The following is a 57671-nucleotide window of genomic DNA, read 5'->3' as shown; positions in this document are numbered from 1 at the left end:
GGCTGTTGATGTGCGCCGCGTCGCCGATGAGCGCGCAGGGACCCGACACGAACGCGCCCGCCACCCGCTGGTGCACGTGGTAGATCTGGTAGTCACCGATCTCGTAGCCGGCCGCCAGCGGCGCGATGCCCTGGAGCCTGCTCTGCATCTCGGCGGCGTCGGTCGCCTGCTCGTAACTCTGCCCCTGCGGGACGGGGTAGACCGCACGCCAGGACTCGGCCGTGCGCAGCAGGAAGAGCCATTCCTCGGGGTCGGCGACGTAGTTGACGTCGGCGATGTCCGGGATCAGGGCGCGGAAGTCGGCGGTGGTGCTGGCGATCAGGAACCGCTCGGGGTAGGTGAACCCCTCGAACGGCACGCCCAGCAGGCCCCGTGCGGTGGAGCTGGCGCCGTCGGCGGCGATCAGGAAGCTGCCGTGCAGTGTCTCGGGCCCCGCGGCGCTGTGCCCTTCGACCACGACACCGTCCTCGGTGACCCGGATCGCGGTGGCCTCGATGCCGTAGTGCAGTGTGACGTTGGGTTCGTCCACCAGTCGCTCGACGAGCATCCGCACCAGGTGCTGCTGGTTGAGCTGGAGGCGGTGCGGGTACTTCGTCTCGTCCTTGAGCAGTGTGAAGTCGAACTCGGCGACCAGACCCTCCTTGCGGTCGCGGTACTGGTAGCGCGGCACCGTGAGCCCCTCGGCGTGCATCTGCGCCGACAGGCCCAGCTCGTCGAGCAGTTCGAGGGTCGGCGGATGGAACGTCGAGGCCCGCCAGTCGGTGCGCGGCACCGGATCACGCTCGATCACACGCACTCGCACGCCGGCCCTGGCCAGGGCCCAGGCCGCTGTGACACCGACGGGGCCACCACCCAGGACGAGCACAGGGAGCTCACGATGATTCGACACGAATGTCATAGCCCAACCTTAGTGATTATTCCGCGCCTTGAAAGAGATCGCGCTACTATTCTGGTATGAAGAACACAACGCACGATGAACCCCACCAGCCCGCCTCGTACCCACCGCAGTCGGGGCTGTCATCGGTCGACAACGCCTTGCGGTTGCTGCATCTGATCGGTGAGCGCCGGGCACTGCGTGTGGCCGAGGCCGCCGACGACCTCGATGTCGCCCGCTCCACCGCACACCGCCTGTTGACCGCGCTGCGCCGGCAGGGCTTCGTGACCCAGGACAAGCCCAACGGTGTCTACCGTCCGGGCCGCGCCCTGCTGGAGATAGGCCTCGCGGCCATCGGCCGGGTGGACATCCGGCACGCGGCGAGACCGGTGCTGGAACAACTCAGCGAGGACACCCAGGAGACGGTCAGTCTGCTGCTGCTGGAAGGCGATTCCGTCCGCTTCATCGACTGCGTGGAGGGCTCACGTGCCGTCCGTGTCGCTTCCCGTACCGGAATCGTCCTGCCGGCGCACTGCACGGCCGGCGGCAAGGCGATTCTGGCGGCGCTGCCGGGCAGCGACCTGGGACGGCGCTACCCGACCCGGCAGTTGGACACCCGCACACCGAACTCCATCTCGACGTGGGGCGAGTTGCAGTCCGAGCTGGACGAGATCCGTGACACGGGTTTCGCGGTGAACTTCGGCGAGGGCGAGAGCAGTATCTGCGCCGTGGGAATGGCGATCTACGATCTCATCGGCTATCCGCTGGCGGCGATCGCCGTAGCGGTACCGAACACCCGGCTGGAGAACATCGAGCAGGCGAGGGAGATCGCCCCCATGATGGTGCAGGCCCAGGCTTCCGTGCGGGACGCGCTCAACGAGACGGCCTGAGCCGGGATGGTGAGCGGGTAACGCCGGGCCGGTCGGCGGTAGCCGGCCCGGTGGTGGTCTGGCGGCTGCCAGGGCGCCGGTCACAGCGAGAACACCAGTGACTTGAGCGAGACGGGCACCGTACCGGACTTGGTCAGTACGGCCCCGATGTCCACGAAGTCGAACTCGGTGACGGCGATACCGTCGACGGAGATGACCGGTGTGGTGACTCCCTGATCGACGAGGATCCCACCGACGGTCCGCGCGATGTCCCCCTCGAAGAGCAGACACAACGGCAGTCCGCGGCTGATCCGGTCGGCCAGGCCGCGCCGGATGCCTTCGACGAAGGCGTCGAGCCGGGGGAAGCTCGGCAGTCCGCTCCAGGTGAACCCGAAGACCAGCGCGTCGTCGGCCGCGAACTCAGCGCCGTCCAGATGCCGTTCGATCGCGGCGGCCACCGCCCCCGCGTCCACCGTGTCCGGCAGCTCGACGGCGGGACGTACCACCCGCAGATTGTGCAGCGGAAGCAACGCGGGATCGCTGATGTGCAGGGTGTTGCCACTGACCTGGACGGTGTACTGGGAAGCGCCGAGCACGGTGGCTCTGATCGCCCGGCGGCTGTCCTCGACGGGCCCCGGCAGCAGCGCGAACCGCTCGACCAGCGCCCGCCCGAGCAGCGGCCCGAGGTCGCCGAACTCCTTCGCCTCACGGCCGTACACGTACTCCGCGACGCCGCCGGAGAACAGTACGGCGTCGTAGGGACCGCGTTCCGTCAGCGGTTCGGTGAGCCCGAGCCAGTCCAGCCCTTCGGCCGGGTCACGCGTACCGCCGACGGTGGCGACGACCGTGTCCGCCATCAGCGCGGCGAGCCTGGCCAGTTCGGCCGGCTCGGTCCGGTCCCCCAGCCGCCAGTCAAGACCGAGCACGGCGGCCAGCCGGGCGCCCGCGGGCTCCAGCCGGACGATCCGGTTCTCCGCGTCGACCACCACGAGCCGCGCGCCCAGATGCAGCGCTGCGGTGGACCGTACGGTCCCGGAGTCGCACACCGACAGTTTGGCCGTACCACCGCCGATGTCGATGTTGAGCACCCGGGCGGCGCCCTCCCGGCTCCTGGCCACGGCCCCCGAGCCGTGCGCCGCGAGCACGGCCTCCATGCCGTGTCCGGCCGTCGCGCAGATGAAGCGTCCGCTGGCGGCGGCGAACATGTCGGCGATGGCGCGGGCGTTGTGCCGGCGGGTCGCCTCGCCGGTCAGGATGACGGCGCCGGTGTCGACGTCGTCGGGCGAGATGCCGGCCTGCTCGAACGCCTCGTCCACGACGGCCCGCAGCGCCGTCTCGTCGATGCGCAGCCCTTCGGCGTACGGGGTGAGCGTGACGGCCGACTCGTGGACCGTCTCCCGGTCGACGACGGCGAAGGCACTGGACAGTTCGCGTCCGAGCCGGCGCAGGGTGATCCGGGAGAAGAGCAGTTGACTGGTGGCCGAGCCGATGTCGATCCCGACGCTGGTCAGCACGATCTGGTCGCGGGCCCACAGCGGATGGTCCGGGTCGTCGGCCTGGATCTCGACGCCATGGTCATGGCCGTGATCGTGGCTGTGGTGGCTGTGATCGTGGCTGTGGCTGTGGTCGTCGTGGTGACGACCGTGCTCGTGGCTCGGCCGGTCCCCGGTCAGTACGGTGTCGGCCATCTCAACTCCCCTCCGGCTGCTCGGACACGAGCCGCAGGTAGAAGCGCCACGCCGAGGCGATCAGCTCGGGGCGGGTACGTCCGGTGCCGACGATCGCGGCGCGTTCGGCCTCGTCGATGCGCCTCGGCTCCCCGAGCTGCCTGGCCTGGAAGTTCAGTTCGGCCAGCTCGCTGAGTTTGATGACATTGAGAGCCGCCTCCTCGGGGCTCGCCCCCACCGCCGTCACACCGTGGCCGCGCATCAGACACACCGAGCCCGCCCCCAGCACCGCCGCCAGTTCGTCGCCCAGCTCAGGGGTCGTCACCAGCACACTGCGGTCGAAGGTCGGCACCCCGTCGGCCAGCAGCCGCAGGGCGTACGGGTCGTAGGCGCCGGTCACCGGCAGCAGCGGCACGTCGCAGACGCTGAACAGGACCGGCATCGTGGGATGGACGTGCGCCACACTGGTGACGTCGGGGCGCGCCCGGTACACGGCCAGATGGATGGCCAGCTCCTGGGGCGCGGTGAGACCGGGAGCGCCGGAGAGCAGCGTGCCGCCCCTGTCGACCACCACCACGTCGTCGGCGCCGGCGAACCGCAGCCCCGACTCGGCGGGACCGCGGGCCTTCAGCGCGACGGTCCCGTCCGCGAGCAGCATGCTGATGTGTCCGGCCGGTTCGCGGGTGAGCCCCAACCGGCCGAGGACCCGGCAGGCCTCGGCGACCCGCTCGGCCGCCGCGCGCACTTCGGCCGCCGCGCGTACCTCGCCCGCCACGACCGGCTCGCCCGCGGCGATCCGCTCGGCCGGCGCCGTCATCAGACCCGGCCTTCGGTGACCGCGACCCGGGCCTGGCCACGGGAGACGTCGAAGGTGACCACCGCCTGGGCGGGGTCCCGGATCAGCGCCATCGGGTCCTCGCCCGCCTGGATCAGCTCGACCTGCTGCCGCAGCAGCCTGCGGTACATGGCGATGCCCTTGTCCTCGGCGCCCAGCATCTCCTTCGTACGGTCGTAGACGGCGCCCTGGGTCTCCCAGGCCATCCGGTCCTGGCTGGTGAAGGTGTTCATCGCGTGATCGCCTTCGGGGGTCGTCTCCGGCGGGATGCGCACCACCTCGGGCTCCTCGTCGTGGACCCGCTCCGCACCCGGCTTGTCCGGCAGCAGCCCGGCCCTGATGATCATGGTGTGTTCGTCGTCGACGGGCACCCGCCAGTGCAGGGCCTGCAACGGGCCCTCGGGCAGCCGCAGGATGTTGGGGAAGACCAGCGGATGGCCGGTCTCCTCCTCCACGGCCCCGGTGGTGTCGCGGTAGACCCGGCGCTTGATGATGCCCCACTCGAACTGCTCGAACGAGTACTTCTCGATGGGGCGGTAGTAGTAGCTGCCCCGGTCGATGCCCTTCACCTTCATGGTGTGGCCGTGCAGCCAGAAGGTGTGCACGGTGTCGACGGCGTTCTCCATCGGCTGGAGCCAGTTGCACTGCAGCTCCTGCTCGATGAAGAGGGTGAGCTTGCCGTCGCGGCGGTCCAGCACGTCCCACCGGGGCAGCACGGGCGGCTCGCCGGGACCGAGGTAGGCGAAGAGCAGCCCGCGGTAGGCCCGTACCGGATAGGCGGCGATCCTGGCGCGCTCGCGGGCCCGCCGGTTGTCCTGCTCGAAGGGCTGCTCCAGGCACTGCCCCGTGCTGTCGTACTTCCAGCCGTGGTACGGGCAGCGGATCTCACAGCCCTCGACGAAGCCGTAGTAGAGCGAGACCCGCCGGTGCGCGCACGACTCGGCGACCAGGGCGTAGCCGTTCTCCTCCGTCAGATAGAGCACCAGGTCCTCGCCCATGACCCGGATCCGCTTGGTGCGTTTGTCCGGGGAGAGGTCGGCGGTGACGGCGACGGGCTGCCAGTAGCGGCGCAGCAGGTCGCCCATCGGGGTGCCGGGGCCGACGCGGGTGAGAAACTCGTTCTCGGCTTCACTGATCATGATCATGCTCCTCTTGGTTCCGCAGGGCCTGCCGCAGCATGGCGGCGACGTCGCGCCGCAGGGCGCCGCGCTCCCCTTCGCCGCCCGCTGTCCAGCTGTCGGCGATACGCCGCAGGTACGGCGCCGCCGCCGCGTCGGGGAGGCGCTCGATGAGCGGCTCGATGTCGCGTTCCAGCTCCTCCAGATAGCCCCAGGCCCTGTCGTCGGCCGCGCCCCAGCCGAGCCGTGCCTGGAGCGCGTTGAGATAGCTCCAGAAGTCGACCGTCAGCGTCTGCCCGTCGGTGGCAGGCCGGAAGTCCTCCTCGAAGCTGCGCTCCAGGGTGATCATTGCCGGGCCCTGGCGTAGACCTCGTCCATCCGGCTCTTCGCGCCGTTCTTGGCCAGTTCGGCCTCGAAGGTGGCACGCACCGAGGGATCCTCGTCCTGGTACTCGATCTGGTCGCCGCCCTCGGTGGTGGGGCGGTCGATGAGGAACTGCTTGAACAGCGGGTACTTCTTGCTGCCCCACCGCAGGGCCAGGTAACGGGCGGGCGTGGTACCGGTGTTGAAGTGCTGGTGGAACCACCGGTCGGGCGGTACGACGATCGAGCCCTGCTGCCAGTCCACCTTGCGGACCGGCTCGCCCTCACGCCACAGCAGCGAGAAGCCGGTGCCGCCGAGGATGATGACATGGGCGCCGGCGTTGTGCCGGTGGGCCTTCTTGTACGTTCCGGTCGGGAACTGCGAGACATGGCCGCAGAGGCTGTTGTCGGCGATCTCCAGCATGACGTTGGAGCCGCCCGCGCCGCGCGCCGCCCATGACTTGAGTTCGATGTCGGCGGCGTCCGGGATGAATCTGCTCTCCCAGACCCGGGACCGGTACGCGGTACCGGCGCCGCTGAAGTCGTCCTTGTCGGAGCCGAACCGGTCGGTGAAGTCGAAGTCGCAGTCGTAGATGAACGAACGGTTGTGGAACATCCGCATCACGAGCGGTGCGCTGGTGACGGTGTAGAAGCGGGCCGGCTCCGACCCGCTGCCGTTGAAGTGCTGGGCGTGGGCGTTGAGCGGTACCGAGAACACACTGCCGGTGTTCCACTCGAAGCTGGTCTCCGTACCCGCCGCGTTCCACACCTTCGTCGAGCCCCGGCCGGCGACCACGTAGGTGATCTCCTCGTACAGATGCCGTTCCGGTGCCACCTGCCCGCCGGGGGCTATCTCGATGATGTGGGCGTCGTTGACGTCCTCGGTGCCCTCCAGCCTGGCGACGGCCGCCCGGCAGCCGCGCCGTGCCCAGTCGCCGAGTTCGACGGTGCGCAGGTCCTGGATGAACAGCCCCTCCACGACCTTCAGTCCCTCGTCCGTCAGCCACTGTTCGTAGGCCGTCGGGCGTTTGATGTCGGGCAGCTCGGTCTCGGCGGTGGTCATGCGTGTTCTCCTTGTCGGCGGTGCTGTGTGTGGGTTAGTTGGCACCGATGAGGCTCTTGATCAAGGTCGTCGCCTTCGCGACACCCTGGGTGAGGAATTCCCACGAGTTGGTGTCGAAGTACGTCACACCGTCCTTCGGCACCTCCCACTCCGGCAGGCTGGCCGGCGGCTTCACGTCGGTGCGGGTGCTGGAGCTGCCGTACGCGGTGTTCCACGCCTTGTTGCCGTCGGGGCAGGCCAGCCACTGGGCGAGCAGCTTGGCGCCGTTCGGGTGCGGGGGCTTGTCCGAGACGGCCAGGAAGCCGAACCCGCTGGTGGTCTGCTGCAGATCGGGCGCGACCACCTGGATGGGCAGTCCGTCGTCCATGGCCTTGGCGACGTCGAGCTGGCCGAGGGCCAGGGCGATCGGGTACTTGCCGCGCGCCAGGTCGTCGGTGCCCTGCCGGGAGTCGGTGATGAGCACCGGCTGCTGGTCCTTGTAGAGCTGCTTGACGAACGCGTCGCCGTAGCCGGGTGCCGCCTGGAACATACCGACGTTGTAGATCGCGCCGCCGGGGCTGCGCGGGTCGATCGTGGCGATCTTGCCCTTCCACTTCGGGTCGAGCAGGTCCTTCCAGGTCTTGATCTCGTCGGGCTTCACCTTGTCGGTGTTGATGACGACGGGGACGCTGACGTAGCGGCTGATGCTGAGGATCTCCTTGTCCGGGTCGACGAACGGCACCGTGCCGCCGCGCCAGGACTTGGGGTCGAGCTCCGCCGGGGTCAGCACCTTGGTCAGCGGGGTGATCCACTTCTGTGCGTGGTACGTGTTGGCCATGGTGTCGGCGCCGCCGACGAACACGTCCTGGGAGTAGATCCCGGCCTTGCGCTCGGACAGCAGCCGGGCGGCGTTGTCCTTGCCGCTGGTGCCGATGTAGTCGAGTTTCACCCCGTAGGTCTGCTGGAACGCCTGCGGCAGCTGCTGGCGGATGGTGTCGGTGGGCGAGCCCGACATGACGACCTTGCCCTCCTTCTTGGCCGCCGCCGCCAGCGTCCCGGAGGGGGCCGGGCAGGCGCTGTCGACCTTGCCCGAGGCGCCGAGGGTGGTGGATCCGGAGTCGTCGGACGAACCGCCGCCGCACGCGGTGGCCGCGAGGGCCACCACCGCGCCCGCGCAGATCAGCTTCCAGTTACGGTGAGCGAGGAATCTGTTGATGACGCACCTGCTTTCGTTGTGGGGCGGGGGTTCCGCGGCGCGCTGCCCGGCGTACTGCCCGGCGCGCGGCTGTCGCGGCGGCGCGGACGCGCCTTGCGCAGCCGGCTGCCGCTCAGCGCGCGGGCCAGCAGGGCCACCCCGACCGTGAGCATGCTGATGAGGACGCCCAGGACCGATGCCTGTTCGAGCACACCGCTGGTGCTGTACTCCAGGAGCAGGATCGACAGGGGCCTGGAGTCGTTGCTGCTGAGCAGCACGACCGTGCTGACGTCGCTCACCGCCGCGTGGAAGGTGAGCACTCCCGCCGCGGCCACCGAGGGGCCGAGCAGCGGGAGGAGGATATGGGCGTAGCTGCGGAGCTGGCTGGCGCCGCAGATGCGGGCCGCCCGGTCCAGGTCGGGACTGATCTGGGCGATGGCCGCCTTCAACTGCTGCGTACCGGTGGCCATATGGCTGATGACCAGCGCGATGATCAGCCCGAAGAGATTGCCGTAGAGGACGGTGCGCAGCGGGGTGCCGAGATAGACCCACAGCAGGCCGAGACCGAGCAGCATGCCGGGGACGGCGGCCGGCAGCCAGGCCATCACGTCGATGCCGCCCCGGGTCGGCAGGGTGCTGCGGACCACGGCGAAGGCGATGACGAAGTAGACCAGCACACCGATGAGGGTGGCGAGCACACCGATGATCAGTGTGTTGCGCACGGACGAGGCGAACAGGTTGTCGTTGAACAGGGCCGACCAGTGCGCCGTGGTGAAGGGGTTCTTGAGCTGGAAGAAGCCGAACCTGCGCATGAAGGAGCCGAGCAGGATGGCGCCCATCGGCAGCACGACGGTGATGACGGCGTACAGCGAGAGCGATCCGGCGACGACCCAGCGGCGTACCCGGCCGAGCCGGATCGGCTCGTCGTTGAAGGTGTGCGCGCCGACGGTGATGTAGCTGCGGCTGCGGGTGGCGAGCCGCTGCATGATCGCCAGCATGATGAGGATCGGGATGAAGACCGAGCCGAGGGCGGTGGCCGTGCCGAACTCGGGTGGTGAGTTCTGCAGCCAGTTGTAGATCTGCGTCGAGTAGACGTTCAGCCCGATCGGGGTGCCCAGCAGCAGCTCGATCTCGAAGGTCTTCAGCGAGTAGACGAAGCTGAGCAGGGTGGCGGCGACGATGGCGGGCCGCATCACGGGCACGGTGATGAGGACGAGCGTACGGAGCCGGCTGGCGCCGCAGATCTGCGCCGCCTCCTCCATGGACCGGCTCATCCTACGGAAGGCCGGCACCAGCAGGATCACCATGATGGGGACGGTCGTCGTGGTGAGGTGGGCCCAGATGATGCCCCAGTAACTGTAGATGTTGAAGGGGCCGTTGGTGATGTCACCGAGCCCCGGGATCATTCTGACCACCTGGTTGGCGACGCCGTTGGCCGGGTCGAGGAGCAGGATCCAGCCGAGGGTCATCGACAGGGACGGGATGAAGAACGAGAACCAGAGGAAGACTTCGATGATCTTGGCGCCCGGCATGTCGGTGCGGGCGATGAGCCAGGAGATGACGGTGGCGATGACCATACCGATGAGCACGCGCGGTACGGCGAGCCGCAGTGTGTTCCATCCCGAGTGCCACAGCGTGCCGTTGGCGAAGGCGTGGCGCCAGTTGTCCAGGCCGTAGGACGCGGGGTCGCCGGGCCCCGCCACGTTGAGGCTGTTGAACAGCAGCAGCGCGACGGGCACGACGGTCACGGCGGCGACCAGCAGCAGGAAGACGATGCCGGCGAGGCGTGAGCCGCTGGAGCGGCGGGCGCGTATCAGGGTGCGTACCGGCGCGGGCAGCGACTCGGTCTCCTCCGGGGTCACCGGCGGCAGCAGGCCGGTCACAGCGGCCACACCATCGCGCGCTGCGGGTCGACCTCGACGACGACCTCGTCACCCGGCTGATGGACGACCCTGCGCGGCGCGCTGAGCAGGACGTTGGATCCGGCGATGTCGAGTACGTACTCGAAGCTGTCGCCGAGGTAGACGGACGACAGCACCCGCCCCGCCACCTGGTTCGGTGCCGGTCCGGCCACACCGGCGGCCTTGATGTCGACGTCCTCGGGGCGCAGGTGCACACCCACCCGGTCGCCTTCGCCGAGTCCGGCCGGCACATCGGCGCCGACGATCTCGCCCACCCGCAGCGCGCCGGTGTCGAGCAGGATGCGGCCCTTGCCGGTGTCGCCGGTGACCACGCCCTCGACCACGACGAGCCGGCCGAGGAAGTCCCGTACGAACGGTGTCTTCGGGTGCTCGTACAGCTCGGTGGGCCGGCCGACCTGCTCGATCTTGCCCTTGTTCATCACCGCGAGCCGGTCGGCCAGGGACAGTGCCTCGTCCTGGTCGTGCGTGACGAAGAGCATCGTGATGCCCAGTTCCTGGTTGAGCCTGCGGATCTCCCGGCGCATCTGGGTGCGCAGTTTGGCGTCCAGGTTCGACAACGGCTCGTCGAGCAGCAGCAGATCGGGGGTGTAGACGAGCGCCCTGGCGAGCGCGACCCGCTGCTGCTGACCGCCGGAGAGCAGGGTCGCCGGGCGGTCGGCCATCGCGCCGAGGCCGGTGATCTCCAGGATCTCCTCGACCCTGCGGCGCCGCTCGGCGCGCTTGACCCGGCGCATCCGCAGCGGGAAGCCGACGTTCTGGGCGACCGTCATGTGCGGCCAGATCGCGTAGGACTGGAACACCATCGCGATGTTGCGCTTCTCCGACGGCAGGAACGTGCCCTGCCCGGCGTCGGCGAGTGTGTTGCCCCGCATGGCGATCGAGCCCTCGTCGATCTTCTCAAGACCCGCCACCATCCGCAGCGATGTGCTCTTGCCGCAGCCGCTCGGGCCGAGGAGCGCGAATATCTCGCCCGGCCTGACGTCGAGGTCGATCCGGTCGACCGCGATGACGTCGTCGAACTTCCGTGTCACACCGGACAGTCGGAGCTGAGCGGCGGGCTCGGCCGAAGCCTGGTCCACCGGGTCCGCGGTCGGGCCTTTGAGGCGGTCCGGCGTGGTCGCCCTCATAGACATCTGCACTCCTCGGCTCGGTCCTGATTGGCATGACACTAACCAGGAATCCCTCATACAGAAATAGTTGTCACAACAGTTCTTCAGTGTGGAACTGTGACCCGAAGTCCCAGGTCAGAGGTATTGGTTCAGAGGTCCAGTGTGAGCAGCCGGGAGGCGGACCGGCCGACGCAGATCATCATTGTGTCGCCCCGCTCGCGCTCCTCGGCCGACAGCACGGTGTCGTGGTGTTCCGGCACACCGCCGAGCACCTTCGTCTCGCACGAGCCGCAGTAGCCCTCCTCGCAGGAGAACCCCACGTCGGGTACGACCTCGCGGGCGACATCCAGCAGGGTGCGGTCCGGTGGTACGTCGAGTGTCAGCCCGCTGCGGCGCAGTTCGACCTTGAACCCACCGGCGCCCGCCGGCGGTCCCGGCGCTGCCGTGCTCACCCCGGGTGGTGCGCCGAACCGTTCGATGTGCAGGGCCCCGGGTGCGGCGAGCGCACACGCCTCGGTGACGGCGCGCACCATGCCCTCGGGGCCGCAGCAGTACACGGCGGCGCCCGGCGGCGCTGCCCCGACCAGGGAGGGCACCGGCAGGATGCCGTGCTCGTCCTGCGGTACGACATGGACGCGCCCCGCGCCGAGTGTGGCCAGCGTCCCGGTGAACGCCATGCCGGCCCGGGTGCGTCCGCCGTAGTGCAACTCCCACGAGGCACCGTCGGCCACGAGCCGGCGGACCATGGCCAGGATCGGGGTGATCCCGATACCGCCGGCCAGCAGCAGATAGTGCGGGGCCTCGACCAGCGCGAAGTGGTTGCGCGGTCCGCGGATCCGCACTGTCCTGCCGACCAGCGCCGTCCCGTGCACCTCGGCCGAGCCGCCCCTGCCGTTCTGCTCGCGCAGCACGGCGACGGTGTAGGAGTACGGGTCGTCAAGCGGCCCGCACAGGGAGTACTGCCGGACCGTGCCGCTGGGCAGTGTGAGATCGATGTGCGCGCCGGGTGTCCAGGGCGGCAGCCGGCCGCCGGCCGGATCGGTCAGGGTCAGGGATACGACACCGGTGGCCTCCAGGCGTACCTGTCGGACCAGCAGCGCACGCGCGGCGAGGGGATCAGGATCGTTCATGGCCGGCTCAGTCCGTCGGGTCCGGCCGGAAGCCGTAGATGTCCAGGGTCAGTTCACCCTCGGCGATCCGGCTCATGTAGCGCGCCTCCGCCGCCTCGCGCGCGAGGCCGCCCGCCAGGACGTCCGCGGTGGCGGCCCGGGGGATCACCACCACACCGTCGGCGTCGGCCACGACGAGATCGCCCCGGGCGACGGTGGCGAGGCCCAGGGTGACGGGGGAACCGACGGTGCCCGGGTCGTCCTTGACCGTGGTGCGCACGGCCACCGAGGAACTGAACACGGGAAAGCCGCGCCGGCGCAGCTGGTCGGTGTCCCGTACCCCGCCGTCGATCACGAGCCCGAGCACCCCGCGCGCCTGCGCGGCCGCCGTGAGCACCTCGCCCCAGTAACCGCAGGCCTCCTGCCGGCCGTCGACCACCAGCACGTCGCCGGGCAGCGCCTGTTCGAGTGCGAGGTGCAGGGGGAGGTTGTCGGCGGGCGCGGTGGAGACGGGCAGCGCACGGCCGACCACGGCGGCGCCCGGCCACACCGGGCGGACGCGCGGCGGGAGGTAGCAGTCGAGCCCCGATGCCTCGTAGAGCGTGGCGGTGCCGAGCCGCGAAAGGGCGGCGGCGTCGGTGGGTGAGATGTCGGTGTGCGTGGTGTCCGTGGGTGAGATGTCAGTGTGCGTGGCGTCGGTGTGCGGTGTGTCGGTGTGTTCCGAAGCGGCGGTCGTCATGCCTGGTTCCTCTGCAGCAGGTGGTATCCGTGGGCGGCCCGCGCTGCGGCCAGCGAACTGCCGGCCAGCACGTCCTCGACGATGCGCTCCTCGCGCTCGTGGATGGTGCGGCAGATGTCGGCGAGTTCGTCCTCGACGTCGAGCGGTACGGTCACCGCTCCGTCGTCGTCGGCGATGATCAGCTGGCCGGGCGCGATCTGGACCCCGGCGACGCTGACCGGGCACTGGACGTCCCGTACCTCGACCCGGTCCTTGCCGGTGCGCATGTAACGGCCCCGGGTGAAGAGGGGGTAGCCGACGCCGAGGGCCCGGTGCACATCGCGGCAGACACCGTCGATCAGGGTGCCGGCCACCCCGCGGTCGTCGGCCATCGCGGTGAGGATGTCGCCCCACACCGTGCAGTCGGTGCGCCCGCCGTTGTCGAGTACGGCCACCTCACCGGGGCGCACGTCGTCCAGATAGTCGCCCACCGTGCCCGCCGGATGGCCTGCGGCCATGTACGAGACGGTGTAGGCGCGGCCGAAGACGCGGGTGCCGGGGGTGAGCTGGCCGATGCCGTGCAGACATCCGGCCCTGCCGATCCGGTCGAGGGCGTCGGAGACGGTCGCGGTCGAGTAGCCGCGCAGCGGATGGCCGGGCCCTGTCCCGGGCTCGGTCCCGTCGGCGGTTCCACGGGGGCTGAGTTGATCGGTCACGAGCCGGACTCCTCGGTCGCGGGAAACTGACTGTCGTGCATCACGTCGGCCACCGGCCGTCCCCGGTCGACCGCTTCGGCCACGGCGGCCTCCCTGGCGACGATCCGCTCGGCGAACGCGACGATCCGCTCGGCGTCCTGGCCGGGTACGAAGGCGACGCCGTTACCGTCGGCGATGACGAAGTCCCCCGGACCGACATCGATCTCGCCGAACCGGATCGGCTCGTCCATGGCGAGCTGCACCACCCGGCCGCGCGCGCTGACCGGCACGACGGCCCGTGCGAAGACCGGCATCCCGAGGTCGCGGCTCTCGCTCGCGTCCCGGCAGGCACCGTCGACCACGACTCCGGCGACGCCTCTGGCGACAGCGGCCCTGCTGAGGATCCCGCCCCAGCAGGAGACGTCCAGCCGGCCGTCGTTGGCGATGACGATCACATCGTCAGGGCCCGAGACGTCCACGGCCGCGGCCGCGATGTGCCCCGCGGGCCGGTCCGAGCGGCGCGGCCCCGCCGTCACCGTACGTACCCGTCCCGCGATCACCCGGTCCACCTGCCACACCGGTGCGGGGCCGAGCACCACGCTCGCGAGCCCGTACGCGTCGAGCGCGTCGGAGACCGCGCAGGAGTCGAGCGCCCGCAGCCGGTCGAGCACACCATCGACGGGGGCCGGCTCCGGTGTGACGGCCCGCTCCGGTGTGACGTCCTGGCCCGGTGTGAGCGCCTGTTCCGTTGTCATGCGCCGTCCTTGTCGCCGGGAGCCTGCCAGGTCATGAAGGCCATCGCACAGCCGGTCCCTGCCTCGGCGCGGTAACACGGCTGGTAGTCCACGAGTTCGGCGTCGAGTGCGGTGTCCCGCAGCGCGCCGGCCACCACGATCCAGTTCCGCAGTTCGGAGGTGCCCGACCGCAGCACGTCGTCCGGCAGCGCCCGCAGGTACTCTGCGTCACGGTCCGCCAGGGCGGCGAGGAAGGCGCGGTCCAGTTCCTCGTCCACGACGAAGTGACTCAGCCCGCCGGAGGCGACAAGCCCCACCCGCAGCCCTTCGGGGAACGCCCGTATCGCCTCGCCGAGCGCCACACCGAAGTCGTAACAACGCGCCGCGGACGGCGGGTTGGGCTGCCAGAAGGTGTTCACGAAGACCGGCACGGTCGGCGGTACGTCACGGCCGCCGAGCACCTGCTGGAAGATGAAGCCCCAGCCGTGCGGAATTCCTGAGTTGCCCCACTCCCCCGGCGGCAGGTGCTTGGACGCCGCCGGGTCGAAGCCGGCGGCCGACGTCTGGCCGATCAGATGTCCGGCGAGGGCGGGATGACCGGCCCGTACCGTGCTGCGCTCGGGCTGGTTGGCGACCTCGGCCACGGCCAGGCCCGGCTTCATCCCGTCCAACTGCTCCTGGGTGAAGGGCTCGTGGCGCATGGTGTCGCCCCAGTAGACGGCGAACTGCGGCAGCAGCTCGTCGCCGAAGACTTCCTTGTGGTCGCTGCTCACGACCACCAGGACGTCGAGGGCAGCGTCCTTGATCCGCCGGCCGAGTTCCGTGACGGCGGCGCGGCTCGCGGAGTGCCGGCGGCGGCGCTCGTCCGGCGCGCACTCAGCGGCGAAGCCCGGTGCGCGCAGCGCGAGCAGTTCGTCGTAGGGGTACTCGACGCCCCGGTAGACCAGTGCCTTGTTGGCACGGTCGGCGCCGGCCCGCAGATCCCAGTCGTCCGGCGGTGTGTTCAGCAGCGGCCCGTGCGAGGTGCCGACGCCCAGTACGAGTTCGGCCACGGTCCCTCACACCTCCAGCCGGAACAGCTTGGCCGCGTTGGTCTCGAACAGCGCCGACCTGTCGTCGTCGGTCAGCCAGTCGATGTCCTTGATCAGCAGATGGATGTCGTCCACCCAGCGGCCGGTCGCCGGGTCCTTCACCGATCCGGTGCCGGGCTTCTCCGTGCCGAACAGACAGCGGTCCACACCGACGGTGCGGATCAGGAACTCGATCGAGTCACGGGTGTAGAGGCAGGTGTCGTAGTACAGGCGGCGCAGCCGCTCCTCGAAGGTGGTGCCGGCCCGGAACGCCGCCGGGTAGAAGCGGCCCTTCTGGTACGGCACGGCGCCGCCGCCGTGCGACACGACGATCTTCAGCTCGGGGAAGTCGTCGAGGACGGTCGACTGGAGCAGTCCGGCGACGGCCAGGGTCTCCTCCTGCACGAAGTGCAGCGAGTAGCTTTCCCTGGCCGGGGGCCGGCAGGCGGCCGAGTGGATGATCGCCGGCACGTCGAGCTCGCACAGCGCCTCCCACACCGGGTACCAGAAGCGGTCGCCGATGGCCGGCGGCTGCTGCAGTCCTTCGTACGGGTCGGTGTTCAACGTCGCTCCGACGAAGCCGAGTTCTGTCACGCAGCGGCGCAGTTCCTTCGTCCAGGCAGCCGGGTCGAGCGCCATCGACTGCGGCATCCCGGCGACCCCTCGGAACCGGCTGTCGGCCTCGCAGCACAGCGCGATGACGTCGTTGGTCTCCTCGGTGAACCACTCGACCAGCTTGGCCGGGCTCTCGCTGTGCATCATCTGGAACGGCCGGGGCGAGATGAACTGGATGTCCACCCCGGCCTCGTCGAGGTGGCGCAGGTGCGAGACGTTGCCGAAGCTCGGGTGCGGTGCGTTCAGCGCCTCCACCACGTGTTCCTTGGTCACCCCCGAGCGCCCACGCCCATGAGCGCCGCGGTGGGAGAGAAGTCCGGCTTTGTACGCGTAGAGCTTGTCGGGGGCCGTGACATGCCCGTGGACGTCGATATACATCGCGCTGTCCTCCTCGTGGACGTAACGGGCAGCGGCCCGCCGTGACCCGGGGAGGAGATCTCAGAGTCCTACCCGGGTGTCCTGAACCATAAGGAGGGTGCGCCCTATGCGGAATAGTTCGTACATGAATTCCTCATAGCGGTACGCAGGGCGACTTCCGGCCATCCAGGGCCGGTGTTCGGACATCGTGGCCGATAAGGCGACATACTAAGCCCCTTGGGTGCCGGTGGACCGGTCGCAGGCGCAGCTTCTTCAGCTGATCCTCTTGTAGAAGAAAGTGCAGTCCTGGAGGGTGCCGAACGGGTCGGTGGCATAGCCCGGCACCAGCCCGTACGGGGTCCAGCCCGCCGCGCGGTAGAGGCGGTCGGCGGCGCTGCCGGTCTCGGTGTCCAGGGTCAGCAGGGTGATTCCGGCCAGGGCGGCGGCGCGCTCGGCGGTCGCCAGCAACGTACGGGCCAGCCCCCGGCCGCGGGCGTCGGGCCGCACCATGAGCTTGACGACCTCCGCGCGGTGCCGGCCGTTCGCCTTGCCGCCGAGGGCCAGGCTGACGGTGCCCATGACGCCGGCGGGGCCTTCGGCGACCCAGACCAGCAGACCGCCGTCGGCCACGGCAGGGGCACGGTCGCGCCACCAACGCGCGGCGGCCCGCCGGTCGAAGGGCGCCAGGAAGCCGACGGACGCACCGCCCGCGACGGTCTCGGCGAGCAGCAGGGACAGCCCGTCCAGCCGGTCGGCGAAACCGTCCGGGGAGAGCGGAGTGACGGTGTGCACGGCAGCCCCCTTCGTTTCAGGCCCCTTCATTTCAGAGCCGGTCACGGAAGGACGATCATCAGGGCGTACCGCACAGGTCCGGGCCCCGGGCAGTAGAACCGGGAAGCGCCCCACAGTCGGAAGCGCAGACAGTCGCCGGCCCGCAGCTCGTGCGTCGCGCCGCCCGCGCTGATCTCCAGCGCGCCGTCCAGAACCCAGATGTGCTGCTCAAGACCGGGCACGGGCGGCTCGTCGTACGAGACGCCGCCGCCCGCCAGCAGCACGCCCTCGACCAGTTCGCCGCGCAGCCCGGGGTGCGGCGGGGAGACCGATCTGCGGGTGAAGCCGGCCGCTTCGTCCCGCCAGAGCGACTGCCGCTCGGCCCTGACCAGTTGGGGCGGCTCCGACTCCACCTCGGCCAGCAGCCGGGACATCGTGCGCCCGTACACGGCGCACAGCTTGTTCAGCAGCGCGGCGGTCGGGCTGATCTCGGCACGCTCCAGCCGCGAGAGGGTGGAGCGGCTCACCCCCGTACGCTCCGCCAGTTCGTCCAGCGCCCAGCCGTGCTCGACGCGCAGTTCGGCGAGCCGGCCGGCCAGCCGGGTCTCGACATCGTTCTTGCTTCTCATATTCGAGAATATATCCCGAATACGGGAGAGACTGTTCGTCTGCGCCGGTGAGCGGGAAGGTCAACCGATGGCACGATGAGCGCATGGCCGTTCATCCGCTGTTGGCAGTCCAAGAGACCCCCGAACTGGAGCCGTTCCTCGGCCGGGTGGGCGAGGTGTTCACCACCTTCCGCGGCCAGGACTCGGGATGTGTGTCCTACGGCGTGCGGCTCACCGACGGCAAGCGCTGGTTCGTCAAGGAGGCGCGGACGGAGGACGGCCAGCGGTCGCTGGACCGGGGCTGGGCCTTCCACCGGGCCATCCGGCACCCGGCGATCGTGCCGCAGGTCCACCGGATCGCGGTGGCGGGCCGCTGGGCCGTGGTGATGCCCTGGCGGGACGGCGAGGTGCTGTACCGGCCCACCGCCGACGCGCCCGGTGACCGGACGAGCCCCGGCAGTGCGATGGCCAGGTTCCGGGCGCTGCCGGTGGCCGAGGTGCTGCGGGCCCTGGACCGGATCCTGGACGCGCATCTCGCGGTCGAGGACGCGGGCAGGGTGGCCGTCGACTTCTACGACGGCTCGCTGCTCTACGACTTCACGGAGCGCAAACTCCACCTCATCGACCTCGACGAGTACCGTTCCGGCCCGTTCGAGCTGGCGCATGACCGACTGCCGGGCTCCCGGCGGTACATGGCGCCCGAGGAGTCCGAGCGTGGCGCCGTCATCGACGCGCGCACGACGGTCTTCACCCTCGGCCGCGCCGCGCGCCTGCTGCTGGACGCCGGCGACGAGGAAGCGGCCTGGCGCGGCAACGCCGCCCAACTCGCGGTGATCGCACGGGCCGTCCGCTTCGACCCGGCGGAACGCTTCGAGACGCTCAGGGAGTTCGCCGACGCCTGGCGGGCGGCCGGTCAGTCGCCCGCGACGGCCGGCTGACCGCGACGGGCCTGCTGGCCGGCCGCCCGCTGCCGGGTCTGCACACCGCCCCGGACGGCGCTGGCTGGGTCCTCGCCCGGCTGGCCTGGCTGCCGGTCTTCGCCGCGGCGCTGCTGGTGTCCTGGGCGGCATTCCGCCGCTACGAACAGCGGCGGCCTGCCGGAAAAGGCAGGTCCGCCGTTGTGGAGGTGGGCGCAACGGCCCGGTCGATCATGGTGGGACGTTCACGAGATCCCCTGACCACCCGTAACGCACCTAGTTGATCAGAGACTTCCCGAGGGCCTCAAGATCATTACCCTGAAATATGCGCATACATATATGCAGGGCGCATGCAAATGATGCCAGCGACCTTGGCCGGAGACCCGAGAGCGGACCGCCTCAGCCCAGACCTGCCTGGCAGCCTGGTTTGGCGACAGACGCCTGCGACGTGGGACGCTCCCCGCCGCTTGCAGCCGCCCGCCCCGCCCGAGGCCAGCTGCGCATGCTGCTCGCAGGAAAGGGGCGCCGGCAGATAGCGGCTAACGCGCAAGCGTGAGGCGCGGGTGGTGATCCATCAACCGCGCATCAGCACGCTCGCGCCTACCTCCGCGAGCACGGGCGGCTCACCATCCCCTTGGTACGCAAGATGCAGCTCCCGCCGCGCTCGGGTGGCAAGCACGTAGTACGTCATACGGAGCGACGCCGACGACGGATCGGTAGCGGCGTCGGTATGTGTGTCGGGTACGACCACGATGTCGAACCCGAGACCCTTCGCACTGGCGCGATGCACCAGGACAAGACCCGGTCGACCGAGATCCAGGCTGCGATAGCGCCCCTGTGTGGCCTGGGCTGTGTACATCTGAGGCCTGAGGTGCGGGGCGTTGTGCTCCAGGCGGGTGAGCAGGTCGAACTGGGTGCGAGTGGAATTGACGATCACGCCGATGCTTTGTCCGGGGTGACTTTCGGCCATCGTGATGAGAAAGTCGATGACTGCTCCCTGGTGGATCAACCGGTGCAGCCGCGGTACGGGCCCCTCGCGATCCGGGGGGTCGGGCAGATCGGCTCCAGTGTGGAAATGGGCGGCGAAGGCTGCGATCCGGCGGGTATTGCGATGATTCCCTTCGAGGTCGTGGCGGCCGCAGTTCCCCAGACGCTGGGTGATCTCTGCGAGAGTGGAGTGGGTTTCGGTGAGACGCTGGCATTCGTCGGCATAGACCGTGATGCGGGCCCGGAGCAGGCGGCACAGCCGGTAGAACTCGGGCGGCAAATCCTGGCCTTCGTCGACGACAAGGGTAAGGCTAGGGACCGGCTCTGCGACAGCGGCCCTCTCGAAGAAGGCTGGCCAGTCGTACCAGCCGTCGTCGCCGCGCGGGGCGTCCGCGCCGTACCACTGGGCAAGCCAGGAGTGCGCAGTCGCCACGAGTACGCCGCCGTCGGCCGGACCGAGCACCTCAATGACAGGTGTGAGGGACTGGCGCAGCAGGTTGGAACGGGTCAGCAGGACGACCGGTGTGCCGGTCAGCGCGAGCATGACGGCCCGCTGAGCGGCCAGAAGACTCTTTCCGCTGCCAGGTGGGCCACTGACCAGGTGATTTCCGTCGAAGGGAAGATCCTCGAGTGACGCGCGCTGCTCAGGTGCGAGATCCATGTAGGTGAGGGTCATGAGGTCGTCTGCCCCAGGGCGGCTGCCGCAGCGGCCCAGGCTGCGACGACGATGGGTTCGAAGTAACCGGGCACGTGTTCGCCGCCGACGACGAGCGCGCGGTCGAGCAGGGCGTTACCGGTCTCGCAACTCGTCTCGGGCAGGAGAGCGCAGGCGTGGCAGGCCGCCCGGTTGAGGTTGCCGAACCCCTGACCGGAGTGCTCGGCGCAGAGTGGGTCTGCCGAACACCAGGCCGCGGCTTCGGTCATCCGCAGGAGTGTCTCGGCCAGACGTGGGGCTTCGCCTTGCTGGACGAGGCCTCCGAGGGTGCCTTCGGCGTCTCCCGCGGCGGTGTACACGAGGATTCCGTACTGGTCCTGTTCGGGACGTGCGTAGATCCGTTCGCGGAGGCTGGCCGTCGTGTAGCCGGATTCAAAGGAGAGCTGGCGGATGAGGAGGTGCGCGAGCGTGTGCAGGAGGACGAAGCGGGGGGAAAGCTCCGCCCCGGTCAGTGCCGCTAGGCGGTCCTTCTGAAATGAGCGGTCCAGGTCCGCGCGCATTCCGGACACACGCTTACGGACCCGTGAGCTGCCTTCCCAGTTCGCTAGCTCCTGGTGGTCGAGGGTAAGGAAGAAGCCCTCGCCAAAAACCTCGACGGCCGGCAGCCACTTGAGGCGCCGCGCGGTATCGGCAGGAACGACGGTGGAGTCCGGAGAGACCCGGGTGAAGCCCGACAGGGCACGCACCTCTCGCAGCCGGTCGGCAAGGATGATCCTGCCGATGCGGCGCCGCAAGCCCGCCCAGGGGTCTTGCGTTTCGTGGGCGAGGCCGAGGGTGGTCTCACGCAGCGCGAAGTCACGGGTGGCCGGTGGCACCGGTGCCGTCAGGGCTGCCCATTCCTCACGGCTGAGGTCAGGGCGGACCGGGGTAGCCGGTGAGCCGGGGGACACCGCCGTGGTCTGGCCGGTTTCCGCGGCAGTAAGGGCGTCGAGGAGTTGGTCGTCGGCGCCGGTGTCCTCCCGGATCATCGTCCGGAAGACCTCGGCACGCGGTGTCCCCGCCACCCGACACAGTGACACCCACAGGTCGTGTTCGCGTACCCGGCCGGCGAGTTCTTCGTCGGCGTACACCGGGGCTTCCGTCTCCGGGATGTCGAGCGCCGAGTGCACGACCGGGTAATACAGGTTGCCCGCTGTGCGCTGTACGACCTGCACAGGCTTCACGCAGTCCATGGCTTCGGTGGCTCGCTGCCAGGGATTGCGTCCCGAGCATCGCATCCCGTGCGTGCCGAGGATGTCGAGCAGGTCCCGGGAGGCCCCGCATCCCTTGTGGGCACAGGCGACGGAGAGTGCTTCGAGGCCGGAGGCGCGCTCGGAGACCTGGAAGCGCAGCATCTCGCGTTCGCCGCACTGACGTCGCTCGTCGGATTCGCGCCGCGAATGGGCCCAGAACCACCAGTCGATGTCGCTCAAATGACCAGCCGCACAGATCTGCACGAATCGCATGGGCGCGAGCGTCCGAGCGGGTGAGCAGGATGGGCAGCGTGGCGGCAACCCCGGCTTCTCATCGGCGATGCGCCAGCGCTTCATACGGCGGCAGGCTCCGCAGAACAGCCAGGACGGGAAGCGGATGTAAGGAGCGCCGGGAGAATCGGGGCTGTCGAAGCGTTCGTTGACGGTCGCGGGAGCGGCGTAGAAGCCCGTCACGCCGAGCCGCGAGGCGAGCCGGGGCGACTCGACCTTCTGCCTGGCCCGCGACGGCCAATCGCCGATCCCGGTGGCAACGAACGACTCACCCTGGATGTCGACGACGGCTCCGACCCCGAAGGGCAAAACGGTCTGCGACTGGCGTACCCGTAGCGTGCGGGTCACAGGTCGGCTCCTTTTACCATCACGCGGCATTCCCGGTCGACGTTGCGCATGGAGTTCGGCGTCTCCCACAGTCCGTACGTTTGCTCGAAACTCTTGATCAAGTTCGACTGCCCTTTGCCCTGGCTGCGGTAGTACAGCTCACGGCCGGCCTTTCGTGCCTCGCGTGCGGCGTCTTCCCAGTCGGCGAGAAGTGCCGCCAGTTCCTTGCGTACCGCGTCCGCGGCGAGCGGCTCACCGGCTCCGGCCCGCGACGTCAGCTCCTCGACGAGTCCTTCTGCCTCGGGCAACCAGTCGAGGATCTGCCCGGCCTGGTTCTCCGCGGCCAACCCCAGGCGATGGCGTACGAGGATGACAAGCGCGGCATGCAGGGCGCGACGGCGTGAGGGGACAGACCAGGGAGTAACGCTGGTCGGTTCGACGTGCCGGTAAAGCGAGCGGTGGTACACGTCGAAGGTCTCGTAGTGGGAGCGGTCCCTCGGGCGGGTGGAGTTGAAGAACGTGACGACCAGACCGGGCACCGTGTGCCGACCCACGCGACTGGTGGCCTGGATGTATTCCGAAGTCGTCTTCGGCTGGCCTTGCATGAGCATCAGAGCGAGGCGCTTCACGTCGATGCCGACGGACAGCATGTTGGTGCACGGCAGGAAGGACACCGACTGCGGGTCGGTCCAGGCTTTCTCCAGGCGGTCCAGCAGTACGGGTTGCTCTGCGCGGGGCAGGTTACTGGTCAGTTCCTGAACCTGGTGGTCCGACAGCTTTCGCACGTCTGAGCCTGAATCGAGTCCGGTGAGCTGCGCCGGGATGTCATCAGCGGCGGCCGTGACGGTGCGGCCCAGTTCGCGCAGGCTGTGGTGGTAGGCGACCAGCGTCCAGTAGGCGTCCCGGTGTTCCTCCGGCAGCTCCCAGGCCCCCTGGAGCATTGCGGCAGCGGTGGCCACGGCAGCGCGGCCCGCCGTGTGTCCCTGAGCCATGACACCCAGGTAGCGGCGTCCCGGGCGGGAGGTGTCGGGTTCGGCGAAGTAGGAGTGGCGGGCGTCGAGCCCAGCGGGCGGGAAGAGCTGAACGCCACGGCCATAGAGCGCGCGGATCTGTTCGCCGGAGCGTCGGATGGTCGCCGTGGACGCTACGACCTTGGGTCCGATACCGTCGCGCGTTGTACACAGGCCGAGCACGGCGGATTCGTACAGCCCCACGGTGGTGCCGAGGGGCCCGGTCAGCAGGTGCAGCTCGTCCTGGATGACGAGGGAAGGCGGCAGATTCCCGCCGCCCCTGCCGAACAGCCGGCCCGAGCGCGGCTCCCACGCCAGTCGGGCGAACTTGTCCACGGTGCCGAGGACGAACGTGGGCGGCCGGTCGTACAACTGCTCGTCGACGACGCTGACCGGCAGCTCGTCGTGGAAGGCGCATTCCTGACGCGGGCAGTAGAAGGCGAACGAGTCGGCGGTGACGCGTACTCCGTAGTCGCCGATATCCGGCGACTTGCGGATGGGCATGATGCGGGTGCCGCACCACGGACACCGGTCGAGGATGAAGACGTCGTCCGGCCGAGTGGCGGCGCGCACGTCGTCGAAGGCTGTACGGGCCTTGTCGTACGTGTTCGGCGAGGTCGCCTCGCCTACCCACAGACCGATCGAGAAGGGCTCCTGCCCGTAGGTGGCCGGGTCGGCGCGTCGCATAGTTTCCAGAGCGCAGACGGTGGTGGCCGCGCGCTGGAACTGCTGGGTGGTGAGGAGGCTCAGGGTGTAGCGGCTCAGGACAGCGGTCCCACCACCCTCCGGTTCACCCCGGCGGAGCACCATGGCGAAAGCCGCGAGCAGGAGGTAGGCCTCCGTCTTGCCTCCGCCCGTCGGAAACCAGATCAGGTCGGTCATCTCGCGGTCACGGTGCCGGGGGTCGGCGACTCCGTCCAGAGCCAGCAGAAAGAACGCCAGCTGGAAGGGCCGCCAGGTTGCGTCCGCGCTCGGCTGCGGGTCCAGGAGTACGGGGTCACGGCGGGACCGGCGTGCGCCTGCCTGATCGCCGGCGGAGTGACGCATCTGCAGGGCCATGGCACGGTTCGCGGTCCGAAACGCGTGCAACAGTTCGGGACGGTTGGGGTCGCAGAGTGTGCGAACGCCGGACTGGATACGGGTGACGGCGGTACCGATGCGGACGAGGATGCGGCCTGCGGCTTCGCGCCCCCATGCCGGGACCTCGGTGTTCAGTTGTCCCACATACCAGGCGTGGTAGTCGGACGCGAACTCCGCCAGTTCCTCACGGAGCTGATCAACCGGAACCTCAGCGTCGACCAGGTGAAGGACGTTCAGCACGGGAGAGTCGCGGAAGCCTGCGGCCCGGGTGCCGTGCACCTCGGCCTCCGGCATGACGGCGGCCTTCAGGCCTACGACCTGTCCGCCATCCTCATCGTACTGTTCCTCGACCGCGCAACTGTGGCCGACCGCATGCGTTCGCACGTGCCGGTACTGGAGGCGCAGCTCCTGTTCCTCCAGGTCACGGCTTGCCAGGCGGACACTCGGGTACTGCAGGACAGCCCCGTCCACCGGACGTGCTTCGAGACCGACCTGGAAGAGCATCCGATCCCATTGCGCGGCCTTGCCGAGCGCCTGTTCATGGCGCGCTGCGTTGACCAGAGCAACGGTGACCAGCTGTCCGCTGCCGAAGTCACGTCGCCGGATGCGGATTTCGGCTCGGCCGTCGAGCACGGTGATGTGGTCACGGTCTGGGCCGAGGGTGTGCGTCTCCTCGGGAAGCGGAGCGCGGTCCCAACGTCGGCCCCTCTCGCCGGTTGCGGCCCGAGTCACGTAGCGCGCGCCGATACAGCTGACGGCGATGTCGGTGGCATCGGTGAAGAAGCTGAGTCCGAGAGAGGACGGCAGCCACGAGTTGGACTCGGGCACCGGATCGTTGGAGGGGGCCGTGTCGTCGGCGGCTCCTTCCGTGCCGGTCCCGTCCAGTTCCTCAGCGGCTAGGTCCAGCTGTCTTTGCAGGTCGGCATCCTGCGGATACAGAGTGCCCATAAGGTACTGACGGTCGGGTGGGGCTTCTAGGGTCTCGTGCTCCCCAGCAGCCGGGCCCACCAGCTGGCGGCGCAGATAGACGACGAGTTCCTGTCGGGGGTCCATGCTGCTCCTCAGGAGTACGGGTCAGGGTTGATGCGGGGCTGCGGCATCAGGAGCGGCGCCAGCGCTCTCGGAATGATGTGCGGCTGTTGGTGCCTCCGTGCTCGACCCCGAGCTGTTCCTGAAGCTCGGTGATGCGGGCCCACGCGTCGTGTTCGGTCTGGGCGATGCGCTGGGCGGCCCGCTGCTCAGCAGCGTTCGCCCGGGCTGCCCCTTGCTCGTGGGCTGCTCGGATGGCATCGTCGCGCTCGACGAGCATGCTCTGGGTCTGCCGCAGTCGCTCTTGGAGAGCCTTGATACGCGCCTCCGCGTCATCGCGCTGCCGCCGCAGCCGCTGGTCGGCTTCGTACTCACGCTGCTGGGCCCAGGCCGTGCGCTCGGCCATGACCCGTAGAGCTTCACGGTGATCCTCTTCGAGGCGTGCGATTCTGTCGTCGGCCTGATTGTGCAGATGCTGTTCCTGGCGGAGTGCGGAGTAGGGACTCGTCGACGCGGCGCAGCAGTGCTTCCTCCTGGGCACCGAGTTGGCGTTCGGTGTCCGCATGAGCGGCGTCGAGCCGGGCGTCGGCACGGTCCTGCTCCTCGGCGAGATGCAGCCGGTGCTCGTGCCTCAACCGGGCCATCTGCGCCTCGTATTCTTCGCGGGCTGCAGTGAGGCTCTGCTCGGCTTCCGCCCGGAGTTGAGCGAGCTGCCGCTCGGTCTCCGCGCGGGCGAAGTCTCGCTCCAGCCCGGCCACCAAGTCCTCGATGCAGGCGGGGTCGGCCTCAGCCGGGGTGGTTGGCCCGTCGGGCAACCCCGCATAGTTGGGCGCCTCTTCAGGCTGCACGAGCTGATCAACCGACGGGTTACCGGACAGGCCGTGCGCGTCTTCCTTAGCGTCGGGCGGACCCGCGGCATCTTCGCGCAACGGCACCTCCGCGACGAATTCCAGCAGCGCGTCACGTACCGCGAGCCGGGACTCGCTGAGCACCAGCGGCTTCTTGGACAGGTACATCCGAGGCGTCAGCCCGACCAATGCCTCGGCCGGCCGCTCGAAGAAGTCCTCAGGCATCAGACCAGCCGCTTTGACGGTGTCGAAGACGCGCCGCAGCACCTCCAGGGCGGTGACCACCGGACGGTCGAGGATCCCCTGCTCCCGCGCGGCGCGCATCACAGCGTCGGCGGCGGACCGTCCGAGTAGCACCGTGAGCTGAAGATGTCCGACGGCCAGCAGCGCGTATTCGGCGAGCCAGGCCACCCCGCCGGCGAATGCCGTCGGCATTCGCAGAGCTTCCTGCCAGTCCGCAGAGTGCTGAGCGGGTTCGGCTACGGCGGGCGGCATCGCCGCCGGTGGGCTCTGCTCAGGAGTCACCGAGGCAACGGACACTCCCGAAGTGGCGACCGCACTCGAGGGCGACCTCTCCGGGAGGTCGCCGATTCCGCGGTCTGCCTGGGGCTCATGGATTTCCTCGGCCACCGCTGCCGGCTCTGCTGCCCGTGGCGTCAGCTGCTGCTCCGGTACCGGTACGGGCACGGGCACGGGCACGGGCAGCAGATTCTTCCGGGGCTCTCGCTCCACGTCCTGCTGCGGCTGGGGCTCTTGCGCCACCGCAGCAATTGCAGCGTTGCCGACGGAACGCCGTGCCGCTGGCCCTGTCTTCTCCTCGTCGAGTTCCCGGCCGTGCCCGTCGTCGTGCCGGTGGACGATCCCGGCTTCCTGGAGCCGGTCCTTCAAAGCAACGCGGGCTTTGACTTCCACCTGGCGGATGCGCTCCCGCGTCACCCCGAACTCCTGCCCCAGCTCATCCAGTGTGGAGGGGTCGTCCCCGTCCAGTCCCAGGCGTCTGACGAGGATGCGGGCGTCTCGCCCGGAGAAGGAGTCGACGACCGCCATTACCTGCTCCAGCTGGATCGCGTGCAGCACGCCCTGCTCCACCGAGGGCAAGGCGTGCGTCCGTCCGACAAGGTCGCCAAGTGTCGAGCCGTCGCCGATGACGCGGTCGAGCGAGTCGGTGCGCCGGCTCAGCCTGCGGACTTCTTCGATCTTCCCCACGCTCATGTCGCAGTAGACCGCCACGTCCGCAGCCCGCGTAGACCGCCCCTGCCCCGCCAGGGTGCGTTCCGCCCCGGCCACCTTGCGGACCTGCTCGTGCATATGGACCGGAATTCGGATGAGGGCACCCTCGTCCGCGATGGCACGGCTGATCGACTGCCGGATCCACCAGGTCGCGTATGTCGAGAACTTGAAGCCTTTGGCCGGGTTGAACTTCCGCGCCGCCGTCATCAGCCCCAGCACGCCGTTCTGGAACAGATCCTCGTAGTCCAGCCCTTGTTCCAAATACCGAGGCACCAACTTGTGCACGAGGCGCTGGTTGTGCAGGACCATGCAGTCCCGCGCCCGGACCCGGATGTCCCCGGGCGGCAGACATTTGAGCGCTTCCCTATCGGGTTCCTGGGCAATACGGTCCGCACCGCCCCGCACGAGCACGGCAAGTCCGACTTCGGCATCGGCCTTGAGGAGGTAATTCTCTGCCCGGCGGCGAAACCGGTCGTCATCCATAATGGCCAGAGCGGCTGCCACGGCCGCGGCGAGGTCCCCGGCTTCCAACTCCGTCTCCTGGGTGGGCGCAGGGGGCGGCTCGACCGTCTCCTCCTCGCGGTCGGACGGTGCAGGGACGGCGTCCCGCACCGTCACGCCCGACCGCAGCTCGGCGGTCTCCCGAGCGCTGAGCCCGGCCAGTCGGGCGACGCCGTCAACAGCCCGAGAGGTCACATGTCCCTCGGAGTCCGCGTAACGCCGCAGAAGTGCTCGCACCACCCCGCCCCGAGGGGGCACACTTTCTTCACTATCCTGTACAACCTTATTCACAGCCGCACAGTCCGCATCTGTGTGCACCTCCGACGCTTGGACGGACAACCCCAGCCGGGCAAGCTCCACCCTCAGCCGCTCCCGCTCGACATCACCGAGCCCGAGCGCACGAGCTTGCGCCACAAAGACGCACTCGGGCACGACGCCACGCACTGCGGCACGCCGAACCTGAGCTAAGAGCTCACCCAGGGCGGCCTTCATCCCTGGCGCACTCTGCCCGTTGACGGACTGATACCCCACACCGTCCACCCCCACCCGATTACAGATCAGAGCGTAGCTTCGGCGCGTTTACATTGTCAACAGACTAAACAGCTATCGCTTACCACGCCCCTCGTGTACGGTGACGAGCGCCACGCTCACCGCTCTGCCACGATGGGCGGTGCGGCAGCAGGCACCGGGGGCGCGTCCCGTTATGGGACCGTGCGAAGAGGGCAGAGGAGCGCGGCAGTGAGCCACGAGCTGGTCGATGGCAGATTCCGCATCGGGCACGTCATCGGCAAGGGCAACATGGGGGAGGTTCACCGGGCGGAGGATCTCCAGGCCGCCGAGGGCACCCCCGAGCGCCGGGTCGCCGTCAAGACCATCCTGCGCCGCCGCACAGGGACGCAGATCGATTCTGATGCCGATCCGAAGGCCGTGGAACGCTTCGCCCGCGAAGTACGCATCATGCGCCGCCTCGACCACCCCAACGTCACACGGCTCATCGACGGCGGGGTCGCCGAGGGCAGTGGCAGCCTGCCCTACCTCGCGATGGAATTCCTTGACGGTGAGACGCTGCGCGACCTCATCGAGGAGGAGAGGCAGCTCCCTGTCTCCTGGGTCGCCGCCATCGGCGCCCAGGTCGCCAACGGCCTCGCCGCCGCGCACGCCGCCGGGATCGTCCACCGCGACCTGAAGCCGGCCAACGTCATGCTGACCCAGGGCGGTACGGTCAAGATCCTCGACTTTGGCATGGGTCGCATCGTCGACGATCCCGATGAGGCCCGGCTGACCAGCTCCGGCGTCAGCGTGGGCACCGCTCGCTACATGGCCCCCGAACAGTTCCAGGCCAAGCAGGTCACGCAAGCCGCCGACCTGTACGCGCTGGGCTGTGTTCTGTACGAGATGCTCGTCGGCGTACCCCCGTTCACGAGCGAGTCTCCCTACGAACTCGCCCGCAAGCACGTCGCTGAGACCCCGACGCCGCTTGCCGTGATCCGCAGCAACGTCCCCGCCGAACTCACCCGCCTGGTCGACCGGCTGCTCGCAAAAGATCCTGCGGCCCGTCCGGTGGATGCCGTGGCCGCCCGTGATGCGCTGCTCCCGCTGGTCGGACAGTCTGACGCGGCTCCTCAGCTGCCGCACTGGAGCGCCCTGGACCCGACACGTCCCCTCCACGGTCCCGGCACGCGGACCCCCGCGCGTCCGGCAGCCGCCCCGGAGCCCGTGCCGGTGACCGCTTCAGGTGCCGGAATGGATGTCTTCGGTCTCCACCGCACGCTCATCAAGGAGTACCGCTCCTTCACCGAGGGCGGCACGATCATCCGCGACGACCGCGTCGCCGCCTTCGTCGAGGAAGACCTGAACGGCAAGTCCCAGTGGCCGGACCCGTGGCTGTCGCTCAACCCGTTCTTCCAGGGCGGCGGCACCGTCGTGGAACTCGCCGGGCAGAAAGTTCTCCACGAGGAGTGCGCCCGGATCTTCCAGTCCGGGAAGACCGAGGGCGGCACGGTCTGCGATGGCCGCCCGCTGACCCTCCATCAGCATCAGCGCGCGGCCATCGACGCGGCAGCGTCCCGCGCGTCCTACGTACTGACGACCGGCACCGGTTCCGGCAAGTCGCTCGCGTACATCGTGCCGATCGTGAACAAAGTGCTTCAGGAGCGGGACGCCGAAGGGCCCAAGGCCCGGAAGCGGGTGCGGGCCATCATTGTTTATCCGATGAACGCGCTCGCCAACAGTCAGCTCAAGGAGCTGGAGAAGTTTCTGCGGGACGGGTACGGCGAGGACCGTGAGCCGGTCACCTTCGCCCGGTACACGGGCCAGGAGGACGACGAGCGGCGCAAGGAGATCCGCGACAATCCGCCGGACATCCTGCTCACCAACTACGTAATGCTGGAACTGATGCTCACCCGCCCCGCCGACCGGGCCAGCCTCATCAAGATGGCCCGGGGCCTGGAGTTCCTGGTCTTCGACGAGCTGCACACCTACCGCGGCCGGCAGGGCGCCGACGTGGCCCTGCTGATCCGCCGGGTCCGCGAGGCCTGCCAGGCGCAGGACGTCCAGTGCATCGGCACCTCGGCCACCATGTCCACGGAAGGCACGGCCGAGGATCAGAAGAGGGTCGTCGCCGGGGTGGCGAGCACCCTGTTCGGAACCCCAGTGCTTCCAGAGCATGTCATCGGCGAGACCCTCGTCCGCGCGACCGACGAAACGCCCGACGCCGTCCCCGTCGAGCGCCTCACGTCACCCGCCGCCCCGCGCTCTTATGTCGATCTGGTGCGGGATCCGCTAGCGCGCTGGATCGAGACCCGCTTCGGCCTGGCCACGGACGAGGCCACCGGGCGGCTGGTGCGCCAGCAGCCCACGAAGATCGAGGTCGCCGCGAAGGAGCTGGCCGAGGCGTCCGGGGTCGGCGAGGACGACTGCGTCAACGCGATCCGCGCCACCCTGGAGGCCGGATCGCAGGCGCGGCATCCGGTGACGGACCGGCCACTGTTCGCGTTTCGGCTGCACCAGTTCCTCTCCAAGGGCGACACGGTGTACGTCACCCTGGAGGACAAGCTCTCCCGCCACCTCACCCGCTCCTACCAGCTGGAACAGCCGGACAGCGGCGGCAAGCTGCTGATGCCGCTGGCCTTCTGCCGCGAGTGCGGTCAGGAGTATCTGACGGTATGGCGCAACGAGAAGGACGGCGAGGTCCGGTACGAAGCACGCCGTGACACCTCTGCGACCGGCGGGCGGCAGGGCGACGGCTACCTGTACGTCGACCACGAGCGCGGGTGGCCGTCGAACGTCCAGTACGCGGTGGACGACCGCCGACTGCCCGAGTCCTGGCTGGAGCTGGACGACAAGGGCCAGGAGGTCGTGAAGAAGTCCTACCGCGACCGGGTGCCGCGCGCCGTCACCGTCGACCCGCTCGGCTACGAGAGCCGCGGCGAGTTCCAGGCCGCGTTCGTCCCCTCCCCCTTCCTGTTCTGCCTGCACTGCGGGGTGGCGTACGAGCAGACGCGCGGCCGGGACTTCGCCAAGCTCGCGACGCTCGACCAGGAGGGCCGATCATCCGCGACCTCGCTGATCTCCGCGTCGGTGGTGCGGTCGCTGAAGTCGGTGCCGGCCGAGGCCCTGGACAAGGAAGCGCGCAAGCTCCTCACGTTCGTTGACAACCGGCAGGACGCGTCCCTCCAGGCGGGCCACTTCAACGACTTCGTCCAGATCACGCAGTTGCGCGGCGCGCTGTACCGGGCTGCTGTGGACGCGGGCGAGGACGGCGTCCACCACGAGGAGCTGGCCTCCGCGGTGACGAACGCGCTCGCCATCGATCCGGCCGACTACACGGGTGAGGGCGATCTTCCGCCAGCGCTCGCCCGCAATGCCGCTAAGACCCTCCGCGACGTGATCGCGTTCCGGCTCTACCTCGATCTGGAGCGCGGTTGGCGCATCACCATGCCGAACCTGGAGCAGACAGGCCTGCTGGAAATCGACTACGAGGATCTGGCCTGGGTCGCGGCCAAGCAGGACCGATGGGCGCACACCCATGAGTCCCTGCGTGACGCGGATCCGGGGCTGCGCGCCGAGGTCATGAAGGCGCTGCTCAACGAGATGCGCCGCTCTCTGGCGATCGACGTGTCGTACTTCCGCGACGACTTCGACTCGCTGCAACGGGCGAGCGAGGAGCGGCTGGTGGACCCGTGGGTGCTGTCCACCTCCGACAAGCCCAGCGTCGGCACTGCCTATCCGCACCCATCCGGCCGGGGGATGGACCGGTCGGGGCTGTTCCTGTCGGCGCGCGGCAAGTTCGGCAAGTATCTCCGGCGCGCTCACGGGGCGTTCAAGGAGCTTGATCCCGCAGATCTGCAGGTGGTCATCGAGGAGCTGTTGAAGGTCCTGGCCAAGGCCGGTCTGGTGAAGGAGGTAGCGGACGCCCCGCAGCGCGCGGGCCGCTACCGCAGGCCGTCCGCCCCAGGCCCGACCGGCTACCGGGTGGCCGCCCAGTCGCTCATCTGGCGGGCCGGCAAGGGCGAGACGGGCACGCACGACCCACTGACTCGCACCTACCAGAGCGGCGACGGTCCGCGCGTGAACACCTTCTTCCGCGATCTGTACCGGGACGCTGCGGGCTCCCTTTCGGGGCTCTTCGCGCGCGAGCACACCGCTCAGGTCGCGCCACAGGAGCGGGAGAAGCGCGAGGAGGCATTCCGGAAGGCCGAGCTGAAGCTGCTGTACTGCTCCCCGACGATGGAGCTGGGCGTCGACATCTCCTCGCTGAACGCGGTGATGATGCGCAATGTGCCGCCCACACCGGCGAACTACGCGCAGCGCTCCGGCCGTGCGGGACGCAGTGGCCAGCCCGCTCTGGTGACCACGTACTGCGCGACGGGCAACAGCCACGACCAGTACTACTTCCGCCGCTCGGAGCGGATGGTGGCGGGCGCCGTCGCCCCGCCGCGCCTGGACCTCGCCAACGAAGACCTGGTCCTCTCCCACCTGCAGGGCATCTGGGTCGCGGAGGCCGGCCTGAAGCTGGGCCGCGCCATCCCCGAGGTGCTCGACGTGTCGTACCCGGACCCGGGCGACCGTCCGGCCCCCGCCCTGGAGCTGCTGCCCGAAATCCTGGCTGCCTCCCTCGACGAGGACGCCCGGCGGCGCAGCGTGGAGGCCGCGCTGCGGGTCCTCGGCCCGCTCCTGCCCGACTTCGCCGAGACCACGTGGTGGCACGACGACTGGATGCAGGACCGCGTACGGACGGTCCCCAAACGCTTCGACGACGCCTTCGACCGCTGGCGTCAGCTGTTCCGTGCCGCCCTCGACGACCAGTACATCCAGAACAAGCGCCGCCTGGACTACAGCCTCACCGAGGGTGACCGCATTCGGGCCAACTCCCGCCGCCGCGAGGCCGAGACACAGCTGAACCTGTTGATGAACGAGAGCGCCGACAGCAAGTCCGTCCTCTCCGACTTCAACCCGTATCGCTATCTGGCGTCCGAGGGCTTCCTGCCCGGCTACAGCTTCCCGCGCCTCCCGCTCGCCGCCTACATCCCGACGGTCGCCCGTCGCCGCGGGGACGGAGACTACCTCCAGCGGCCCCGCTTCCTCGCAATCCGAGAATTCGGCCCGGGTGCGCTGATCTACCACGAGGGCGCCCGCTACCAGGTGACCCGCATCCAGATCCCGCCGGACTCCTCGGGCGACCTCGCGACCAGTGAGGCCCGCCGCTGCGCGCAGTGCGGCTACCACCACGACCCGGAGCAGCGCGAGGACCGCTGCGCCATGTGCAACGAGCCGCTGGGCTCGGCAACGTACGGCCTGCTGCACCTGCACACCGTGTACACCACGCGCCGTGAGCGGATCTCCTCCGACGAGGAGGAACGGCGCCGCGCCGGCTACAAGCTGGAGACGTCCTACCGCTTCCAGGACCACGGCGCCCGCAAGGGCCGCCTGAACGCCTCCGTCACCGACACCTCGGGCGCCGCGCTCGCAGAAGTGGCGTACGGCGACTCGGCGACGGTCCGGATCACCAACACCGGCCGGGTACGCGCCAAGAACGACGAGCCGCCGGGCTACTGGCTGGACCTGGCCGACGGCCGCTGGATGAACGACAAGGACGCCTCCGACGCGTCCGGCGACTCCAGCGAGCTGCCGGTGATCGACGCGGACGGCAACGAGCGGCGCCGCAAGAAGCGCGTCATCCCGTATGTGGAGGACCGCCGCAACATCCTCGTCGTCACACTCGACGAGCCGCTGCCCGAGCCGGTCGCGCTGTCCCTGATGTACGCCCTTGAGCGGGGCATCGAGGCCACCTTCGAGCTGGAGGACGCCGAGCTGTCCAGCGAGCTGCTGCCGCCGGACGACGGACACCGGAACCGCATCCTGTTCACCGAGGCCGCCGAAGGCGGGGCCGGTGTGCTGCGCCGCCTCCAGGCGGAGAAGGGCGCCCTGGCCAAGGCCGCCCGGCAGGCCCTGTCCATTTGCCACTTCGACACCGACGGCACCGACCAAAAGGGCCCGCATCCGGACCGGCCGTGCGCGCTCGGCTGCTACGAGTGCCTGCTGACGTACGGCAACCAGCTGAACCATGCGCTCATCAACCGGCACTCGGTGAGCCACCTGCTGGTGCGGCTCGCATCGGCGACGGCGGCCCGGGAGTCCCGGGGGGAGTCACGTTCGGAGCAGTACCGGCGGCTGCTCGTCCAGTCCCACGCCGAGCCGACCACTGTCGAGGCCTCGGCCGCCGACCTGGCTGCCCAGGGCGACTTCCTGGGCTGGGCCAAGGCCCGTGGCCTGCGGCTGCCGGACGAGCCCGGCACGTTCCTCACGGAGGCGAACGCGACTCCCGACTACGTGTACCGGCTGCCTGGGGTGAACCTGGCCGTCTTCGTGGACCTCGCGGACACCGATCAGGACACCTTCCGCGACGAGGACGCCGAGGACCGCCTGTTCAACGCCCGCTGGGACGTCGTCCGCTTCCCGCACGGCGCCGACTGGGACGCCATCGCCGCTGCAAACTCCGGATACTTCGGCTCCTCCGCCGCCAACTGAACTTCACCAGAGGATTTGACGACAGCCATGGCACACACATACTCCGCAGGTTCCCTGGTGAAGGCCCGCGACCGCGAATGGGTGGTGCTCCCCGAGAGCAAGCCCGATCTACTCGTCCTGCGTCCGTTGGGCGGCTCGGACGACGACATCGCCGCAGTGTTCCCGGCGTTCGAGACGGTGGACGAGGCGAAATTCGCGCCACCGGAGCCGGGCGACCTCGGCGACCAGCGGGCGGCGGGTCTGCTGCGTACCGCGCTGCGCGTTGGCTTCCGCTCGGGCGCGGGCCCGTTTCGCTCCCTCGCCGGGATCGCGGTGGAGCCCCGCGCGTACCAGCTCGTGCCCCTCCTCATGACGCTGCGCCAGAAGACGGTCCGGATGCTGATTTCCGACGACGTCGGCATTGGCAAGACGATCGAGGCGGGCCTGGTCGCCAGCGAACTCCTCGCGCAGGGCGAGGCGACCGGCCTGGCCGTGCTCTGTTCCCCCGCGCTCGCCGAGCAGTGGCAGCAGGAGCTGCGCACGAAGTTCGGGATCGACGCGGAGCTGGTCCTCTCCTCGACGGTCTCGCGCCTCGAAAGGGGCCTGGACCTGGGCCAGTCCCTCTTCGACAAGTACCCGCACGTCATCGTCTCGACGGACTTCATCAAGTCCCCGCGCCACCGCGACGACTTCGTACGTCATTGCCCCGACCTCGTGATCGTCGACGAGGCTCACACCTGCGTGGTCGCCGACGATACCTCGACGGCTTCGCAGAACCAGCTCCGCTACGAGCTGCTGCGCCGCGTCTCGGCGGACGAGAACCGGCATCTGCTGCTCGTGACGGCGACCCCGCACAGCGGTAAGGAGTCCGCGTTCCGCAACCTCCTCGGCCTGGTGAAGCCCGAGCTGGCCGACGTGAGCCTGGATTCGGAGGCGGGCAGGAAGCTCCTCGCCCAGCACTTCGTGGCGCGCAAGCGGGCGGACGTACGCCAGTACCTCACCAAGGAGGACGGTCTCACCGACGACTCCCTCGCGGAGCGGACGGCGTTCCCCTCGGACCGCTACTTCAAGGACGAGACGTACAAGCTGTCACCGGAGTACCGGGCCCTGCTCGACGACGCGATCGCGTACGCGAGTGAGCGCGTCGAGCAAGCGGGCAGCCAAGGTAAGCGCGAGGCGCGCATCGCCTGGTGGTCGGCGATCGCCCTGCTCCGCTCCCTGGTGTCGTCGCCGCGCGCCGCCGCGCAGACGCTGCGGACCCGCTCGGCGGCGGCGATCGCCGCGTCGGCCGAGGAAGCCGACAAGCTCGGCGCCCCCCTCAACAGCGACGCGGCCGACAGCGACGCGATGGAGGGCATGGACGTCGCCCCGGGCGCGGAGACGACCGAGGACCCACGTTCCTACCTCGGGGAGCTCGCCGACATCGCCGAACAATTGGAAGGCCCGGCCAAGGACCTGAAGCTCAAGGCGTTGATCAAGCACCTCAAGGCGCTCCTCGCGGACGGCCACAACCCGATCGTGTTCTGCCGCTACATTCCGACGGCCGAGTACCTCGCCGCCCAGCTGGAGAACGACAAGGAATCCGGCAAGCGCGGCCCGCTAGGCGCGAAGACCGTCGTCAAGGCGGTCACCGGCACGCTCTCCCCGCAGCAGCGCATGGAGCGCATCGAGAAGCTCGCCGAGGAGGCCGGCACGGACGCCGCCGCCCGCCGCGTCCTGATCGCGACGGACTGTCTGTCGGAGGGCGTGAACCTCCAGCATCACTTCGACGCCGTCGTCCACTACGACCTGGCCTGGAACCCGACCCGCCACGACCAGCGCGAGGGCCGCGTCGACCGCTACGGCCAACGCAGGGACCAGGTCCGCGTCATCACCCTGTACGGCGACGACAACGGCATCGACGGCAAAGTCCTGGAAGTCCTCATCAAGAAGCACCGCCAGATCAAGAAGGACCTCGGCATCTCCGTCTCCGTACCCGACGAACTGTCGACGGGCGTGACGGACGCGATCGTGGAGTGGCTACTGATGCGGGGACGCGGGGACCAGGACGCGCTGTTCAGTGCCGACGCGTTCAAGGTGAGTACGGCCAAGCTGGACAGCGACTGGAACTCGGCCGCCGAGCGCGAGAAGGAGTCGCGCTCGCGGTTCGCGCAGCGCTCGGTGCGTCCGCAGGAGGTGGCGCGCGAGGTCGCCTCGATTCGTGAGGCACTGGGCGGCGCGGGTGAGATCGACACCTTCGTACGGGAGTCGCTGGGCGCGCTCGGTGCCGTCCTCCGGGGCGACGGCGGGGACTTCACGGCCCAGGTCGGCGGCACACCCATCGGCCTGCGTGACGCGCTCGCGCCGGTTGTGGGCGCGGAGGTGATCGAGAAGGACCGGGCGATCCCGTTCCGCGCGGATCCGGCGGTGGCGCGGGGTGAGGCGGCCCTGGTACGGACGGACCCGGTAGTGGGCGCCCTCGCCTCCCACATCCTGAACGCTGCCCTGGACACCCAGGCGGACGGCGCCCGCCCGGCGCGCCGCTGCGGTGTGGTCACCACGGATGCGGTCGGCACCATGACCACCTTGCTCCTGGTCCGCTACCGATTCCACCTCACGCTTCCTTCGCGCAGCGGCGAGAAGCAGCTCGTCGCGGAGGACGCCCGGCTGATCGCCTTCGAGGGCTCGGCCAGGAGGGCGGAGTGGTTGCCGCCGGAGCGGGCGCGGGACCTGCTCGACGCGACGGCGGCCGAGAGCACGGACCGGCACTACGCCGAACGCACGACGACGCGTCTGCTCTCCCAGCTCCCGGATGTGCACGGCCATCTGGAGACGTACGGTGAGGAGCTGGCCGCCGAACTGGACGCCTCGCACCGCCGGGTGCGCCAGGCCTCCGGCGAGATCGTCCGAGGCCTGTCCGTCACGGTGCAGAAGCCCGCCGACATCCTCGGCGCATACGTATACCTGCCCCTCGTCTCTGCCGCCGCCCCGGCCGCTGCTCCTGGAGTGTCCGCCTGATGTCCGCCACCACCCGCAACCAGGTGTTCACCGCCGTCCACACGGTCGGAGGGCTGCTGCCCGCCGACATGCTGGTGCGGATCTCTGAGGGTAAGGACATCCCCGGCTCGAAACCGGCCGACTACGGCTTGCCTTCGTCCCGTTCGGTACGCGACGAAGCCGAGCGCAGCTGGGAGTACCTGAAACCGTTGTGGCGCGACCTGCGCAAGCACCTGCCCGAGAACCGCGAGACGGGCTTCCCGTCGGCCGACCCGACCGGCCGAGCCGGCAATGACTGGCTGGCCCCGCTCTGGCGGGAGCTCGGCTTCGGCCCGTTGACGCATGTCGGCCCTGCGGGCATCATCGCCGACTCCGACGCGGAGAGAAAGTTCCCGGTCTCCCACCGCTGGCGCCACGCCCTCATCCACCAGACGGCCTGGAACGCCGACCTCGACAAGCGCCTCGGTGGCGCCGGTTCGGTCCCACCGCAGTCCATGCTCCAAGAGTGCCTGAACCGCACGGAGGCTCACCTGTGGGGCGTCCTCACCAACGGCCGTCAGGTGCGGCTGCTCCGCGATTCCAGCGCACTGGCCACGGCCTCGTACGTCGAGTTCGACCTCGAAGCGATCTTCGACGGCGAACTGTTCAGCGAGTTCGTACTGCTGTACCGGGTACTGCATGTGTCGCGGTTCGAGGTGGCGGAGGACGTGCCGCCGTCCGCGTGCCGACTGGAGAAGTGGCGCACGGAGGCCATCCAAAGTGGGATGCGTGCCCTCAAGCAGACCCGATCTGGAGTCCAGGAGGCCATCGCCGTATTGGCGACGGGATTCCTGAGGCACCCCGGGAACAGCCGCCTACGCGAACGTCTCGACGCCGACGCGTTTCAGCACGCCCTGCTTCGCCTCGTCTACCGAATGCTCTTCGTCTTCGTGGCCGAGGACCGCAGTGTTCTGCACGCGCCAACAGCGCCAGCACAGGCACTTGAGCGCTACCAGCGATACTTTTCCACATCACGGCTCCGCCAAGTGTCGCGTCGCCGTCGCGGCAGCGCCCACACCGACCTGTATCAGGCGCTCAGGATCGTAGTGGACAGCCTCGGACGGGACGAGGGGTGCCCCGAACTGGGCCTCCCCGGTCTCGGCGGAATCTTCGAAGATACGGAGTCCGACCGGCTGCTGCACGGCCTCGCACTCTCGAACGAGTCACTGCTCACCGCCGTCCGGCACCTGTCCCAGGTCAAGGACCCGACCTCCAACCGGTACCGCACCATCGACTACCGGCATCTGGGGGCCGAAGAACTCGGTTCCGTCTACGAGTTTCTTCTCGAACTCCGTCTGACCCCCTCCGATGACAGACGTTCCGCGCGGATGATGGAGGTCGGCGGCAACACGCGTAAGACGACCGGATCGTTCTACACTCACTCCGCGATCATCGACTGCATTCTGGATTCGGCCCTCGATCCGCTCTTGGACGATGCCGTCAAGCGAGGCGTGGATCGCGCGGTCGACTCCGCGAGCCCGGACAGCACGGCTCTCATCGTGGACGAGCTCCTGAGCGTGACGGTGTGCGACCCAGCCTGCGGCTCTGGGCACTTCCTAGTCTCTGCGGCGCGGCGCATCGCCAAGCGCGTAGCCGCCGTGCGTGAGGGTAACCCCGAGCCGACACCCCAATCGGTTCGAGCGGCGATGTGGGAGGTAGTCACCCACTGCATCTACGGCGTCGACCTCAACCCGATGGCCGTAGAGCTGGCCAAGGTGTCGCTCTGGCTGGAGGCACTGGAGCCGGGCAAACCCCTGGGCTTCCTCGACGCCCACATCAAACAGGGCAACGCTCTCGTCGGGGCCACCCCGACGATGCTGGCGCAGGGAATTCCCAACGACGCCTTCACGCACCTCGAAGGCGACGCCGAGTTTGTGGTCACCGACCTGCGAAATCTCAATCGCAACGAGCACGAGGGACGGGTCGGCCTCTTTGTCTCGGACGTGGAGCGCGAGATCCCGATGGCCAACGCCGCCTTCGCGGACGAGCTGCACCGGATCACCACCCGCCGGGCCGACACACTCACAGACGTACGTCAGCAATCTGCGGAGTTCCGGAATTGGCAGAGCAGCCCGGCGTACCTCCACGCCGTACATGTCGCAGACGCCTGGTGCTCTGCCTTCCACTGGCTGAAGACCGAGGGTTCCCCCCGTGCCGTCACCCAGGATGTGTTCCGGGCCCTGGCCAAGCAGGATGGCGAGGGCGCGTCAGCGGAGACCAACGGTGAGATCGTGCGGCTCTCCCGCATTTACAGCTTCTTCCACTGGCACCTCGAGTTCCCGGAGATCTTCCAGGTGCGTGAGACCGTCAACCGCCATGACACCTCCGTGCCAGGCTGGAAGGGCGGATTCTCCTGCGTGCTTGGCAACCCGCCGTGGGACACGCTTAGCCCAGACGAGAAGGAGTTCTTCTCCACCTACGACCCGGCAATCCGCGCGATGAAGAAGGACGAGCGCCAAGCCGCCGTAGCCGAACTCCTTGAGAGTCCGGTGGTACAAGAAAGGTGGGCGCAGCACCGGCGGGACCTATACGCACTGGTGCACTTCCTCAAGCGCAGCGGACGATACAGCCTCTTCTCGAAGGGCAACCTTGGTAAGGGCGACTTCAACGTATACCGGATGTTCGTGGAATCGGCTCTGACACTGGCGCGCCCCGAGGGAGCGGCCGCGCAGGTCACTCCATCAGGCATCTACAACGGCGCCAATGCCCAGGCGATCCGCGCTGAGCTGTTCGAACACTGGAACTTGGACTTCATGCTGGGGTTCATCAACACAGGCGAGCAGTGGTTCGACGGCGCAGACGCGACAATGCGATTCGGAGCTTACTCAGCTCGACATTCAGGTCGTACCACCGACTTCTCTGTCGGTTTCCAGATCAAGAACCCGGCAGATTTGGTCGCCGTGCTGGCGAAGTCATACCAACTGTCCGTGGACATCGTGCGCAGCCAGTCTCCGGAAGCACTGGCGATCAGTGAAACCATCGGTGGCATCGACTCCAAGATCACTGACCACCTCTACCTGCAGTGGCCAGCATTCGGGATCGCCTCGGAAGACTTTCCTCGCCGGGTCTACCAGACGGAGATCCACATGGGAAATGACCGCGACCGCTATACCGATGACGAGCCTGGCCTTCCCCTCTACGAAGGCCGAATGGTAGGTCAGTACGACAACACAGCCAAGGCTTACGTCTCGGGCCGCGGGCGGTCCGCTGTGTGGGACGAGCTTGAGTTCGGCACACCCGAAAAGGCCATCGCGCCGCAGTGGGTGCTGCCCCGGCGGAACATCCCGAACAAAGTCAAGAACAGGATCAACCGCTATCGCATTGGGTTCTGCGATGTCACCTCACCACGCAATGAACGGTCACTGGTGGCCGCGCTCATCCCGCCCGGGGTGCTGTGCGGACACAAAGTGCCGACGATCCTGTACCCAGAAGACGCCGAATGGTCATACCTGTTGTGGCTTGCTGCCGCAAATTCGCTCAGTATGGACTTTCTCGCACGGAAGAAGGTCACGCTCACCATGGCCCTCAACGTGCTCGACAGTCTTCCCTTCCCTCGCCTGCACCCCGGCGAACCCGTCCTCGATCGCCTCGCACCCCTCGTGCTGCGCCTCACCTGCACAAGCGTCGAGATGACACCGTTCTGGAACTCCATGGGGCAGTACGGCTGGGCCTCCCCCGTCCAGGAGGACCAGGTTCCAGCCGAAGCGCTGCTCGACGATCAGGCTCGCGCCAAGGCTCGGGCCGAGATCGATGCCATTGTCGCTCGACACCTCTTCCAGCTTGATCGCAAGCATATGGAGCACATCCTGACCACGTTCCCCACCCTGGAGCGCAATGAGATCCGCAAGTACGGCGCCTATCGCACCAGGGAGCTAATCCTCACCGAGTACGACCGCATGGCTACCGCCGGCCTGGACCTGGAGAAGCCCTTCCTAGAGGGCGAGACCTACAACTCGCCCCTCACCCCCCGGCCACGCCCCCGCCACCCCGCCTGACAGCTCTCGACGATCTGACCCACGAGTCACCCACTCGTGCATCACCATCCACGTCTCAGGGGGGACCATGAGCAACCCGCACTACCCGCAGCAGCCCGATCAACTGCCCTCTGACTATGAGCTCGACGCATGGCGTGCCGTCCAACAATTCAAGGGCCGCCCGTTGTCCCGAGCAATGAGAAACGCCGGCGACCAAGTGGCCAACGGCCTCTCGGAACTCGGCAAGCGTGCCGCGAAGCAACTGGAGAACCACCCACGGGCCAAGTCGGCGGTTTCACGTGGACAGGGGATCGTCGCCAAGGGTGCTCAGAAGGCTGGCGCTGGAGCGCGTGGAGCCGCCGATGCTCTCCCGGACTGGGGTGGCACTGCCGTCCAGTCCATACGGCAGACGGTGGGGCGGGCCTCGCGAGCGGGACTCTCCTCCAAACGCGTTGTGGCGCTTCACAAGAAGTACGGGCACAACGTCGCATCGCTCTCAGACCTGCGCCACCTCGATCTCGAACAGGTCGACGCAGTCCGCGGACGTGCGGCGGGCTGGTACTACCCGGCCGCCGCGGCGCTCTCGGGAGCGGGTGCGGGCCTTGTGATCTCTGGAGGAGAGCTTGTCATCGCCGCCTCCGCCGGCGCCGCGGCAGCGCCTTCGGGAGGTGCGATCACCGGTGCCTTTCTTGCCGACGCCGCAGTCGTCCTTGGACTCGCGTCCCGCGCCGTCGGCCAGGTCTCGCTGTTCTACGGCTACGACCCCGAAGAGCCCGCCGAGAAGCTCTTCGTGATGTCCGTCGTCAACGTCGGGACGGCAACTTCGGCCACCGCCAAGAACGCCGCGATGGCCGACATCTCGCGGCTCACCCAAGCACTCTTCCGCGGCAAGACGTGGGAGGTCCTGAACGACGCGGTTGTCACCAAGGTTTCCCAGCAGTTCGCGAAGGCGTTCGGCTTCCGCCTCACGAAGAAGGGGCTCGGCAAGGCCGTACCCGCATTCGGGATCGTCATCGGAAGCACTCTCAACTGGACCACTCTGGAGGGGATCGTCGACGCCGCCGAGATGGCATACCGGCGGCGGTTCCTCCTGGAGAAGCACCCGCACCTCGCTGATGAGGAGGCATCCGGATCGTTTCCCGACATCAGCCCGGACGTCCCTGACAATGCCGATGAGGAGATCAGTCTGCTCGACGAGATAGTCGAGGCGGGTGGACCCGACCTCCACTGACCCGATGTCCCGGCGGTGGACATGACCACCGGAACAACTCAGCTGAGGAACGCGCCGCGAACCGCGACCACTCCTCACGCCCGATGCGCGGCGGCGAACCTCCCCAGGGACCGGGCGCCCGGCGGCACTGGTCGCGCGGCCCCGGAGCGACTATCAGAACCGACTGTCAGTGGGAGCCCCTACCGTTTCGGTAGATCTTCTGCCAAGACCAATGGAGCGGCGACGATGTCCGACGAGCGCATGGAGTACCCGGAGTTCCGGCTGCGGCTGCCGAACGAAGGGCCGTACGCTCGTGGGCGCGTCCTGCCCGAGAAGGGAATGAACGGGAGCCTGAAGTTCTTGGTGCTCGCAGGTTCGCCGGTGCGCTCGCAGACGCTGCCCGGCATCGGTCGCCACGCCGCGGAGCAGCGGGACCGGCTGGTGACAGACGACGGCATCCAGGAGTCGGAACGCTGGCCGGGGTATCTGGAGACCACCCGGGACATCGAGTGCAACTCCCCCTCGGCTGCGGGTTCGGTCGTAACGGGGCGCAGCTCCGATGGTTTGTCCGAGTGGCGCACAGCGGAAGGCTTCCCTCTGGTCGACTACCTCGGCTCCTCCTGGCGCACCCCGCGCAAGGCCTGGCTGGTCCGTGGCTCCAATGTGTCGGGCCGCGACCTCGTCAAGCGGCTGTGGGTGCCGGAGGGGTGGCTCACTCTGGCGGCCTCGCACCTGCCGCAGGGGGTCGGGGAAGAGCCGACCAAGAGTACCCTGCGGCGGTACGTCGAGGAGGGTTACGACGCGAGCGCCTCCTACGGCCAGAAGCAGGCAATGATCGACGAGCTGCACTACTTCCTCACCCAGATGCGACACGGCGACACGGTCTGCACCATCTCCAATGGGCAGCTGTTCATCGGCACGGTCTCGGGGGACGCCGAACAGGTCGAATCCGAAGGCAGTCTGTCCAATCTGCGGCGGCGAGCCGACTGGGATCCCAGCGGGGTCCCGTACGACGTGCTGCCGGAGGAACTCCAACAGAAGCTGTCCGTCCAGCACGATGTGGTCGACCTGACCTCCGTCCTTGCTCTCGTCGAAGGGCTCGGCAGGAGTGACGAAGAGCTGGCGGAGGAGGCCGAAGCGATAGAGCGTGACCCGAGCGTGGCAATCCAGGCGATTACCGCGCGTCGTGAGCCCGAGCTGCCCGAGCCCACGGACGAGCTGGCCGCCGAGCTTCTGGTGCACGACAAGGCCTGGCTGAGCGAGGTGCGTGATCTGCTGGCGGACGAGCGGCAGCTCGTGCTGTACGGTCCGCCGGGCACGGGCAAGACGTATCTCGCGCTGAAGCTCGCCGAGTTCTTCGGCGGCGGGCCCGAGCAGGTGCAGCTCGTGCAATTCCATCCGGCGTACGCGTACGAGGACTTCATCGAGGGCTTCCGGCCGAGAGAGGACCCGGACACCAAGGAGGTCGCGTTCCGGCTCACCGCCGGGCCGCTGCGTGACTTGCGTGACCTCGCGGCCCGTGAGGGCAACCGCCACATCCCACACTTCCTGATCATCGACGAGATCAACCGCGCCAACCTGGCGAAAGTGTTCGGTGAGCTGTACTTCCTGCTGGAGTACCGGAACAAGTCGGTCCGGCTTCCCTACTCGGGTGATGACTTCGCGCTGCCCTCGAACCTGTTCGTGATCGGCACGATGAACGCCGCCGACCGGTCCATCGCACTCGTGGACGCTGCGATGCGGCGCCGTTTCGCCTTCGTGGAGCTGTCTCCACGCACCGAACCGACGAGCGGGCTGCTGCGGCGCTGGCTGGCCAGGGAGATGCGAGGTCCTGGGCCCGCTGATCTGCTCGACGCACTCAACTCTCGTATCGATGATCCCGACTTCCGGATCGGTCCTTCCTATCTGATGAAGAAGGGGGTCTATCGGGAAGGTGGTCTGGAGCGGACCTGGCGGACAAAGATCTTGCCGCTGCTGGAGGAACACCACTACGGGGAGGGCATCGACATCGAGAAGCGGTACGGGCTCGCTGCGCTGCGAAAGTTGTTGAGGTGACCTCCGCACCCACATCCGCATCCACCGTAGAGCTCGTCGAACACGCGCCGGCCAGGTCCGTCCCGCTCGCGGACGCGGTCGGCCGGGCTCTCGCCGCCGGACGCATCGTGGATGCCGCCCCCGACCCTTACACGCCGGGGCAGTGGTTGCTGCGGGCGGGCAGCAAAGTCGGGGCGGTGGCCGTAACCGTGCCGGGCGGCGGCGAGCCGGTTACCGTCCGCGTCACTCCCAAGGTGCCCATCGCCCGCCTCTTCTTTCTGCTCGGATACAGCCTCGATCCGCGCGGCAGCTGGCGCGACGGGGAGGTGGAGGTGGCCGGCCACCAGGACTTGCTGCCAGCGCTCGCCCACGCCGTGGAACGGCAGGTGGACCGGGCTCTGCGGCAGGGCCTTCTTCAGGGGTACCGGGCGACGGAGGAGACCGCTCTTGTCGTACGCGGACGGATCCGCGAGGCCGAGCAGATCCGCCGCCACTTCGGGGCTGCGATTCCCGTGGAAGTGGCGTACGACGAGTTCACCACCGACATCGCGGAGAACCGAATTCTGCGCACGGCCGTGGAACGCCTGCTGCGGCTGCCCAGGGTGCCGCGCGACGTGCGCCGCAAGCTCCTGCACCAGCGCGCCCGGCTGGCCGACGTCACGGCGATCGTGCGCGGCCAGCCGATCCCCGCGTGGCATCCCACGCGTCTCAACTCCCGCTACCACCGCGCCCTGCACCTGGCCCGTGCCGTGCTGGACGGCGCATCGGCCGACTATGCGCCGGGTGGGCTGCACATCGATGGGTTCCTGTTCGACATGAACAAGCTCTTCGAGGACTTCGTGACGGTCGCCCTCCGCGAGGCGTTCCGCGGCTCGGTCCGCACCGCCCGCCTCCAGGACCCGCACCACCTCGACGAGGCCTCCGCTATCCGCATGAAGCCGGACTTCGTGCTCTACGAGGCGGACGACGTTCCGTCTGCCGTGGTCGATGCCAAGTACAAAGCCGAGAAACGGGACGGCTATCCGGACGCTGACCTGTACCAGATGCTTGCCTACTGCACGGCCCTGGGACTACGGGAAGGCCACTTGGTGTACGCGAAAGGGAATGCCGCGCACGCCGCGCATCAGGTCCGGCACGCGGGTGTCGTCATCCATCAGCACGCCCTCGATCTGGACCAAGGGCCGGCCGGGCTGCTCGCGGACATCGCGACAGTGGCCCAGCGGCTGACCGCCACTCCGTGCGTATGATCGACTGCGCAGTGTCCTTCCAGGGTGGGGAGTCCGTCTCGTGCCGCAGCTCGCGTTCGCCAACAGCTTCTGGGAGAGCTACGACGTCCTGGAGAAGCCCGTCAAGTCCGGCGTGCGCAAGGCCATGGAGAAGTTCCAGCACCTCACCGTGGCCGCTCTGCACGCGGACAAAGGACTGCACTTGGAGTCCGTCAACAATGCTCGCGACCCACGGATGCGGACCATCCGCATCAACGACTTCTGGCGGGGCGTCGTCCTGGCGCCGGACGACGGCAGCGACGTGTTCCTGCTCGTCAATGTCGTCCCGCACGACGACGCCTACACCTGGGCGGCCAAGCGGCTGTACACGACGAACTCCGCGACGCGCGGCCTTGAGGTGCGCAACGCGGTCGCGATCGAGCAGCTGACCCCTGCCCTGGAGAAGGCGGCTGCCGCGGCGCCCTCACTGCTGTTCACGAAGTACTCCGACACCGTGCTGCGCGAGCTCGGCATTGACGACCAGGTCCTGCGGGCGGTGCGGACCGTCATCGACAAGCCGCAGCTGGAGGCGTTCGGGACGCTGCTCCCGGAGGACCAGTTCGAGGCCCTGCAATACCTCGCCGAGGGGTTCAGCGCCGAGGAGGTGTACCGGGACGTGGTCGCCGTGCGCCGTCCCGCCGACGCGGCACCCGAGCCGGACGAGGACCTCGCCTCGGCCATCGCCAACACCATCAGCCGTATCACCCTGGTCACCGGACCGCAGGAACTGACCGATATTCTGGAGAAGCCGTTCGCTGCCTGGCGGGTGTTCCTGCACCCATCGCAGCGCCGTGTCGCCTACCGGGTGTCGTACGGCGGTCCGGTACAGGTTACGGGCGGTCCCGGCACGGGCAAGACGGTCGTGGCACTGCACCGCGTCAAGCACCTCCTCACGCGTTCGCCCGAGGCCCGCGTCCTGCTCACCACGTTCACCAATGCACTGGCCTCCGCACTCCGCGAGAACCTCGCTCTCCTCCTCGACGGCGATTCGGCGCTGCTCGGCCGCGTGGAGGTCACGACGGTCAACGCCTACGCGCACGGAGTCGTGACCCGCCTTGACGGCAAGGCCCCGTCCCCCATCGACGACCGGGCGGAGCGGCAGCTGTGGCAGCGTGTCGTCAAAGAGCTCGGGCTGCCCTGGACGGAGCAGTTCCTGGCTCAGGAGTACCGGCACGTCATCCTTGCTCAGGACGTACGCGACCTGAACGGCTACCGCGCCGCGTCCCGGCGCGGGCGCGGGAGCGCTCTGTCGCCCGCGCGGCGTGAGCAACTGTGGCCTGCTGTCGAGTTGTTCACCTCGATGCTGCGCGGCCGGGGAACGAGCACACACCTCCAGGTGTGCGCGCGTGCGGCCGAGCTCCTGGCCCGGTCCACACCGGCGTACGACCATATCGTGGTAGACGAGGCACAGGATCTGCATCCGGCGCAGTGGCGTGTCCTGCGTGCCGCGGTGGCGTCCGGCAGCGACGACCTCTTCATCACCGGCGACCCGCACCAACGGATCTACGACTCGAAGGTCTCCCTGGGTTCGCTGGGGATCCTCGTGGCCGGGCGCACCAGCCGTCTGCGTATCAACTACCGTTCCACGGAGGAGATCCTCGTCTGGTCGACCGGCATTCTCAGCCCGGTGTCGGTCGCCGAACTGGGCGGCGAAGGCAGTGACACCCTGGCCGGTTACCGCTCACTGCTGCACGGCCGGCCCCCCCGGGTGGACGGGTATGGTTCCGAGCAGGCTGAGGTCGCGGCACTGGCGGAACGCGTCAAGGGCTGGATCGCCCAGGGCATCCGGGCTTCCGAGATCGGTGTGTGCGCCCGCTTCAACCTGCTCCTCGACAAGGTGTACGACGAACTGACCCAGGCCAAGGTGCCGGCGGTCCGGGTCAAGGACAACCCGGGGACGGACGTCGAGGGAGTGCGGCTCGCCACCATGCACGCCATGAAGGGCCTTGAATTCCGATGTGTTGCTGTCCTAGGGGTGACGGTGAGCGCGGTCCCCTTCGCGCGCGAAATCACACCGGCCGACGTGGACATACTGCAGCACGACTCGGACCTGTTGCGGGAGCGATGCCTGCTGTTTGTGGCGTGCACGCGGGCCCGGGAGGCACTGGTTGTGTCGTGGAGCGGTTCGGCCAGCTCTTTCGTACCGCAGAGGAAATGACGGTTAGTCAAACGGGAGCGCGAACCCACCTCCCATTCTGTCAATCCTCAGGAATAAGCGCGCCGTTCCCAAGCCCATCTCGCGCCAGTACGGCAGCGGCTTGGCTCAGCTCGGCCACCTTTCGCATACGCTCCTCGAACTCCTGGAGCGAGCGGAAGGCGACTCCGTAGCGGCGCTGTTCGGAGATGTCCATCTGAGGAATGCGGGCTCCCCGGCCGTCGAAGCGAAAGGTGCCGCTGGTGCTGGTGGAGCGGCGGGTGTTCGCCGTGCTGCGCAGGAATCCCTGAAGATAGTCGGTGTCAAGCTGGTCGCTCACCGAAACCGGTTCCGGATCCGCGTACTCGACGAAACCGGCGCGCGCGAGCTCCGCGACACTGACGGTGGGGCCGTCCAAGGAACTGGGGCTGCCGCCGACCTCCAGCGCCGGCAGAAGCTCCAGGATCCCTTGTACCTGCTGTGCCAGCTCCCTCCGCAGGTCGTGATATTCGGCCGCATAGTCGCGATGGGACTCCCTTACGTGGCTGCCGGGAGTGAAGTCCACGGCATCGTCCAGCAGGCTGATCAGCGGCACGTCCGCCACCTGGCCGGGGCCAGCCTCCAGGGAACCCTCAGGATCGCTCGCGGTCAGGTCGACCATGCGCACGGACGACAGGATGTCATCGGGAGACTCCGGACGGCGCAGGTGCCACAGGTGAACGGGGAGGGAATGCGAGGCCGCAGTACCGGACGGCAGGGCTGTGATCTGGGTGAGGATGCCACGCCGTACGAGTTCGGAGCGGATACGGCGACCAGCCTTGCGGTATGCGACCGAGGCGGGCATGACCATGAGAACGCGGCCGCCGGGAGCTGCGTGTGCGTAGGCGTGCTGGAGCCAGGCGAGTTCACCTTCGGCTCGCGAGGGGGTGCCGAGTTCCCAGCGTGAGTCGAGGAGCAGATCCTCCCGACCCCAGTCGGTGACGCCCACCGGCGGATCACAGACGACAAGTCCCGCTCTGAGATCAGGCCATTGGTCATCTCGCAAGGAATCACCGATGGCGACGGTGACGCCGGTGCGGTCGGTGACATCAGCGCGCAGCTGCGCGAAAGCCGCGCTCCGCGCATCCGACTCCTGCCCGTACCGTTTGGCCCCCCGCTCGGGACCGACGGCGAGAAGGAGCGTCCCGATACCGCAGGCCGGGTCGAAGACCGTCGTGTCACTCGCCACCTCGCCGACGAAGTGGCACACGGCACGGACAACGCGAGGCGAAGTGACCTGATCCGATCCGGCCCGGCGCACCGAGTCGGTGAAGCGTTCGGTCAGGGAGCCGACCAGTTCGGCCACCGAGGCGCCCGCAGCCGCTTCCCGCGCCAACCGAACCGCATCCTCCGTGAGCCCTGGAGCTGGCTCCCCGCCGCCAAGGAAGCAAAAGACGTCGACGAGCCCTCCGATGATCTCGTTTCCATAAGCCCCCCGCAGCACTTGCCACAGTTGGACCTCGTCGGAGACACCCTGTCCCTTATGCTGCCGACCCAGCCACGCCTGCACGTCGGCCAGGGCAAAGAGAGGACTGTTCGCACCGCCGCCCGCAGGTGCGGGAAAATCGTCGTAGCGACGCCTCCAATTGGAGACCGCGGCCCGGGTGACTCCCGCGAGCCGAGCGACCTCGGAGCCGGTGACCAGCGGACCGGCCGGTGGCGCGGCGTGTTCCTTCATGCCACCCACCGTACACGCGAGCTCGAATGCGCTCAATGAGTCGAATGTTGACGGCGTACACAACGCAAGCGATTCGTCGCAGTGTGTACATCATGGAAGCGTCGTCGAACATTCCCCGACAACCGTCAGTCGCGCGTCAGATCGAGGCCGGCAGCGGGGTCCCCGATTCCGACAACCAGGACGGCACCTTCTCCTAATTGCGCCAAGACCCCAACGAGCCGAAACGATCACCATGCAGCTGTCCGGCACCCATAGCCCGATCCCGACCGAAGCCCGGGAACGGGAGCCTATGTGTCCTGCCCGGAAACCAGCAGGTTCGGGGTACTGGACGCATGGGTCCCCGATGCCAGCCGATGGCGAACGGCATCGGCGTCGGGCTGTTCGAAGACCGTCCGCAGCAAGGTCGCCGCCCACGGCTGGCCCGCCTCCGGAACCTGGCTCAGCAAGTTGCGGGTGTGGTGGGGACGGCAGCGGTGCCGGGCAGCGCGGTGCCGATCGACTCGACAAGGCCGGCGTGGGCGTCGGAGACCACCAGCTGGACTCCGGTCAGGTCGCGGGCGAACAGGCCGCGTGGGAACGCCAGCCACCCCGCCCCGTCCTCGGCGGCCGCGACGTCCAGGTCCAGGACCTGTCGCTGGCCCTCGGCATTGACGCCGGCCGCCACCAGGCAGTGCACGTTCACGATCCGGCCGCCCTCGCGGACCCTCTGCGTCAGCGCGCCAGCCAGACGAACGAATGGGGCCGGCGTCCAGCGGGCGATTGCGGAACTCCGTGACCCGCCCGTCGAAAGGCTCGGCCATCTCGCCGACCTGCGACTTCGACAACTGGGTCACGCCCAAGGACTCGGCGAGCTTGGTGACCGGGTGGGTTGAGACGCCCAGCGGGAAGGCGGTGGTGACCACCGAGACACGCGCCTGCTAGGCCCGCCGCCGGCGCTCCAGCAGCCAGCCCGGGAAGTACGACCCCAGGCACAAATCCCCTGATCAGGCGGAACCCGTACACCACCACCCCGAACGTGACCCTCCTCACCTGGGAGGACGCCGCACCTCAGAACCTCTCTATTTGGGTACGACTCCGCAGTGCGCCACCGCGTACGGACCTCAATTCTCAGCGGACCCCGGCCAGCCCCCGCAGCGGTACGGCGTCCTTCGCCCGGGTCGGCACCTGCGGGGCGGGACGGCTTCGCTCATCTCTGGAGGCACGATCCGGAGGCTGCAGTCTCTGTGCGATTACCGCCACTGTCTCCAGAGCGAGACCAAGGCGTGGCCTGGACTTCCGGGAAGGACTCTCGTTGCCACGAACTGCAAGTGGCCGGTTAAGCGGCCGCATGTCAGGATCGATCCATGCCTGTTTTCCTGAACGCGGTCGTGGGTTCGGGAATCCCCGCCGTGCCGGCTCCCAGGATGCGGCGGGTCGCGTTCGTCGCGGTACTGAGTCTAGATGGGCGGCTTGCCTTGGTGGCAGATGAACTTCCTGGGGGCCGTTCCCAATGGGTCCTTCCTTCAGAACCCGCACGAGACGCAGAACCCTACCGTGAGGCGGCAGCACGAGTGCTGCTCGACATGGTCGGTGCGATGCCAGTGCGCAGGGGCGTCGTCGAGGGATGCCGGTGGGCTCAGGTTCCTGTTCCAGTCGGCCGGAGCCGCTGCGAGGCACACGTGTTCATATTTCGTCTCGCTGCGCCTGTCGGCCCACCTGAACATCTGTCGTGGAAGGGAGCAACATGGTGGGCAGGGCCCGAGCAGTGGCCGAAATTGTGCACACGGTGTGATCTGCCGGATGTAGACGTGCTGCTGACGGGATACCTGGAGGGATGGATCCCAGACGGGCGGATCACGTTGGAGCCTTGAAGTTCCACCACCCCAGCACCCGTTGTCACTCTGCCCTGGCGATCGTGGTAGCGGTCTCCTGTAGGGCCGTGGCAACCGCAGGCATGTCCTGTTCTCGCAGGCGTACGGCGGGTGCGTGCACGGAGATCGCAGCGAGCGGCTCTCCGATGCGGTTGCGGACAGCTACTGCGACGCCGTGCAGATCGTGCGCGCTCTCTTCGAGGTCTGCCGCCCACCCGCGGACTCTGATCTCCTCCAGCTCCACCTCGAGCAGAGGCCATTCGGTGATGCTCGCTGCCGCCGTGGCGGGGAGCGCAGCCGGCAGAGTCCCGCGTACACGTGCCGGATCACACAGTGCGAGCAGCGCCTTGCCCGCGGCCGTAACGTGGGCGGGAAGAGTCTGACCGAGCGGAACGCTGACGCGCAGGAGCCGGCGGCACTCAACTCCGTAGAGTACCCGGACGACTGCTGCGTCGAGCATGTACAGGCATACCGTCTCCTGCAGTTTCTCGGACAGCTCTTCCATTGGTTTGCGGGCCTGTCGGCGGATGTCCAGGTGGGCGATCGCGTCCAGTCCCATGCGCACGAGCTGCGGCCCCGGTGAGTATCCGCGCTGGCCCGGATCGTGGCGTACGAAACCCGCGTGCTGCAGGGTGACCAGGATGCGGTGTGCAGTGGAGCGCGAGATGCCGAGTTCCCGGGCGGTTTCGGTAACACCGATTTCCCCCCGGTCATGGGCTAGGACGAGAACGTCCAAGGCCTTCGTCACCGACGCCAGGGGGTCGGTCGCCGACGGAATATTGACATCCATCATGAAGGAACCGTAGCGCCCGGAAGCTCCCGGGGACCGGGACCTTCGGCGGATCTACACCGTCAGAGTTCGTGGCGGTACGCCACACGGATCCGGTGCGACATCGCAAGATTCCAACCAGTCGCTTTTTGGGTCGAGGATGGCCGAGTCTTGCCGCAAATCCCGCTGGACTTGACGCACTTGGGTGATCTGCTGACTGTTTGTCGGCGCCTCACAGGAACTCAGTGCGTGCCACAGTGTGCCGTCCCTAAACTGGCACCGGCCTTCTCTTGGGAGTTCACCATGGCGGGATACCGGACGGGCGCGTCTTCGTCGGACAAGGGTGTCTATGTCGGCCTGGCCCGGCATGCGGTGGAGGAACTGATCGCCTCGCTGCGTTGTGAGTTGGCCACCCTGGAGGCGGTGCACGCGATGATGTGCCAGGACGCCGAATCCGCTGATGCCCCCGAAGAGCAGCCGACTGGCGACGAGGACATGTCGACCACTCCGCTCTCCAGGGAGGCCGATTCTGCCGCCGACGAGGATCTGCCGGCGGACGAGGCGCGTCCGGACCCCGATGCTCGAACTCTGGGGCCGCCGCGCAACGGAAGCATGCGTGATGCGATCCTCACGCTCTTGTGCGCCGCCCAGGAGGCGATGTCGATCACGGATATCGCGGCAGCCGTACGTCCGGGAGCGGACGCAACCGTCCGCTCATCCGTGGGGAAAACCCTCAACCGCATGAAGCAACTTGGCGAGGTGGAAAACGTAGCACCGGGGATGTATCAGGCCGTGTTGGCATCCCGGGCTGCTTGATTCGACTGGGCACGCCCCCAACCCAATAAGCAGGTCTCCCTCGATTACCGGTCGAGGGAGACCGCCCAAACACACGAACGGACGCTTCCCCTATCAGAGTTCCGGTCCGTCGTGCACGTTCACTCTAGCGCCGCCGACGGTGGCACTACAGCGAATCCGCGTCGTCATGCGATGGACCGTGCACGACTGATCTCAAACAGACAGACGAGGTTCAGTCATGAACACATTTAGTCGCATCCGATCCGGGCCAGAGCGCAAGCCCCAGAGCGTGCTCCAGCCGGCAGACCGTCAGGACATCCGGCCAGCCAGCTCCCGCCAGCAGATCGCCGATGGTCTGCCTGCCGACGTCGCTCTGGGCGGCCAAAGCGCGCAGCGAGAGCTCCGGCCGGTCACCGAGGGCGGCAGCGAGGCGGCGGGCAATCGTCTGGACCACGGCGGCGGCAGGCTCCCCGTTAATTCGGGCATCCGGCCACTTCTCAGGATCGACGGCGTAATTCCGTGGCGGCGCTGTGCGCGCTCGGCCTCCGGTCATAAAGATGCGTTCCTTCAGATTGTGATCGACACTGACACCAGTGACCGGTTAACCGGCCATACGTCATGGACCCTGCGCCTGGAGGTCGCTGTGTCGAATCGTCTGTTGGCGTACTCGCCAAGGCCGGAGACGGTGCCGCCTACCCAGTGGGGCCGCATCGCGCCGGTCGTTCGCTCTCTGGGTTTCCTGGCCGTTGCAGCCGGCCCTTACGGCCCGGATGCGATCATGACGCGCCTCGCGCGACTGGTCGCCTGGGTTGAGACCCAGGGCCTCCCACTGGAACCCTCGGTGATCCTTGACCAGAGCACCGTTGAACGGTTCATCCTCATCGGCTGCCGCGGCACGGCGGCCAACAGCCAGCGGAGCTGCAGCAGTCAGCTGCGCCGGGTTTCCGAAGCGTTCCTGCTGGATCAACTCGGACAGCATCCGCCGATCCGGTTGAAGGCTGCCGCGACCCCGGTGGCTCCCTACCCGCCGACGGAAGTCGCCCACTGGTTGATCTGGGCGCAGAGCCTGCCCACCCCGGCTCAGCGGCGCAACGCTTGTCTGCTCTTCTGTCTCGGCATTGGGTGCGGTCTCGCCGTCGAGGACCTTGTGCACGTTCAGGGGCGGGACATCCACGCTGGCCCAACCGGACGGGCGCTGGTCAAGGTTCACGGGCGCAGGCCGCGCACCGTCGTGTGCCGCTACGCCTACGAGGAACTGCTGCTGGCAAAAGCCGCAGATATCCCCGCAGACACGTACGCCTTCCGACCGGACTGGCAGGACCGGACCAGCAAGCACATCGCATCGGACTGGCTCGCCAAGCACCCGCGAATCATCGGCCGTTGTGATGGTGCGGTGCTGCAGGCCCAGCGGTTGCGCACTACGTGGCTCGCAGATCTGCTCAATGCGGGCATTCCACTGCAGGTGATCCTCAGGGCGTCGGGCCTCGCGACATTGCACAGCCTCTCGCGCTACCTCGTCTTCCTCCACGACGTGCCCGAAGCGGAAGCATTTGATCTGTTGCGGGGAGCGGCGGCATGAGCAGGAAGAACCCAGAGAAAAAACCCTGCCGGCGTACCGGTCTCGCCTTACGCCCCGCACCGCAAGCTCCCGGCCGTACTCTCAACGATCGCGTGGTGAACGAGGTTTTCGACCTTGTGCGGCACAGCGGCGCACTGGAGCGCCTCCCCTCCGACGACCACAAGCCGGGGCCGAAGGGCATCCCCTTCCGGACGGTATTGATCGGCCTGATCCTGTCCCAGTACATGGGCAAGAGCGCGAACATCGACGACGCCTGGGAGACGCTCTTCTTCGCGCTGTCCCCCGGGGCCAAGGACCTGCTCGATGTTCCCGATATCGACCTGGGCATCCCTGAGGACGCCACCAGAGAGGAGGTCGACCGCATCGCGCACCAGCAGTACGCAATGTCTAAACGGGTCTACCGGTCCTGGGCGTCGATGACCAAGCGCCTCGACCCGGCACCGCACGACCGCCGCAAGCGATTGCCCCTCAGCGAGGCCAAGAAGATCCGGCGGAAGTGGAACGCCCGCGCCAACGAAAACACCGTGCGTAACTTGGAAGCCATCGCCCAGGACCTGATTCTCGCCCCGGTCATGGCCTCGTACCACAGCGGCGATTTCACTCGCTGGCCCGGTCACATCGCGGTCGACGACACGCCGGTTCCGGTCTGGGGCAAAGCGCCGGACTACCGCAGAGACCGGGCCTCGCTTGAGATCACCGCCGGGATGTACGTAAAAGGAGGAACGCAGAAGCCACCGGTTCATCCTGCCGGAGCAGCGATCCCCACCAACACCGGCACCCGACGCGGCGCAGCCAACAAACCGGCAACTCGTGAGACCAAACCCGCGCAGCAGGAGACCAAGGTGTCGGAGAAGAGGGAGTTCCGCTACGCCATGGTGGCCGCGTTTCCCGGCCACGGCCACGGCGACCTCGCTGGCGCTTACCCGGCAGTCTGTCTCGGCATGATCCTCCACACTCCGGGCACCGAACCCGGCCCAGCCGCGCTCCGCGCTATCCAACCGGCCTTCGAGCGAGGCATGATCAACAACCTCTTCTGCGCCGATCGGGGCATCTCCCAGGCCAAGCCTCGCAACCTGCATCTGCAGCTGCTCAAACTCGGCCTCAACGCGGTGAAGCACAATAACGACGACAAAGTCGACCGGCAAGGAGACTTCCGCGGTATGCAGCTGGTCGGCGGCGAGTTCTACTGCCCGTTGATGCCCGCCCCGCTCGTCACCGCAGGCACGACTTACATCAAGAGCCGCACGGACGAGGAGCGCGCCCACGCACTCAATCTGATCTATTCCCGACGGGATTATCAAACCAAGGTCAAAGAATACGGGCTCGCGGGCGACCAACGCCGACAGTGCCCGGCCCTCGGACCACATGCCACGGTCACGTGCTACCGCCGCCCCCAACCGCGCCCTTCTGCCATCGTTGACCTCGACGCCCCTACCATCCGCACGGCAGCCGCTCTGCCCACGGTCCCTAAGCCCAAGCGGGACATCAGCAACTACCCCGACATCTGCGCAGGGAAGAGCATCACCGTCCCAGGCAAGGTGCTGGCCAAGTGGCGGCAGAAATACCCGCTGTTCACCGCTCGGTGGCAGGAAGCCTGGTCTGGACTGCGCAGTCAGAACGAGGGCGGCAACGGAAACCTCAAGAAGTCCGCCCTCGACAGCATCGACAACCCCCAGTTTCGCCTGCCGCACGGACGCGTCGCGCAGACGCTGCTCAACGCCGTGATCATCTTCGTGGCGAACCTCAGGGCTATCAAACGATTCCGCCGCGACCAGGGCATTCGGCCCCGCAAAACCAGCACGCACGGCCCCGCAACCGACGACGCCGGCCGACCCTCCGACCCGCTCGAAGTGCAATCGCTTCCGACCGAGCCGCTCGAGCCTCCGCCACGTGAGTGACGCATCCCTGCGGTTCTCCAGCCCCTGAAAACGACACATGCCTGTGTGACGGCCATCAGCCGTCACACAGGCATGTCCTGTTTTCGCAGGTGGGAGGTGCAGCACCCGGGTCGCCACCGCACCAACCCCTTACTCAGCCGATCACATGACCTGAAGGCCCCAGGAACGACGAAATACCGGTGAGTCACATGACTCCACCGGTAATTCGTGAACGTATTGGGACGGTCTCGTGAACGTCCCCATGGTGTCCGAGGGGGGACTTGAACCCCCACGCCCGATAAAGGGCACTAGCACCTCAAGCTAGCGCGTCTGCCATTCCGCCACCCGGACGAGTGGTCGAACCGGAGCGTTTCCGCTGCGGCGACGTGACCAACGATACCAGGGGATCGTGGCCGGTCTCACCCGTATATCCGGTGGTCAGGAGTGGCACCGGGCGCTCCGCCGAGTGTGCCGGAGCGCCCGGTGCCCGATGTCCCGTGGCGGTCAGGGCATCTGGTGATAGTCCGGGAAGTTGCCCGGCGGCCGGCCGTTGTCCGGGCCGTCCGTCACCGCCCGTACGAGCAGGTCGCCGCCGACGAAGGCGCCGCGCCAGGAGTGGCCGAAGCCGCCGAAGAGTTCTTCGCGGTCACCGCGTGAGCGGGGTTTG

37 protein-coding genes, 1 tRNA gene and 3 pseudogenes (2 of these 41 running past the window's edge) are annotated in these 57671 nt (G+C 68.2%); 14 read left to right on the top strand and 27 right to left on the bottom strand.

Annotation, left to right across the window (positions count from 1 at the left end; translation table 11 throughout):
• Positions 1 to 898, bottom strand: partial view of an FAD-dependent oxidoreductase gene (locus OHS57_RS31230; RefSeq protein WP_328584069.1) — the 5' portion only. 371 nt of this gene lie to the left of the window's left edge; the window shows 898 of its 1269 coding nt (coding positions 1-898); it begins with the start codon at positions 896 to 898; its stop codon lies beyond the left edge, outside the window.
• 56 nt (positions 899 to 954) lie between these two features.
• Here OHS57_RS31230 and OHS57_RS31225 point away from each other — a divergent pair, with 56 nt between their 5' ends.
• Entirely contained in the window at positions 955 to 1764 is an 810-nt protein-coding gene (locus tag OHS57_RS31225; protein WP_041992811.1) for an IclR family transcriptional regulator, read from the top strand.
• Between the two features lie 80 nt (positions 1765 to 1844).
• On the opposite strand, the gene OHS57_RS31220 is transcribed toward OHS57_RS31225, so the two are convergent.
• The 16 genes from OHS57_RS31220 to OHS57_RS31145 form a co-directional block, all read right to left on the bottom strand.
• A complete protein-coding gene (locus OHS57_RS31220; RefSeq protein ID WP_328584068.1) occupies positions 1845 to 3431 on the bottom strand; it encodes an ethanolamine ammonia-lyase reactivating factor EutA in 1587 nt (528 codons plus the stop codon).
• A 1-nt stretch (position 3432) separates the two neighbouring features.
• Positions 3433 to 4227, bottom strand: coding sequence for a class II aldolase/adducin family protein (locus tag OHS57_RS31215; protein ID WP_328584067.1), 795 nt, complete (start codon positions 4225 to 4227; stop codon positions 3433 to 3435).
• The gene (locus OHS57_RS31210; RefSeq protein ID WP_041992806.1) at positions 4227 to 5384 is read right to left on the bottom strand and encodes a Rieske 2Fe-2S domain-containing protein; all 1158 of its coding nucleotides are present in this window, start codon (positions 5382 to 5384) and stop codon (positions 4227 to 4229) included. Before OHS57_RS31210 ends, OHS57_RS31215 begins: the two co-directional genes overlap by 1 nt.
• Positions 5374 to 5712 carry a hypothetical protein gene (locus OHS57_RS31205; RefSeq protein ID WP_041992804.1) on the bottom strand — a complete coding sequence of 113 codons (339 nt, stop codon included), beginning with the start codon at positions 5710 to 5712 and terminating at the stop codon, positions 5374 to 5376. The genes OHS57_RS31210 and OHS57_RS31205 overlap by 11 nt, the downstream gene beginning before the upstream one ends.
• Positions 5709 to 6788, bottom strand: a complete 1080-nt coding sequence (locus OHS57_RS31200; protein WP_041992801.1) for a cupin domain-containing protein — start codon at positions 6786 to 6788, stop codon at positions 5709 to 5711. The genes OHS57_RS31205 and OHS57_RS31200 overlap by 4 nt, the downstream gene beginning before the upstream one ends.
• Positions 6789 to 6822: 34 nt before the next feature.
• A complete protein-coding gene (locus OHS57_RS31195; protein ID WP_041992798.1) occupies positions 6823 to 7929 on the bottom strand; it encodes an ABC transporter substrate-binding protein in 1107 nt (368 codons plus the stop codon).
• Between the two features lie 17 nt (positions 7930 to 7946).
• Positions 7947 to 9845: an ABC transporter permease gene (locus tag OHS57_RS31190; protein WP_328584066.1), complete on the bottom strand. Its 1899-nt coding sequence runs from the start codon at positions 9843 to 9845 to the stop codon at positions 7947 to 7949.
• Positions 9842 to 11011, bottom strand: coding sequence for an ABC transporter ATP-binding protein (locus OHS57_RS31185; RefSeq protein WP_328584065.1), 1170 nt, complete (start codon positions 11009 to 11011; stop codon positions 9842 to 9844). The genes OHS57_RS31190 and OHS57_RS31185 overlap by 4 nt, the downstream gene beginning before the upstream one ends.
• 131 nt (positions 11012 to 11142) lie before the next feature.
• Entirely contained in the window at positions 11143 to 12123 is a 981-nt protein-coding gene (locus tag OHS57_RS31180; protein ID WP_328584064.1) for a PDR/VanB family oxidoreductase, read from the bottom strand.
• A 7-nt stretch (positions 12124 to 12130) separates the two neighbouring features.
• Positions 12131 to 12841 (bottom strand): 4-carboxy-4-hydroxy-2-oxoadipate aldolase/oxaloacetate decarboxylase, encoded by a 711-nt coding sequence (locus OHS57_RS31175; RefSeq protein WP_328584063.1) that lies wholly within the window; start codon positions 12839 to 12841, stop codon positions 12131 to 12133.
• Positions 12838 to 13536, bottom strand: coding sequence for an RraA family protein (locus tag OHS57_RS31170; RefSeq protein ID WP_241778676.1), 699 nt, complete (start codon positions 13534 to 13536; stop codon positions 12838 to 12840). Before OHS57_RS31170 ends, OHS57_RS31175 begins: the two co-directional genes overlap by 4 nt.
• Positions 13533 to 14270, bottom strand: coding sequence for an RraA family protein (locus OHS57_RS31165; protein ID WP_328584062.1), 738 nt, complete (start codon positions 14268 to 14270; stop codon positions 13533 to 13535). Before OHS57_RS31165 ends, OHS57_RS31170 begins: the two co-directional genes overlap by 4 nt.
• Complete coding sequence (locus tag OHS57_RS31160; RefSeq protein ID WP_328584061.1) at positions 14267 to 15301, bottom strand: hypothetical protein; 1035 nt, start codon at positions 15299 to 15301, stop codon at positions 14267 to 14269. Before OHS57_RS31160 ends, OHS57_RS31165 begins: the two co-directional genes overlap by 4 nt.
• A gap of 6 nt (positions 15302 to 15307) precedes the next feature.
• Positions 15308 to 16312 carry an amidohydrolase family protein gene (locus tag OHS57_RS31155; protein WP_328584060.1) on the bottom strand — a complete coding sequence of 335 codons (1005 nt, stop codon included), beginning with the start codon at positions 16310 to 16312 and terminating at the stop codon, positions 15308 to 15310.
• Between the two features lie 252 nt (positions 16313 to 16564).
• Positions 16565 to 17083, bottom strand: a complete 519-nt coding sequence (locus OHS57_RS31150; protein ID WP_328584059.1) for a GNAT family N-acetyltransferase — start codon at positions 17081 to 17083, stop codon at positions 16565 to 16567.
• A 41-nt stretch (positions 17084 to 17124) separates the two neighbouring features.
• Positions 17125 to 17691: a helix-turn-helix domain-containing protein gene (locus OHS57_RS31145; protein WP_328584058.1), complete on the bottom strand. Its 567-nt coding sequence runs from the start codon at positions 17689 to 17691 to the stop codon at positions 17125 to 17127.
• 83 nt (positions 17692 to 17774) lie between these two features.
• On the opposite strand from OHS57_RS31145, the gene OHS57_RS31140 reads away from it, so the two are divergent.
• Entirely contained in the window at positions 17775 to 18608 is an 834-nt protein-coding gene (locus tag OHS57_RS31140) for a serine/threonine protein kinase (RefSeq protein WP_328584057.1), read from the top strand.
• Positions 18605 to 18871: pseudogene (locus OHS57_RS31135) on the top strand (hypothetical protein); the annotation flags it as partial. The gene OHS57_RS31140 and the pseudogene OHS57_RS31135, both read left to right, overlap by 4 nt.
• A 290-nt stretch (positions 18872 to 19161) precedes the next feature.
• On the opposite strand, the gene OHS57_RS31130 reads toward OHS57_RS31135, so the two are convergent.
• From OHS57_RS31130 to OHS57_RS31120, 3 genes are read right to left on the bottom strand one after another with little or no spacing between them, the layout of a single operon-like run.
• A complete protein-coding gene (locus OHS57_RS31130; RefSeq protein WP_328584056.1) occupies positions 19162 to 20250 on the bottom strand; it encodes a DNA helicase in 1089 nt (362 codons plus the stop codon).
• On the bottom strand, positions 20247 to 22100 hold the full coding sequence (locus OHS57_RS31125; RefSeq protein WP_328584055.1) for a DUF1998 domain-containing protein: 1854 nt from the start codon (positions 22098 to 22100) through the stop codon (positions 20247 to 20249). Before OHS57_RS31125 ends, OHS57_RS31130 begins: the two co-directional genes overlap by 4 nt.
• Entirely contained in the window at positions 22097 to 25222 is a 3126-nt protein-coding gene (locus tag OHS57_RS31120; protein ID WP_328584054.1) for a helicase-related protein, read from the bottom strand. Before OHS57_RS31120 ends, OHS57_RS31125 begins: the two co-directional genes overlap by 4 nt.
• A gap of 97 nt (positions 25223 to 25319) precedes the next feature.
• Here OHS57_RS31120 and OHS57_RS31115 point away from each other — a divergent pair, with 97 nt between their 5' ends.
• Positions 25320 to 25613 (top strand): hypothetical protein, encoded by a 294-nt coding sequence (locus tag OHS57_RS31115; protein ID WP_328584053.1) that lies wholly within the window; start codon positions 25320 to 25322, stop codon positions 25611 to 25613.
• Between the two features lie 1318 nt (positions 25614 to 26931).
• On the opposite strand, the pseudogene OHS57_RS37815 reads toward OHS57_RS31115, so the two are convergent.
• A pseudogene (locus OHS57_RS37815) lies at positions 26932 to 27585 on the bottom strand (sigma-70 family RNA polymerase sigma factor); the annotation flags it as partial.
• 930 nt (positions 27586 to 28515) lie between these two features.
• On the opposite strand from OHS57_RS37815, the gene OHS57_RS31105 reads away from it, so the two are divergent.
• From OHS57_RS31105 to OHS57_RS31075, 7 genes are all read left to right on the top strand, one after another.
• Positions 28516 to 34806: a protein kinase domain-containing protein gene (locus OHS57_RS31105; protein ID WP_328584051.1), complete on the top strand. Its 6291-nt coding sequence runs from the start codon at positions 28516 to 28518 to the stop codon at positions 34804 to 34806.
• Between the two features lie 27 nt (positions 34807 to 34833).
• Complete coding sequence (locus tag OHS57_RS31100) at positions 34834 to 37782, top strand: DEAD/DEAH box helicase (protein WP_328584050.1); 2949 nt, start codon at positions 34834 to 34836, stop codon at positions 37780 to 37782.
• Positions 37782 to 41795 carry an Eco57I restriction-modification methylase domain-containing protein gene (locus tag OHS57_RS31095; RefSeq protein WP_328584049.1) on the top strand — a complete coding sequence of 1338 codons (4014 nt, stop codon included), beginning with the start codon at positions 37782 to 37784 and terminating at the stop codon, positions 41793 to 41795. The genes OHS57_RS31100 and OHS57_RS31095 overlap by 1 nt, the downstream gene beginning before the upstream one ends.
• A 67-nt stretch (positions 41796 to 41862) precedes the next feature.
• A complete protein-coding gene (locus OHS57_RS31090) occupies positions 41863 to 43005 on the top strand; it encodes an EcsC family protein (protein WP_328584048.1) in 1143 nt (380 codons plus the stop codon).
• Positions 43006 to 43230: 225 nt separating this feature from the next.
• The gene (locus tag OHS57_RS31085; RefSeq protein ID WP_328584047.1) at positions 43231 to 45039 is read left to right on the top strand and encodes a DUF4357 domain-containing protein; all 1809 of its coding nucleotides are present in this window, start codon (positions 43231 to 43233) and stop codon (positions 45037 to 45039) included.
• Positions 45036 to 46265, top strand: coding sequence for an McrC family protein (locus tag OHS57_RS31080; protein ID WP_328584046.1), 1230 nt, complete (start codon positions 45036 to 45038; stop codon positions 46263 to 46265). Before OHS57_RS31085 ends, OHS57_RS31080 begins: the two co-directional genes overlap by 4 nt.
• Before the next feature lie 40 nt (positions 46266 to 46305).
• Positions 46306 to 48441 carry a UvrD-helicase domain-containing protein gene (locus OHS57_RS31075; RefSeq protein WP_328584045.1) on the top strand — a complete coding sequence of 712 codons (2136 nt, stop codon included), beginning with the start codon at positions 46306 to 46308 and terminating at the stop codon, positions 48439 to 48441.
• A gap of 40 nt (positions 48442 to 48481) precedes the next feature.
• On the opposite strand, the gene OHS57_RS31070 is transcribed toward OHS57_RS31075, so the two are convergent.
• The 3 genes and pseudogenes from OHS57_RS31070 to OHS57_RS31060 all read right to left on the bottom strand — a co-directional run bounded on the left by OHS57_RS31070 (position 48482) and on the right by OHS57_RS31060 (position 52777).
• The gene (locus tag OHS57_RS31070; protein WP_328584044.1) at positions 48482 to 50134 is read right to left on the bottom strand and encodes an N-6 DNA methylase; all 1653 of its coding nucleotides are present in this window, start codon (positions 50132 to 50134) and stop codon (positions 48482 to 48484) included.
• A gap of 347 nt (positions 50135 to 50481) precedes the next feature.
• Positions 50482 to 51099: pseudogene (locus OHS57_RS31065) on the bottom strand (transposase); the annotation flags it as partial.
• 910 nt (positions 51100 to 52009) lie between these two features.
• Entirely contained in the window at positions 52010 to 52777 is a 768-nt protein-coding gene (locus tag OHS57_RS31060; RefSeq protein ID WP_328584043.1) for an IclR family transcriptional regulator, read from the bottom strand.
• Positions 52778 to 53056: 279 nt separating this feature from the next.
• On the opposite strand from OHS57_RS31060, the gene OHS57_RS31055 reads away from it, so the two are divergent.
• The gene (locus OHS57_RS31055; protein ID WP_328584042.1) at positions 53057 to 53569 is read left to right on the top strand and encodes a hypothetical protein; all 513 of its coding nucleotides are present in this window, start codon (positions 53057 to 53059) and stop codon (positions 53567 to 53569) included.
• Positions 53570 to 53780: 211 nt separating this feature from the next.
• On the opposite strand, the gene OHS57_RS31050 is transcribed toward OHS57_RS31055, so the two are convergent.
• Positions 53781 to 54101, bottom strand: a complete 321-nt coding sequence (locus tag OHS57_RS31050; protein ID WP_328584041.1) for a helix-turn-helix domain-containing protein — start codon at positions 54099 to 54101, stop codon at positions 53781 to 53783.
• 21 nt (positions 54102 to 54122) lie between these two features.
• Here OHS57_RS31050 and OHS57_RS31045 point away from each other — a divergent pair, with 21 nt between their 5' ends.
• The gene (locus tag OHS57_RS31045) at positions 54123 to 55127 is read left to right on the top strand and encodes a hypothetical protein (protein WP_328584040.1); all 1005 of its coding nucleotides are present in this window, start codon (positions 54123 to 54125) and stop codon (positions 55125 to 55127) included.
• Entirely contained in the window at positions 55124 to 57025 is a 1902-nt protein-coding gene (locus OHS57_RS31040) for a hypothetical protein (RefSeq protein WP_328584039.1), read from the top strand. Before OHS57_RS31045 ends, OHS57_RS31040 begins: the two co-directional genes overlap by 4 nt.
• 242 nt (positions 57026 to 57267) lie before the next feature.
• Here OHS57_RS31040 and OHS57_RS31035 read toward each other — a convergent pair.
• Together OHS57_RS31035 and OHS57_RS31030 are read right to left on the bottom strand one after the other, a co-directional pair.
• Positions 57268 to 57355: transfer RNA gene (locus OHS57_RS31035), tRNA-Leu, on the bottom strand.
• Positions 57356 to 57508: 153 nt separating this feature from the next.
• A protein-coding gene (locus OHS57_RS31030) for an aldehyde dehydrogenase family protein (protein WP_328584038.1) crosses the window boundary here: on the bottom strand, positions 57509 to 57671 show its 3' end. The gene runs 1409 nt beyond the window's last position; the window shows 163 of its 1572 coding nt (coding positions 1410-1572); its start codon lies beyond the right edge, outside the window — the gene reads right to left on this strand; it ends in the stop codon at positions 57509 to 57511.

Source organism: Streptomyces sp. NBC_00370 (assembly GCF_036084755.1).
GTDB lineage: Bacteria > Actinomycetota > Actinomycetes > Streptomycetales > Streptomycetaceae > Streptomyces.
Note: the sequence above shows the minus strand (reverse complement) of the source record. Positions and strands in the feature narration are given on the sequence as shown.

Coding starts and splice junctions, on each gene's coding strand:
- OHS57_RS31225 (WP_041992811.1), top strand. CDS start 955: ATGAAGAACACAACGCACGATGAACCCCACCAGCCCGCCTCGTACCCA.
- OHS57_RS31220 (WP_328584068.1), bottom strand. CDS start 3,431: ATGGCCGACACCGTACTGACCGGGGACCGGCCGAGCCACGAGCACGGT.
- OHS57_RS31215 (WP_328584067.1), bottom strand. CDS start 4,227: ATGACGGCGCCGGCCGAGCGGATCGCCGCGGGCGAGCCGGTCGTGGCG.
- OHS57_RS31210 (WP_041992806.1), bottom strand. CDS start 5,384: ATGATCAGTGAAGCCGAGAACGAGTTTCTCACCCGCGTCGGCCCCGGC.
- OHS57_RS31205 (WP_041992804.1), bottom strand. CDS start 5,712: ATGATCACCCTGGAGCGCAGCTTCGAGGAGGACTTCCGGCCTGCCACC.
- OHS57_RS31200 (WP_041992801.1), bottom strand. CDS start 6,788: ATGACCACCGCCGAGACCGAGCTGCCCGACATCAAACGCCCGACGGCC.
- OHS57_RS31185 (WP_328584065.1), bottom strand. CDS start 11,011: ATGAGGGCGACCACGCCGGACCGCCTCAAAGGCCCGACCGCGGACCCG.
- OHS57_RS31180 (WP_328584064.1), bottom strand. CDS start 12,123: ATGAACGATCCTGATCCCCTCGCCGCGCGTGCGCTGCTGGTCCGACAG.
- OHS57_RS31175 (WP_328584063.1), bottom strand. CDS start 12,841: ATGACGACCGCCGCTTCGGAACACACCGACACACCGCACACCGACGCC.
- OHS57_RS31165 (WP_328584062.1), bottom strand. CDS start 14,270: ATGACAACGGAACAGGCGCTCACACCGGGCCAGGACGTCACACCGGAG.
- OHS57_RS31155 (WP_328584060.1), bottom strand. CDS start 16,312: ATGTATATCGACGTCCACGGGCATGTCACGGCCCCCGACAAGCTCTAC.
- OHS57_RS31145 (WP_328584058.1), bottom strand. CDS start 17,691: ATGAGAAGCAAGAACGATGTCGAGACCCGGCTGGCCGGCCGGCTCGCC.
- OHS57_RS31140 (WP_328584057.1), top strand. CDS start 17,775: ATGGCCGTTCATCCGCTGTTGGCAGTCCAAGAGACCCCCGAACTGGAG.
- OHS57_RS31130 (WP_328584056.1), bottom strand. CDS start 20,250: ATGACCCTCACCTACATGGATCTCGCACCTGAGCAGCGCGCGTCACTC.
- OHS57_RS31120 (WP_328584054.1), bottom strand. CDS start 25,222: ATGGACCCCCGACAGGAACTCGTCGTCTATCTGCGCCGCCAGCTGGTG.
- OHS57_RS31100 (WP_328584050.1), top strand. CDS start 34,834: ATGGCACACACATACTCCGCAGGTTCCCTGGTGAAGGCCCGCGACCGC.
- OHS57_RS31095 (WP_328584049.1), top strand. CDS start 37,782: ATGTCCGCCACCACCCGCAACCAGGTGTTCACCGCCGTCCACACGGTC.
- OHS57_RS31090 (WP_328584048.1), top strand. CDS start 41,863: ATGAGCAACCCGCACTACCCGCAGCAGCCCGATCAACTGCCCTCTGAC.
- OHS57_RS31085 (WP_328584047.1), top strand. CDS start 43,231: ATGTCCGACGAGCGCATGGAGTACCCGGAGTTCCGGCTGCGGCTGCCG.
- OHS57_RS31070 (WP_328584044.1), bottom strand. CDS start 50,134: ATGAAGGAACACGCCGCGCCACCGGCCGGTCCGCTGGTCACCGGCTCC.
- OHS57_RS31060 (WP_328584043.1), bottom strand. CDS start 52,777: ATGATGGATGTCAATATTCCGTCGGCGACCGACCCCCTGGCGTCGGTG.
- OHS57_RS31055 (WP_328584042.1), top strand. CDS start 53,057: ATGGCGGGATACCGGACGGGCGCGTCTTCGTCGGACAAGGGTGTCTAT.
- OHS57_RS31050 (WP_328584041.1), bottom strand. CDS start 54,101: ATGACCGGAGGCCGAGCGCGCACAGCGCCGCCACGGAATTACGCCGTC.
- OHS57_RS31040 (WP_328584039.1), top strand. CDS start 55,124: ATGAGCAGGAAGAACCCAGAGAAAAAACCCTGCCGGCGTACCGGTCTC.